This window comes from Sphingobium sp. AP50 (assembly GCF_900109095.1).
Classification (GTDB): domain Bacteria; phylum Pseudomonadota; class Alphaproteobacteria; order Sphingomonadales; family Sphingomonadaceae; genus Sphingobium.
The window spans coordinates 112886-169602 of record NZ_FNYZ01000002.1 but is presented as its reverse complement, the minus strand read 5'-3'; the positions used below and the strand labels follow the sequence as shown (position 1 = coordinate 169602).

Below are 56717 nucleotides of genomic sequence, written 5' to 3'. Positions count from 1 at the left end.
CGACCGCCCGGTCGCGCCGATCGTGTCGACCCGCTGGTCGAGCGAGGAAGCGCGTGACCGCGTGAACGAGGCGGAGGATATCATGGATCGGGCGGGCATCCGCCCGGGCATGACCGTGGCGGATATCGGTGCAGGCGAGGGCTATTATACCGTCCGCCTCGCCAAACGGGTCGGCGCGAACGGTCGGGTGCTGGCGGAAGATATATTGCCCGAAGTGATCGAGGCGCTGTCACGCCGCATCACGCGGGAGAAATGGGACAATGTCAGCGTCAAGCTGGGCGCGCCCGAAGACCCGAAACTGCCCGAAAACAGCTTCGACCGGATCATCATGGTGCATATGTATCATGAGATTGCCGAACCCTATGCCTTTCTCTGGCATCTGAGCCCCGCGCTGCGCAAGGATGGCGAACTGATCGTGGTCGACGCCAACCGACCGACCGACCAGCATGGTACGCCGCCCCGGTTGCTGGCCTGCGAACTGGCGGCGATGGGCTTTCGCATGGAAGAACTGATCCCCAAGCCGACGGCCGGTGGCTATCTCGCCCGCTTCCGCCGCATCGCCGCGCGGCCCGACCCGGCCAGCATCGTCCCCTGCACGCTCAACGGCTGATTCGCGCCAGCACCGCTTTCCACCCGTCCGACCAGCCCGCCAGCCCATAGGCATCGATCCGGTTTCCCGGTCGCAGGCTGGTCGCCGGATCGATCTGAAGGTGTAGCGCCCGCGCCATCGCGTCTGCATTGGCCGGATCGACCAGCAGGCCATAGCGGCCATCATCGAGCAGTGTGGCGGCATTGCCCGCGCTGCGCGACGCGACCAGCGGCCGGTCGAGCGCCATCGCCTCCAGCAGCACATTGGCCGATCCCTCCCACCAGGATGGCAGGATGAAGGCATCGGCATGGGCGATCCACGGGAAGACATTGTCGACCGTGCCCGGCAGCAGCAGGTCGGCGCCGACACCCAGCGCCTCGGCCTGCTGGCGCAGCACCCGGCAGGCGCTATCGCGGCTTTCGCCCAAAATGATCAGCCGGGCAGGGCGCTCGCGTCGCAGGGCGGCAAAGGCCGTCAGCAGCATGCCGAAATTCTTCTGGGGCGCCAGTCGTCCGATCGCCAATATCACCGGCACGTCCTGCGCCAGCCAGTCATGGGGCGGCGGCGCCTCCGCCCGTTTTCGCGCGGCCCCGGCGTCGATCGCATTCTCGATCACGCTGGCCCGCCCGTCCGCCAGTGCGCGGGCGAAGGGCGACACGCCCTGCGCCAAGATCGGCGACACCAACACAAGATGATCGGCATCGGCCGCCAGCAGCCACGCCATCAGTGCCCGCCCGGCGGTTGAGGCCAGTCCCTTTGGCGTACCCGGCGCGTCCCGGCGCAAATCGTTGCTGATGCGATAGAGCCGCCGCAGCCCCGGCACCGCCCGGCTCCCCAGCATCGCCGTCAGATGGCCGTGATTGCCCGCCGAAATCAGCAGGTCCGGTCGGGTCGCGCGCAACCATCTCCATAGTCGCGGCATGGCCCGCCATTTCTGGAGCAGGCGCGATCCGCCTGAACCACCCAGCAAGCTGTGATGCGGTACGCCCGCTACCCCGCTGCCCCCCGGCAATGCCGTCACCAGGTCGACCGCATGACCCTGTGCGGTGAGGTCGGCGGCCAGCAGGCGGACATTGCGCACCACACCGGTCGCCGCCAGCGCATGCACATAAAGCGCGATCTTCACTTGCGATCCCGCTCCACCGCAGCCGCACCGCGCCACCGCGCCTCCGGCATCTGCGCCAGCGCATGACGATAAAGCATCCCCAGCCTTCCGTCCGCTACGCCACGCCCCTCGGCCAGTTGCAGAATGTCCGTGCCCGGGTTCCAGTTGCCCTCGATCAGCACCGGCCCCTGCGCCGTCATGCCGATATCCCATCCGATAACGGTAAAGCCCGCCCGAAACCGATCGTGCGCCCGCAAGGCCAGTGCCAATGCCTCTGCATGATCGGGCAGCATCGCCCCCTTGATCGGCGCGCCGGTCGCCGGATGCAGGCGGTGGCGGATCGGCGGGCGCTCGCCCTGCCAGGCGGCATCACAGCGCCCCTGCGCATCGACCGCCAGCACCAGATTGCCGGCGTTGAAATTGTCGACCGGCCGTGGCCCGCCGACCGACAGGCGCAGCGCCGTGGCACAGACTTCGGGCGCGCCCTTTTCATTCAGGCAGGTCACGACGCGCAAGGTCGGCAGCGCGCCCGGCGACAGGTCGGCCAGTGCGGCATGGGTCGGCATACGCTGCTGGATGACGCCGCCCTGCCGCCACAGCGCGCGCAGGGAAACCGACAATTGGGCATCCGTGACGATGCCGCTCTTGCCCTGCCAGCCATTGCCTTGGCGCACGAACCGTTCGACACCCTGACCCTTGGAGCGATAGCTGGGCTTGGCGATGATATCCGTCTGCCCCATCAGCCAGCGATCAAGGTCCATCACATCGGGATCGCAGGCATTGGGCAGCGGCAGCCCCTGCGCCATTTGCGCGAACAATTGCTTGTTCTTCAGCGGATTGGCGGTCAGCGGAAAGGCGCGCGGATTGATCAGCCGGTGCAGCCCCTTGCGATCCCGCATGCTCAGGCCCTGCGCCCGGATGTCGGCTGCCAGAAAGCGCCGCTCCGCCGCCGACCATCCGCCCCCGCCGATCGCGGAAAGGGCATGGCCTATCAGCCGCTGCACCGGCGACCAGTGGCGCGCCAGCCCGTCATGATAGGCGGCGATCAGATTATTGCCGCCGTCCCGCCGGATCGGCAGCGCGCGCAGCGTCAACAAGATCTATTCCGCCGCTACCGCCAGCGTCGTGCGACCGGCCAGCACCTGCTCCGCCACATCGCGCGTGCGCGCATTGTCGACATCGATCGCCACGGCGCCGTCGCTCAATATGACCGGGCTGATGCGCAGCCGGAACCGGCGCGAAAAGCGGCCAAAGGCCTGCTCCAGCGTGCCGATGCCATAGCGGAAGCGGATGAGGTTGATCAGGCCGAAGGCGCCGACGATGCGCAGCGGATGCTTCACGAACTGACCGCCAGACCGGAACGTCTCGGCCGCCTTCAACGCGGCCCGATCGCGCAGCCAATAGGTGTTGCAATTGGAATAGCTGTCGTCGGCAAAGCGATAGAATTTGCGCTGCCCTTCCGGATGCGCAGCCAGCACGAAGGCGCGCCGGGTGAAAGCGACAGCCGCATCGGCCTGCGCCGCGGCACAGCCGTCGATCATCTCGTCCACGGCATCGGGCGTCAGCAGCACATTGTCCGCCGTGGTGATCAGCAGGGGGAAGGCCGCCCCTTCCGCCGAAGCCAGCACGCTGTCGACCAGATTGGGCTGCGCGCCGATCCCCTTGAGCCGTCCGCTGGCGATCAGGCCGCGCAGCGGCGCCAGATCGCGGAGCAATTCGGGCTGTTCGATCACCACCCGAATTTCGCCGATCCGGCGGTTGGCGGCCAGCGCGTCGATGACATGCAGCAGCATCGGCTGACCGGCCACCGGCACCAGGCATTTATGCGTGACGCCCGCCGCCATCGCCAGCGGATCGCGTGCGCCGTCGCGCCGCCCGGCCAGAACGACCGCCGTGGTCCGCCCGGCCATCATGCCGCCACCTGCGCGGGGATGGCGGTCAACAGGCCCTGCCGCTCCAGACTATGGCCGAGGATCGTTTCGACCAGCGCGGCATGATCTACTCCGATCGACGCGGCCGATCGCGAAATGGTCTTTTTGGACCAGAGGTTGCAGGACAGATTCACTTCCATGAACAACACCGTCCCGCTCGCCGGGTCATAGCGAAACTCGAACCGGCCATAATCGAACGGCCAGAGTTCGGGCAGCAGGGCCTGCGTCATTGCCGCCAGTCGATCGCGCAGATCGGCATCCTCCACCAGCACCAGCGGATCGTCGCCCGCATCGATGAGGCCGCGCTTCTCCTCATAGCTGCGCTCGCGATGCGGATCGGCCGGCACATACATCATCGGCGGCAATATCCAGGGCTGGCCGCCACTGCCGCCGACCACCGGCACCGCGACGTCCAGCAACGGCGCCCATTGTTCGACCAGCACATCATGGCCCAGCGCGAACAGGCTGTCGGCATGGTCGCGTGCCTCACTCCAGCTATCGACCATCTTCACGCCCCAGGAGGCGGAGGAAGCGTTGGGCTTCACCACCAGCCGGTCGGCGGCGAAGGACGGCGCTTCGAACAGGCCGCCACGCCGGAAAAGCTGTGCCTTCATGGTCGGCACGCCACGCGCGCGCGCCACCATCTTGCTGAGATATTTATCGTCAGACAGGCCCCGCACGATCGGCGAAGCACCCAGATAGGGCAGGTCACACCGGGTCAGCAGCAGCGGCGCCAGCATCTCGCTGTTCAAAAAGCCGCCGCGATTGAGGAGGGTAACGACAAAGTCCGTGTCGGGCCGGTCGAACAGCGCATCATAGCGATCGGCAACGTCGACATGCAGGCCGATCGCCTCCAGCGTGCTGCGCATCTCATGATGATAGATGGCATGATTGCCATCCTGCGGGTCCGGCCGGCCATCGGCGCAGGCGTGCTTGGCGAGGAAAAGGATGCGCAGGCGCGCCTTGTCGGCAGCGGATATGCGAATCTGGCGGGGATGTGTCGCTGTCATTGCTGCAAATTACAGGCGCTGCGTGACGCGGCGCTTACGATGATGTTGCATCCCCATGATCGCCATCGGTCATGGGGATGACGGTTTCGGGTCGATCCCGTTACTTCAGGTCGACCGGCGCGGCCTGCGCATCGGGGAGCGTTGCGCCCATCGCCTTCGCCAGCGTCGGCGCGATCGCCCGCATGTCGATACGACCCAGATCCTTGCCCTTGGCGATGTTGGGGCCTGTAATCAGGAAGGTCGCCTCCAGATGGGCGGGGCCGGGAAGATAGCCATGCATGCCCATGACCGGCGTAGGCGCGACCAGCGGTGCGGCGGGACCACGATAGATATCGGTGACGAAGCCGGGCTGAAGATTGATCAGGAAGGTCGCCTGCGGATTCGCCCCGGCCTTGGCGATCGCCGCCTTGTCCAGCACGGCCGCGATGCCGTTGGCTGGATTGGCCGCCAATCGGTCGAGTAGCGCCTTCGTCTTTGTCGCGATGGCGGCATCGTCCGGGCGGGACAGCATGATCGCAGCCGAACCACCGGCAATCCAGGGCATGGCCTGCCAGGATGCGACCTTGCCATCCTTGTCCAGCGTGATCAGCCCATCATCGATGAAGGCGCGGAACAGGTTGAGGCCAGTGTGCGTCGCCTCGAACCCATGATCGCTGACCAGCGCGATCACCGCGTCGGGATGCGCCTTGCGCTCGGCTGCCACCAGATCGCCGACGATCGCGTCGATCTTTTCCAGCACGGCCTTCGCCTGCGGGGTGTCCGGGCCGATGCCATGCTGCTCATGGTCCAGCGCGGTCAGATAGACGGTCAGGAAATCGGGCTTGTGCGCGGCGATCAGCGCGGTGGCGAACCGCCCACGGTTCTGGTCGCCGCTCAGGCTCTCGTCGATCCCCATGGCATAGGGCTGGCCGACCTTGCTCTCCAGTTCCGCCTTCAGGCCCGGCGTCGCCAGCGCGTCGAGCAATTTGGCGTCGTCGGGATGGCCGGTATGCCAGATTTGCGGCAGGTTCCAGCTGACGCCTTTCGCCGCGACGCTGACCGGCCAGTGGATATTGCCGGTGGACAGTCCCGCCTTGGTTGCCGCTTCCCACAAGGTCGGCACCTTGATGTCCTGCGCATACCAGTACCAGCCGCCCTGATTGATGCCGGTCGGGTCGAAACTGTTGTTGGCGACGATGCCATGGGTGGCCGGGGACACGCCCGTCATCAGCGTCGTGTGGCTGGGATAGGTCAGCGTCGGCGCGACGCCGGTCACGCCCGAGGCATGGGCGCCGTCCGTCAACAGGCGGCGCAGATTAGGCAGGGAAAGGCCGCGCTTGTCCGCCTCCAGCACGTCGCCGGGCCGCAGCCCGTCGATCGATATCAGCAGAAGCGGTTCCGCCAGCGCCGCCGTGGGCATGCAGGTGGCGAGGAGGAGCGAAACAAGCGCGGCCTTCTTCATGGCTTTAGAACCCCGCCTTCAACGTGGCGAAGAATTGCTGCGGCGCACCGACCAGCAGGGTCTGCGCGTCGCCGCTATTGCCGAAGCCGCCCGACCCGATGGTGCCGACATATTTCTTGTCGAACAGGTTGGTGGCGTTCAGCTGCACCTCGATCTTGTCGGTCAGGCGATAGCCGATCGATGCGTCCACGATCAGGCGACCGGGGACCGATGCGTCGTTGGTATAGCTATAGTAGCGGCGCGACATATAGTTGAGGCCGACACGGCCGAAGATCGGGCCATTGTCATAGTTGAACTCACCGCGCGCCATATGCTTCGGGCTGTCGACCACGGTCTTGCCCTTGATTGCGGCGACCAGCGTGCCGTCCGAGCTGTTGAGCACGTCGTCGCGATAGGTCGCGTCGGTGTAGCTGTAGCTGGCATAAACGCCGAAGCCGCCGCCCAGCTTCAGGTCGCCCGCCGCCTCGACGCCGACAGCGCGCACGCCGCCGACATTCTGGAGCGCGGAGGCCAAACCCTGGATCGGGCTGCCGACCTGCACCGCCAGCAGGCGGTTGCGGAAGTTCACCAGATAGGCGCCCAGCGTACCGTTGAAGCGCGACGTATTGTAGCGCAGGCCCAGTTCGAACGTGTCCGACGTTTCGGGCTTCAGATCATCCTTGATCGCGTCGAAACCGGCCTGATTGGTCGAGAAGGGGCCGGTGGTGGTGGCGCTGGCGAAGGCGCGGGTGACTTGCGTGAAGCCGCCGAAGATTTCGGCTTCGGGCGTCAGCTCCACGGCGAAACCGGCATGGGGCTGGAACCAGTCCTGTGCCTTGATCTTGCCCTGCGGGAAGGTCGCCTGAACGATCGCTTCCGCCTTGTTCGTGACCTGGAACCCCTTCCAGCCCAGATTGATCGTCACCATGCCCAGGTCGATCTTGTCCTGCACATGATATTGGAAGGTGTTGGTGGTGAAGTCGAACGCCCACTGGGTGTAGAAGGGATCGGTCGGATAGTCGCGGAAGCTCAGGCCCGGCGAGGTGCGGCTTTCAAAAGCGTAGAAGCGGCGTGCCTGATTGAACTTGTTATTCTCATACCATGCGCCGACGCTCAGCTGCTGGATGCCCAGCGTATAGTCGACGCTGCCGAACACGCCGATCCGGTCCATGTCATATTCGGTCGTGCGGATCGACATAGGCACGCCATTGGGGCTGGGAGTATAGGGCGTGGCCCACAGGCCCATGCCGCTATTATTGTGGTAATAGCCCTTGATCTGGAAATTCGCCTTTTCGCCGATCGGCGTGGTGAAGCCGATCGCGCCCAGCCAGTCCTTGCGCAGGCCGGCCGCGTCATAATAGGCGTCGTCCGCGCTGGTGACATTGCCGGGATAGACCTGACCGCCGGCGACCGATGCGCCGCTATAGTCATAGAGGCCGTCGGGGAAGGGCGATCCGCCGCTGTTGCTGATCAGGTCGACATCGTTCAGGCGATCGGCATAGTCGATGGCGCGGGCATAGTCGGGATAGGTGTTGTCCCAGTTCCAGCCGAGGCGACGGATCATGCCCATCGACATGTCCTGATAATCCTGTTCGCGGCGGTCCGAATAGCTCAGCCAGCCGTCGATCTTCGCTTCGCCCACGGGGATCACGACCTTGGCATTGCCCATATGCTGGTCCTGCGTGCCCTGGCCCTTCCACTTGTCGGTGGCGCCATAGCCATAGGAAATATAGCCGCGAATGCCGTCTCGCGTGCCCAGCGCAAGACGGCCGAAGGCGCGCCATGTCTCGTCGCTGCCATAGGTGAGGTTGCCCTGCCCCGCGAGCGAACCGCCGCTCAGATAATCGGCCGGATCGGCGGAGAAGGTTTCCACCGTGCCGCCCAGATTGCCGGTCGCCTGCGTGCCGAGCGAGCCGGCGCCCTGCGACACGCGCACGCTGCCGATATTCTCGCTGCTGATCGCGCGGGTGATGTGCAGGCCATTATGGTTGCCATAGCTCATGTCGCCCAGCGGGATGCCGTCGAAGGTGAAGCCCAGCTGATTCTGGTTGAAGCTGCGGATGGTGACGCGCTGCGACCATTCATAATTGCCGAACGGGTCGGCCGACTGGAAATTGACGCTGGGCAGCTTCTCGATCGCCTTCAGCGCATTGGTGCCGGGCGTCAGCGTGATGATGTCGCGATTGGTGATTTCCTGCACCTGGCGGGTTTCGCCCCGGCCAAAGACGATGATTTCGGCGCCGGATGCGTCGGCGGCGGCATCGGCGGCCGGCGTGGCATCCTGGGCAAAAGCAGGCGTGGAAATGATGGCAGTTGATGCCAGCAGCAGAGCGGTGGTGATACGCATGGTCGAATAGTCCCCCTTGTTCGGACCTTGATGTTGGGGGCGCACCTATCCGGATGATGTTGCGGCGCGATGTGGATTACTTGACGAAGGCGGGTCAGTTGCATGACCGCGCTGTCACAATTGCGGTCTGATTGTTGCTGGAGCCGATTTCTGCTACGATTCTGCCCGGCTTTCTCGTGTATGGAGTCCCATATGACTGGCCGGCTTCTGACCCCTGTCATCGCTCTTGGATTCGGCTGCGGCCTGTTGGCGCAGATCGGCGCCATGGCTCAAAATCCGGCCTCTCCGCCCGCCAATATAGCGCCGCCCGGTACCGGCGGCGTGATGCCGACGCCCGGCGATGCGGAGGCTGCGATCCAGTCCCAATATGATAGTGCGGAAAAACAGGGAACGCAGGCCGGCTGGCTGCTATTCGTGCAGCGCTACCCGGATCACAGGCTGGCGCAGGAAGCGCGCCGCCGCGCTACTCTCGCACTGAAAAATCGATAAGCCTGCAAATTCAACATATTGAATTCAATTTTGGATGAAGTCGGCTCTGAAAATAATTTCTGTAATGCTGCGTTGCAAAAAGAAATTCAGTTTTACGAGTCGAAAACAGTAAGTAGATGACAAGCTGTGTCATAAATGATGTTGCTGCTATCTTGCTGATTTTACATACAATCAATTCCTTGGCACAAAGTGTGAATCCTGCCATTACTCTGCGCCAAATAAGTGGTCGCCATACTGACACAGTGAACGTGTCGTTCTCATTCTTTGGGAGGTTGTATGGTAAAGGTTGCAGGAAATAGTCCACTAAAGTCCCAGACAGCGTCGGAATCCACCAATGCAGCGTCATTCGGCGTTGTGGCGCAGGACGGCTCCAACATCTTCGACGCGACCCGCGTCGATGCACTGCGCAGCGAAGTTCTGCTGCTTTATCCACAGGATGTCATGACCCCGCCCGCCACCGCGACGGCCGGTGATCTCAACGCACCACAGGAAAATGGCAGCAGTTCGACGACGGCGGCGCAAGGTGCGACCGGCGACGCCAAGATCGACGGCATATTGAGCGGCATCAAATGGGCCGGCGGCATCACCTATAGCGATGTCGATTCCAGCGCCGATTATCAGGCGGGTTACAGCTCCGACGGCGATGGCGACGGTATCAGCGCCCAGAATGAGGGCTTTTCGCAATTCACCGGTCAGCAGACGCTGGCAATGCATACGGCGCTGAATGATGCGACCTACACGCAGCTTGCGGCTGCCTGGGGCTTCTCGGTCGAAGCTTTCACCAATCTGAGCATTACCTATTCCGGCTCCGGGGATGGCAGCGCGACTATTCGCGCCGCCAATTCGAGCGATCCGGGGACAGCCTATGCCTATTATCCCAACAGCAGCATCTATGGTGGCGATACTTTCTTCGGCAACTATTATGACTCGTCCATATACACGCTGAAGAATCCGGTTGCGGGCAACTATGCCTGGCACACCATGATTCATGAACTGGGTCATTCGTTGGGCCTGAAACATGGTCAGGAGACCGGCGGCCCCTCCAACGTCGCTCTGCCGACCGCATGGGATTCGATCGAATTTACGGTCATGACCTATCGCAGCTATGTCGGCGCGCCGCTGTCGGGCTACAGCTACGAACAATGGGGTGCCCCGCAAACCTATATGATGCTGGACATCGCGGCGTTGCAGGAAATGTATGGCGCGGACTTCACGGTGCAGTCGGGCGACACCGTCTATACCTGGAGCCCAACGACTGGCGAAACCTATATCAACGGTTCGCTGGCGATCGATCCGGGCGGCAATCGCATCTTCGCGACTATCTGGGATGGCGGCGGCGTCGATACTTACGACCTGTCCAATTACTCCACCAACCTGACGCTGGACCTCAATCCCGGCGGCTATTCGGTATTCAGCCAGGCCCAGCTTGCCTATCTCGGCAATAATGGCAGTAACGTCTACGCTCGCGGTAACATCTTCAATGCTTTGCTCTATCAGGGCAACAGCGCGTCGATGATCGAAAACGCCATTGGTGGTTCCGGTGCCGACACGATCACCGGCAACTATATCGACAATGTCCTTTCCGGCGGCGGCGGCAACGACTCCATCTATGCTGGATCAGGCAATGACACGCTCAACGGCGATGACGGAGACGACTATCTCTTCGGGGATTCCGGTACTGATACGCTGAATGGTGGCGCGGGCAACGATACGATCGACGGCTCCTATGGGTCCGACATCATCTATGCCGGTGCAGGCAACGACATCATTTACGGTGGCTGGGACGTCGACACTCTCTATGGCGAAGCTGGCAATGACGTCTTCATCAACCGTGAAGATCTTTCCATTCCCGACGTCGAATGGGGCGACAATATCGATGGTGGTTCGGGTACCGACCGGCTCGACCTGAGCAATGTGACGGTCAATTACGGCGCGATCATCGATCTGACGGCCGGCACATGGCAATATGACCCCATTTATGGCGGTTCGTGGACGATCACGTCGGTCGAGAATATCGACGGCACGCAACTGGGCGATACCCTGACCGGCAGCACGGCGGCCAACGTCTTCAACGGCAATGGCGGCGATGACAAGATTTATGCCGGGGCTGGAAACGATACCCTGAATGGCGGCGCGGGTGATGACTTGCTGGTCGGTGGTGCAGGCAATGACATCTTCAACGGCGGCAGCGGCAAGGATCTGATCTACGGCGAGGATGGTAACGACACCTTCCTGCTGGCAGACGGTTGGAACGGTGGCTATGGCGAAATTTTCGCGGGTGGCGCCGGATCGGATACGTTCGACTATTCGGCTACCAGTGTGGTCAGTTCGGTAACCAATCTGGATGATGGGACATTCACCTATCTGCCCGGTGGATCGGGGCCGATCACCCTGTCCAGCGTCGAAAATGTCGTGGGCAGCGCGGGCGCGGATACCATCATCGGTACAGGCGCGGCCAATAGCTTCACCGGCAATGACGGCGATGACATTTTGCAAAGCCATGGTGGCAACGACACCCTCAGCGGCGGCAATGGCAACGACCTGCTGAACGGCGGCGGCGACAATGACGTGATGGACGGCGGTGCTGACACTGACACTGTCACCTATGCCGGAGCGGCGGCAGCCGTTACCGTCAGCCTGGCAATCGCCGCTGCACAGGCGACCGGTGGGTCAGGGACCGACACGATCACCAATGTCGAAAATCTGACCGGCTCCAGCTATAATGACACGCTGACCGGCAATACAGGCGCCAACGTTCTCGATGGCGGCGCAGGCGCCGACATCTTGACCGGCGGTGCGGGCAACGACACCTATTATGTCGATAATGTCGGCGATAATGTGGTCGAACTCGACAATGAAGGCACTGACACGATCATCTCGTCAGTATCTTATGCGCTGACCGGACGGATTGTCGAAACATTGACGCTCGTCGGAGCGGCAGCTCTCGATGGCACCGGCAATGGTCGCTCCAATACGATCAACGGCAATGGCGGCAACAATATCCTGACCGGCCTTGATGGTAATGACACGTTAAACGGTGGCCTAGGTGCCGATATCCTTAACGGTGGTGCGGGCAATGATATCCTTAATGGTGGCGCCCATACGGATACGGCGACCTATGTCGATGCGACGGCAGCGGTGACCGTCAGTCTGGCGGTGGCCGGTGCGCAAAATACCGGCGGTGCGGGGACGGATACGCTGATCGATATCGAAAAGCTGACCGGTTCGGCCTTTAACGACACGTTGACCGGCAATACCGGCAACAATACGCTGGATGGCGGTGCAGGTGCTGACGTGCTGAGCGGCGGGGCAGGGGACGACACCTATTATGTCGACAATGTCGGCGACAATGTGGTGGAAGCCTCGGCGGATGGCACGGCCGACCGCATCTTCTCGTCGGTCAGCTACACCTTGTCCGCTCGCTATGTCGAAACGCTAAGTCTGACCGGGACGGCGAATATCAATGCGACGGGCAACAGCAAGGCCAATACGCTGAACGGCAATGACGGCAACAACATCCTGCTGGGCCTTGACGGGATTGACGTGCTGAACGGCGGCCTGGGTAACGACACGCTGAATGGCGGGTTGGGTAACGATACGCTGAATGGCGGCGCGGGCGCGGATACATATGTGTTCGATACTGCGCTGAGTGCGACCAATGTCGATACAGTCAACAGCTACGCCGTGGCTGACGATGTGATCTCGCTAGAAAATGCAGTGTTCACCGGATTAGCGGTTGGGACCCTGACTGGCGGGGCTTTCTATATCGGCGCAGCGGCCCATGATTCGACGGATCGGATTATCTACAACAGCGCTACCGGCGCGCTGCTCTTCGATGCGGATGGTAATGGTGCAGGGGCAGCCATTCAGTTCGCTACGCTATCGACGGGTCTGGCGCTGACCGCCAGCGAATTCGTCGTGACATGATCGGCTGATCCTCGTTGCCGAAAAAGAAGGGCTGTCCGGCTATCGGGTAGCCCTTCTTGCATTCTACTAAAGCTTCATTTGATTGATATTTATCGAAACTGCCTTGTCGCCCCAATGGAGGTTTCACATGATTATCCGCCTGTCTGGCGAAAGAGGCATCAATACCTCTACTCCAGCGCTGACGGCGGATATCTCAACGACATTTGTTCATGATGTCATCCGCGCTCTGGCGATCCCCGTCGATGCACAGATTGTCGGCACCGAAACCGGTGATCTCCTTTATGGCAGTAACGGCAACGATTTGATCGACGGGCGTGGTGGCAACGATAATCTGCAAGGCGGCCTGGGACAGGATGTGCTACTGGGTGGCGCAGGTGACGATTATCTGGATGGCAATGAGCATGCCGACCGGATGGAAGGTGGCGCGGGCAACGACATATATCGGGTCGACGACTATGGCGACCTGGTGGTTGAGGCGGCCGGGCAGGGTAATGATCTGGTCGTAGCCCGGATTTCCTATTCCCTCGCCAACACGCAGGTCGAAAATCTCTTCCTCATTGGCAGCGCGGTTACGGGGCAGGGCAATGGTCTGAACAACCTGCTGTTGGGGAATGATGGCGACAATCTGCTTCAGGGCATGGACGGTAATGACCGCATCGAAGGCGGCGCTGGCAATGACAGGCTGCATGGCGGGGCCGGTGACGATCATCTGATCGGTGGCGACGGCCATGACCGGTTCAATGGCCAGCAGGGTGCCGACCGGATGGAAGGCAATAATGGCAACGACATTATCTATGGTGAAGCTGGCGATGATCAACTGGACGGCCGCGATGGAAATGACATTCTATACGGAAGCGAAGGCTATGACCTGTTCTGGGGTGGACAGGGTGACGATGTCTATTATCTGACCGAAGGCGTCCCGTTCGAAAGCGAGTATGATTTGTGGGACAGGGTTTTCGAGGGTGTGGATGCCGGTATCGACACCATTTATGCCTATGCCAAGCATAGCTGGGTTGATTATTACCTGTTCGATAATGTCGAAAATCTGATCCTCTATGGTCCTGCTGAAGGGGCCGGTTGGCTTTACGGCAATGGTCTGTCCAACCTGATCGTCCATAATGATGGTGGCGGCGCCATATTTGGTGGATCGGGTGACGATCATATCGAGGCATGGGGCGGTGACGATTATGTCACCGGCGATGATGGCAATGACGTCATTCAAGGCGGATCGGGCAACGACACATTGTTGGGCTATGACGGCGATGATGTGCTGGAAGGCGGTGAGGGCGACGATATTCTCGATGGCGGTCAGGGTTTGGACTTCCTGTTCGGCGGAAACGGCAATGACCAGCTCGGCAGTCTGGATGGCGCCGTCGAAACCATGGATGGCGGGGCAGGCGACGATGTTTACGAAATCGATTCAAAGAGCGACGTGATCATCGAAAATGCGTCATCAGCATCCTTCGATACCGTTCGCGCTTATGTCAGCTACACGCTGGCCGTCGGCGTAGATGTCGAGCGAATGGAATTGCTGAGCAAGGGCAATCATAATCTGACGGGCAATGCCATTGCGCAGACCCTGATCGGTAATCATCGCAACAATAGCCTCAGCGGTATGGGCGGGAATGATATATTGATCGGCGGAGCCGGGATCGACCGGCTGACCGGCGGAGATGGCGCCGATATATTCCAGTTTGGCAGTCCGCTGACTGACAGCGGGGATATCATTACGGATTATGTCGTGGCCGACGACAGCATCATCCTTGAAAAGGCGATTTTTACCAAGATACCCTTGGGTGCTCTGCCCGTCGGGGCTTTTCGGATGGGATCGATGGCGTTGGATGCCGGCGACCGCATTCTGTACGACAGCGCGACCGGCGTGCTCTATTATGACGCCGACGGCAATGGAACTCAGAGTGCTCTGCAATTCGCCACCGTCACGCCGGGTCTATCGCTGTCTGCCGCGGAATTCGTGATAATCTGATCAGCGTCTGTGAAGCTATGGGAGCGGGGTTGCAGATTCCCGCATCCCTTTCCTTCACTCGCGGAAGGCGGTTTCCTTCAGGCGGGTCAGCGGGGTCAGCAGATAGCTCAGGATCGAGCGCTTGTCGCCCAGCAGGTTGACGTCCGCGCCCATGCCGGGGCCGATGCGCAGGCGACGGCCATTGGCGTCGGTGATGGCGTCGCTGCTGGTGCGGATGCGGACCAGATAATGGCTGTCGCCGGTGCGTTCATTGACCACCGCGTCGGGCGAGATGGCGACCACTTCGCCCTGCATCGATCCATAGACCGCGCTGTCATAGGCGCTGATATTGACCTTCGCCCTCTGTCCCAACTTTACCGACGCAATATCCTTGGCCATCACCGCCGCCTCGATCAGCAGGCTGTCACGGCCCGGCACCATTTCCAGCAACGGATCGCCCGGCCGCACGCTGCCGCCGATAGTGGTCACGAACACCCTGTTGACCCTGCCGTCCAGCGGCGCGCGGACGATGGTACGGCTGAACTTGTCCTCATAAGCGGGCAGGGCCGCCTGCCGTGTGGCAATTTCGCCCCGCGCGATCGCCAGTTCGTCGGCCGCGCGGGCGATCCAGTCGCGCTTCTGCTGCATCGCGCTCGATTGCGCTTCGGCCAGGCTGGACTGGGCTCGCGCCACGGAGGCCGCAGCCCCCGCCGCCTCGCTGGTCGATACACTGACGGCATTCTGCGCCTGCAACAGGGCGCGGCGCGGCTCGATCCCTTCCTGCACCAGCGGCCGGATGAGGTTGAGGTCGGCCTTCGCCGTCTCGCGCGAGGCGTCACGCGAATCCTGCGTCGCGCGGTTCTCGGCGATCATCCGCTGCGCCTGCGCGATGCGCGCGGAACCGATGCCGTTCAGGCTGTTCAGTTCGGCCATGCGGGCATTGTAGAGGCTCCGCTCGACCTCGATCTGGCTCGCCATCACTGGATCGCGCGCTTCGGGGAAGCGGGGCGCCTTGCCGGTAATCTCGGCCTCCAGCCGTGCGATCTTCAGCGACAGCGCGTCGCTGGTCGTCCGGCTGCTTGCCAGTTCCGCGCCGCTCTGCGTGGGGTTCAGGCGTACTAGCGGCGTGCCCTGCTTCACATCCTGCCCGGTGCGGACCAGAATGGCCTCGACCACGCCCCCTTCCAGATTGGAGATGACCTGCAATTGCGAGCTGGGAATGACCTTGCCGATCGCGCGGACGGTGCGATCGATGTTGGTAAGCGCAGCCCACAGCACGAAGATGACCATGAAGGCCAATATACCCCACAGGAAGATATTGGCCGGAACGGTCGGCTTGATATGGCCGTCTGCGGTGGTTTCGACGCCGCGGGTCATGCCGCTTTCCCTCCCGAAAGGCGCTGAAGTATCGTGTCGCGCGGTCCGTCGGCAACGATCTTGCCCTGATCCAGCACGATCACACGGTCGACCAGTCGCAACAGCGACGTGCGATGCGTGATCAACAGGACTGTGCGGCTCTCGACCTCCGGTTGCAACCGGCGGATCAGTTCCGCTTCGGTCTGCGCGTCCATCGCGCTGCTGGGTTCATCGAACAACAGGATCGGCGGATTACCCACTAGCGCGCGGGCGATGGCGATCGACTGGCGCTGCCCGCCCGACAGGCCTTCGCCCCGATCGGTCAGACGCAGGTCATAGCCGTTGACGATCTGCCCCATGAAGCGGTGCGTGCCGCTGATTTCCGAGGCGCGCAGCATCTCGTCATGATCGCCTGCTTCGCGATCGAGGCAGATATTGTCGCGCACCGATCCGGCCATCAGCACATTGTCCTGCATCGCCGCGCCGATGAAGCTGCGTACCTGCCGTGTATTATATTGCCGCACATCGGCACCGTCGATCAGGACGACGCCTTCCTGCGGTTCGTACAGGCCCAATACCAACCGGGCGATGGTGGACTTGCCCGATCCGACCCGTCCCAGAAAGCCGACCCGCTCCCCGGCAGCGATCGTCAGGTTGATGCCGTTCAGCGCATTTTCCGGCGCGCCGGGATAGCGGAACATGACATTGCGCAACTCGATCTTGCCGTCGATCTTGGTGGGCATCAGGCCTTCGCCAGTCGGCCCTTCGTTGGGCGTCTCCATCAGCGCGTTGATCTGGCGATAGGCGATGCGCGTGGCCGACAGGCGCGACAGCAAGGTTGCGATCTGCGCCAGCGGGGCGATCGCCCGGCCGCACAGGATGGAACAGGCCAGCAGCGCGCCAGTGGTGATCACATGATCACGCAGCAAGCCGACGCCCAGGATGATGATGCCGCAATAGGCTATGGTGTTGGCGCTGTTGGCGACGGTGATGGCGACCGATGCAGTCAGCCGCTGGCCCAGCGAACTGTGCGAGTGTTTGATCAGCGCCTTGCGCCAGCGTTCGCGCTGCATCGGGCCGGCGCCGATCGCCTTGACGGTCTCCAGGCTGCCGATCGTTTCGATCAGCACTGATTGCTTGACCAGACCGTCGCCCAGGCTCTTCGCCGACAGCCGGTCGAGCGCCGGATTGGTGAAGACGCCGGCCAGGATCACCACCGGGATCATCAGCAGCGGCGGCAGCACCAATATGCCGCCCAGCGCCGCGATCACCGACAGGGTGATGAGGATGAAGGGCACGTCGATGATGGCGGACAGAGTGGCGGAAGCGAAGAAGTCGCGCAGCGTCTCCAGTTCGCGCATCAGGCCGGTCAGCGTGCCGGTCGATCCCTTGCGCTTGTCCAGCCGCAGCGCCAGCAGCTTGGCAAACAGCGTATCACCCACGTCATGGTCGATATTGGCGCCCGCCACATCAACGAAATAGACGCGCAGCAGCCGCAACACGAAATCGAACAGTAGCACGATCACCAGCCCGATCGTCAGCCCCACCAGCGAGGAGGAGGCATCGTTCGGGATCACCCGGTCATAGACAGTCATGGTGAACAGGGACGAGACGAGCGCGAACAGGTTGATCATTAGCGCTGCGATGGCGACCTTCACATAGGTTGCGCGGTTGCGCAGCATCGGCTCGATCAGCCAGGGCGCAAAGCGTTCCCTGGCCGCCGCGATCAAGGGCTGGTCGTTCATGGCCGGGCGGTCCTGTCCGAAAGGTCGATGGAAAGATGGGGCAGCAACTGGCCGGTCTTGGCCAGCAGGATGAAGCGCGCTGCGTCGCTGTCCGAGAGGGACTGCACATAATTGGCGGCGCTGTAGAAATAATTATCCTCGGCGCTTTGCAGGTCCAGCAGGTCGCCCTGTGACGATGCGAAGCGGGCGGCGATCACGTCGCGCGTATCGCGGCTGGCGCGATAGGCATTTTCGGCCGCCACCAACTGGGCGTCCAGTGCCTTGAGGTCGGACAAGGCCGTCTGGGCGTCCCGCAGCGCATCCTGCCGGACGCGGGCGGCATAGGCCTCCGCCCCGTCGGCGCGCGCGGTCGCCTGATCCGCCTTGGCATTGAAACCGGCACCCAGTTGCGCGCGCACGATGATGCGGCCGCGAATGTCATAGTCGCCCGAATTTTCGAACACGCCATAGCGGCCGGCATCGATCCCGGCGGCGATGGTGGGCAGGCGCTCGGCGCGGGCAGCGCGGGAATCCTGTCGCGCGGCGCGGGCTTCCGCTTCCGCCTTGCGCACTATGGGTGATTGCAGCAGCAGCGCTTCCAGTCCCGCGGCCTCGGTCGGCAGGTCGCGGGGTAGCGGTGCGCGGGCCAGTTGTGCGGGCGCATCATGCCCGGTCAGCGCACGATATTGCGCCTCCGCCGTGTTGAGATCGCGCCGGAAGCGCGCCAGCCGCAACTGGGTGGTGGCAATCGAACTGTCCACACGGGGCAGGTCGCCACGCGCCGAATAGCCCTGCTGAATACGCCGCTGGAGTTGTGCGCGCACCTGTTCCTGCCGCTTGCCATAATCGATCGCGGCCTGTTCCATCAGCCGCTGGGCGAAAATGGCATACCAGGCGGCGATGGTGCGCAACGCCACATCCTCCCCCTGGCTACGGGTGGTCAGGCGCGCGGCTTCCACCCGCGCGTTGCTGGCGCTGATCCGGCTCGATGCCGATCCGAAATCGAGCAGACGCTGGCGCACCGAAGCGCTGGCATCGGTACGGCCTTCGGGCCGCGACCGTTCGATGATGTTGCCGATATCGTTGGAAAAATTGCGCGCCAGCGACCGATTCGCATCCACCGTCAGGTCGATCGACGGGAACAAAGCCGACTTGGCCTGCACGCGCGCCGCCTCCGCCTCGCGTTCGCCGGCCTGCGCTTCGTCGATGACGGCATTTGTCTCGACGGCGGCCTGGACTTCGCCATGGAACAGGGCCGGATCGCTGGCCGCTTCCGCGCTGCGCAGCAGGGGATCGTCGGTCGTCGGCGCGGAAAAGGGCGTCATATTGGGCGGCGCCAGCACCGAAGAGGGCTGCGCCCCTGCAGGCGCAACGACACCGGCGAGCAACGCCATCCACGCGACGCCCCGCTTCATGGCGCGCACGCGCCAGCCGGCTTCCTTGCCTCTATCCCCCAGCACAGCGTACCCCAACGCCTATATCCCCCAAGCATCATCCGCAGAGTCCTTGCAAAGGGCGGCGGAGACGATGTGCGGGCGATATGCCCGAATAACCATAAGCAGGCAACTTGGTTCGCGACGAGTTGTCACAAAGTCGCGATCATGACGGCGATGGTCATCTTCTTGCCCATTACGTGGACAGGAAAGACGTTCCGGACATGTTATATTTCAGGTCAAAGAAATGGCGTTCCGGGGCTGCGAACGCCGGAGCATACGCCCCGGCGTCTCCCGATATCTTTACCAGGCGAATCGCAGCGATCCGACCACCGTGCGCGGCGCGCCATAATAGCAGCTATTGTTGAACGGGCAGGCCGAAATATGCGTCTTGTCGAACAGGTTGCTGGCGTTGACCGCCAGGCTCCATCGATCCAGCCCGACCTTGGCCAGGTCATAGCCGATCAGTGCGTCCACCAGAATGAAGCCGTCGGTATGGAATCGCCGGAAGGTCGTCACATTATTGATGATCGCATAGGTGGTGGTGCCATCCGAGCCGCCGACATAGCGCACCCCTGCACCCAGACTGAGGCCCGCCAGCGGCCCGCTCGCCTTGGCCGCCTTGCCGAAATCATAGGACAGGAAGGTCGATGCCGCCCATTCCGGCGTGCCAAGCTGGCGTGTGCCGGTGGTCGTTGGCGTCCCGCTGTTGGTCGCGGTGGCCGCGACGGCCGGCGCGCCCTGAGTGATGATCGCGTCGGTATAGCTGGCCGCCGCAATGATATCGAAGCCCGGCAGGATCTCGCCGCGCCCTTCCAGTTCCACGCCCCGCACCCGCACTTCACCGATCTGGATCTGGGCGGTCGACGGGATCGATCCGGTGCCGGCTTCCGGATGGCTGACCAGCACATTCTGCCGCCGCAGGTCATAGGCGGACAGGGTGAAGATCGCATTGGTCCCGGCCGGCTGATATTTCAGCCCCGCCTCATATTGGCGGCCGGTCACGGGCGTCGCCGCGCGATTTTCGGTCGGCGACACGAAGACGGTGCCCGATTGCGGTTCGAAGGATTCGGCATAGCTGACATAGGGCGATAGGCCGAAGGCGGATTCATACAGAGCGCCCAGCCGCATGGTGAAGGCCGACTGGTCGAAGCGCGTGACCGGCGCGGCGCGGGCGGCGGCGGTGGTCGGGTTGAGGTTCAGCGAGCTTTGTTCATACCAGTCCTGCCGACCGCTGGCGATCAACTGGAGGCGACCGATCGACATCTGATCCTGAAAATAGACGCCGGTCTGGTCGCGCTTGCCATAGCTGTTGGTATAGGCGCGCGCCGCACTGGCGAGGCCGGACAGGTCCTTCAGGTCGAAGGTCGGCAGGCCGGTGCCATAGGTCGGCGCGAACAGGCTGAGATTGGGAATGCCCTGGGTTAGGCGGCTGTTGAACTGCTGCACATTTTCGCCGGTGATGCGCTGATAATCGACCCCGACCAGGATATTATGCTGGATCGGGCCGGTCGCGAACTTGGCATTCAGGCTGTTGTCCAGCGTCAGCGTATCGAAATCCTCGTCCGCGCCGCCACCGCCGCGGAAGATACGCGAATAGTCGCTGTTGGTGGAGGTTCCCGTGCCCGTCGTCAGGAAACCGGACACATAAAGCTGGCGGTAGGACAGCTTGTTGTTCTGGAACCGGAAATTGGACCGGACCGTCAGATGCTCGTTAAAATCATGGCGGAAGAAGGCGGCGATCGACTTCGCCTTGTGATCATAGCGCTCATAGCCCGGATCGCCGGTGTTGATGTCGCGCGGCAACGTGCCTAGCCCGCCATTGGACAGGACCGTGCCATAGGCCGGCACGCCCGAATAGCCGCCGCCGCTCGGCGCATGCTGATAGGCGGCGACCAGCGTGAAGCTGGTGTCCGGGGCCGGGGCGAAGGTCAGCATCGGGCTGACATGATAGCGCTCGGAAAAAGTGCCCTCGGTCAGGCCATCGGACTTCTGCCATCCGCCCACGACGCGGGCGAGCAGTCGGCCGTCGCTGTCCAGCGGCTGGTTGACGTCGCCGACGAAGCGCAGGCTGTCATAATTGCCGACCTGCGCTTCGAACCGGCCGAAGCCGTTTGCCTCGGGCATCTTGCTGGTCAGGTTGACGAGGCCGCCCGGCGTGGAATTGCCATAGAGGACCGATGCCGGCCCCTTCACCACGTCGATATGGTCGATGCGGTTGAAGTCGATCTGTGGCGTGGAATAGGGGCCGGCGATCAGCCGCATCCCGTCCAGAAAGACGCCGGGCGAAAAGCCGCGCAGGATGAGCTGGTCATAGCGGGTGACCATCCCGCCGCGCTGGTTGGGGGATACGCCCGCGACATAGCCCAGCGCCTGATTGATCGACAGCGCGTTGCGTCGGATCAGTTCGTCATTGTCGATGATGGTGATGCTCTGCGCCGTCGCCATCAGCGGGGTGTCGGTCTTGGTGCCCGACCCGGTCTGATTATCCTTCAGGCCAGTGACGATGATCGTGTCGCTATTGGCATCGGCGGCTTCCTCTGCATGCGCCAAGGCTGGCACAAGCGCACATAGTGCAACACCGAAGTAGACAGATGCATGCGTTGCGCGCCGACGATGCAGATGCGCGGACCTGGCCGACGAGATAATCATAAATTCCCCCTGTTGCGAATGATAATAATAACGATTCGCAATTGCTACTAGACGGCGCATCCGTTAGAGGCAAGGCAATCGCCGTGCAGAGGAGCGCATGAAGACTGAACGTTTGACACCGTCCCGGCGCGCGCCGTGGCGCGCTTTCGCCATGACCGCGCGCTGCCTGACGGCGTTGGCGGGCGGCTATGCCGCTGCATCCGGGCTGGCTTCGCTGCTGGCGCGATCGCTGCCGATCGCGCGGGTGGAGGCGACCGCCTGGGGCATGATCCTCTCCTTCCTGATCTATGCGCTGCTGGCGCTGTGGGCCTTCCATGAATCGCGACTGCTGCGTGTTGCGGCGGTCATCTGGGGCAGCGCGCTGATCTCGGTCGCGCTGCTCTGGCTGATGGGACCACGGCCATGAGCAAGGCGAAGGAGGCGGACGGCGCGCGGGGCCTGCGCCAGTCGATGGCGTGGATTCACACCTGGCTGGGGCTGCTGGCGGGCTGGATATTGTTCGCCATGTTCCTGACCGGCACGGCCAGCTATTTCCGGCCGGAAATCACCCGCTGGATGCAGCCCGAACTGCGATTGGCACCGGTGACGCCCCGGCAAGCGGCGGAAAGCGCGGTCGCGCATATGCAGGCGACATCGCCCGACGATGAACAATGGTATATCTACCTGCCCGACGATCGCACGGTGGAAACCCGCATCTTCGCGCTCGCCCGCCCCAATCCCGATCCCAAGGCACCACCAGCGCCGCGTCGCCCGGAAATCCGCCTCGACCCGACCAGCGGCGAAGCCGTGACGGCGCGGGAAACGCGCGGGGGCGAGCATTTCTATCGCTTCCATTTCCAGCTTCAATTGCCCCATCCCTGGGGACGCTGGCTGGCGGGGCTTTGCGCCATCTTCATGCTGGCGGCGATCATTTCGGGCGTGGTGACGCACAAGCGTTTCTTCGCGGACTTCTTCATGCTGCGCTGGAACAAGGGGCAGCGTAGCTGGCTCGACGCGCATAATGTCTCGGCGGTGCTGGCGCTGCCCTTCCATGCGATGATCACCTATACCGGGCTGATCACATTGGTCGTGATGTACATGCCCTGGCCCGCAGTCGCCAATTACGCCAAGCCCACCGGTTTTTTTGCCGAAGCCTATGGCCGCGATGCCGATGATCCGGCGTCGGGCCGCGCCGTACCGCTCGCACCGATCGGACCGATGGTGGACGCCGCCGCGCGCGAATGGCAGGGCGGCCGTCCCCGCACGATCGTCATCCGCAATCCCAATGATGCCGCCGCGACGGTGACGATCCTGCGCAGCAGCGCCGATCAGCTCAACGCACGCGGGGCCTCCATCACTTACTCGGGAGCGACCGGCCGGAAGTTGTCGGCCTCGCCTGCGCCGGGCGCGGCGATCGCGACGGCCGGGGTGATGCTGGGGCTTCATCTGGGCAATTTTGCCGGGCCAGTGCTGCGCTGGATCTATTTCCTGCTCGGCCTGACCGGCGCGGCGATGGTCGGCACCGGCCTGCTGCTCTGGACCGCCAAGCGGCGCAAGCCGGGAGCCAGGCCCTTCTTCGGCTTCCGTCTGGTAGAGCGGCTGAACATCAGCGCCATCGCCTGTCTCCCGGTCGGCATGGCGGCCTTCCTGCTGGCCAACCGGCTGATCCCGGCCGACCTGCCGGGGCGCGAGGTGCTGGAGGTGAAGGCGATGTACTGGACCTGGTTCGGGCTGGCGGCATTGATGCTGCTGCGCCCGGTCCGCCACGCCTGGCCGGAGGCGCTGACGCTGTCGGCCGCTGCTTTCCTGTCGCTGCCGCTGGTCAATAGCGTGACCACCGATCGCGGCCTGTTCGCCAGCCTGCGCAGCGGCGACACGCTGTTCTTGTCGTTCGATGCGGCCATGATCGCGATCGGCGCGCTGCTGGCCTTTGGTGCCTGGCGCGCCACGCGGGTCAAGGCGGCGCCGGTGCGCAAGCGGCGGGTGATGACCCCGCCGCCGACCCCCTTGGCACCCGTCGCGCGGGAGACTGTCGATGTCGCTTGAAACCGGCCTGATCGGCTATGCCGCGCTCGCCAGTCTGGCGCTGGCTGTGAAGAAGTACCGGCCGTCGCCACCTTTGCCGATGCTACCCTCGCCTTCGGTGGCACGCTGGTCCGGCTGGATGCTGCTGGGGCTGGCGGCGATCGTGGCTGTGTTGCGCTTTGGCGCGGGGCTGGGCGTGGTCGCCTGGATCGGCCAGCTATGCATCAGTGGCGCGGCGTTGGTGCTGCTGATGTCCTGGCGACCACGTCTTGCTTATGGATTGGCCGTACCGGTCGCGGCCATTGGCCTGTTGTTGACGGCGACCTGACGGGGAAGCCGCTATCAAACCCATCGACCTCAATCTGCTTGTGACGCTCAGCATCCTGCTCCAGACTCGCAGCGTCAGCCGTGCGGCGCAGCGCCTGGGCCTCAGCCAGCCGACCGTCAGCCGTGCGCTGGGCCAGTTACGCCAGTTGCTGGCCGACCCGCTGCTGGTGCGGTCCGGATCGGGTATGATGCTGACGCGGCGTGGCGTGGAACTGGCCAAGCCGCTGGAAGACTGGCTGTCGATGACCACGACGATGCTGGCGCCACCCGAATTTGCGCCGGCGATGCTGGATCGCAGTTTCCGGATCGCCGCGACCGACTATGGCGTCTTGTCGGTCCTGTCCCCGGCGTTGCCCGCGATCGGCGCGGCGGCGGCGGGGTGCCGGATCGATGTGTCGGCCTTTTCGCAGGACATGTTCCGTCGGCTCGCTTCGGGCGAGCTTGATCTCATCATCTATGGCTTCGAACCCGATCTGTCGGTCACGCACGCGCGGCATCTGTTCCACGAAACCCAGTCGCTGATCGTGCGGCCCGATCATCCATTGGCTGCGCGCAAAGCGGTCACACTGGACGACTATTTCGCCTGGCCGCATGTCGCCATCAGCGTTGGCGATCCGGACGTCGACCATGTCCAGTCCTGCCTGGGCGATCGCGCGGCGGAGCGGCGCGTGGTGGCGAAGCTGCCCTATTTCTATGCCGCGCCGGACCTGATCGGCTCCAGCGATGTCATCCTGACCATGCCCAGTCGCGCGGCGCAGCGCTTCGCCCACGCGCATGGCTTTGCCTGTCTGCCCGCCCCGGACGAAGTGGCCGGATTCGACTATTGGCTGCTTTGGCATGAACGCAGCGCGCGTGATCCAGCGACCGCCTGGCTGATTGACATACTGGCGGCGGGGAACTGATCGGGCGCACCTGCCCTTGACAGCAGGGCTTCCCACTGGAACGGAGGGTTCGTGACCGGTTCTGCCCCCTCCCTGCGCCTTACGCCGCCCCGTGCCCCGCGCCAGCAGCGTAGCCAGGCCTCGTTCGAACGGATGATCGCGGCGGCCGAGGAATTGCTGCGCGAACGCGGCAATGACGATTTCACGCTTCAGGAAGTCGGCAAGCGCGGCAAGGTGTCGATCGGCTCCATCTATTGCCGGTTCGATAGCAAGGATGATCTGATCCGCGCCGTTCAGGCGCGCGTGCTGGAGGCTGTGGAGGTCGATCAGCGCGCCGTGATCGCGCGGGCGGAAGCAGAGGCGAAAAATCTGCGCCAGTTGGTGGCTTTGCTGGTCGAAGGGATTGCCGACACGCTGCGCCATCATGCAGAACTGATGCGGCCGATGATGCTGCGCGCCACAACCGATCCCATCGTCTCGGCTGCCGGCAAGAAAAGCTATGGCGAATTGTCCGATCTGGTCCACAATGTGATGCTGGCCCATCGGGACGAAATCCTGCAGCCGGACCCGGAACGGGCGGTGCATTCGACCTTCCGTATCCTCTATGCCGCGATCGCCCGCTATCTGGGCTTCGGATCGGCGACCGGCGCCGCCTGGGAAGGCGGTTGGGACGAACTGAAGCAGGATCTGGGCAAGATGTGCGCTGCCTTCCTGCTCTCCGCCGAGTAAATTCTCCTCAATCCTCCTCGTCGATCAGGATGCGGACGGCGGCGCCATCCGCGTCCTCGAACTGGCCATTGCGCAGCGCCCAGAAAAAGGCGCCAAGCCCCAGCAGGCCAAGGCTGAGCGCAATCGGGATCAGGATAGCGACGCCGGTCATCGTGCAGCGCCCTTCAGCCGCAGCGCATTGGCGACGACGATCAGCGAACTGCTCGACATGGCGAGGGCGGCGACCAGCGGCGTGACCTGGCCGAGGATCGCCAGCGGCACGGCAAAGACATTATAGCCGATCGCCAGCGCAAAATTCTGCTTCACCACCCGCACGGTGCGTCGCGCCGCCCGCACCGCCATCGGCACCGGGGCCAGCCAGTCGCCCAGGATTACGGCGTCGGCGGCCAACTGGCTGGCGTCGCTGGCGGAGGCCGGGGCCATACTGGCATGGCCTGCCGCCAGCGCCGGTCCGTCATTCAGGCCGTCACCCACCATTAGCACGCGGTGCCCCGCTGCTTTCAGTCGGCCGATCAGCGCCAGCTTGTCCTGCGGGCGCAGATGGCCGATCGCGGTCGTGCCGGTGGCGCGGGATATCGCCTCCAGCGCTTCGGGCCGGTCGCCGCTGGCGATCAGGGTTGTCACGCCCATGGTGTTGAGGTCGGCCAGCGTCTCGACCGCATCGGGGCGCGGGGAATCTGCGAAGCGTAGCAGCGTCGCAGTCGGGCCACGCCGATATTCACTGGCCAGATCGAACAGGCTGATCAGGCTACGAGGGCGACCCAGCGAAACGGCCTCGTCGCCGAAGTGACCGCTCATGCCCTCGCCTGCCTGTTCGCGGATATCTTCCAGCGGGGCGGGCATCACACCCTCCGTCTCCAGCGCCTGCCGCAGCGCGACGCTCAGCGGATGGCGGCTTCCGCGCGCTAGCGCCAGCACTATGGCCTTGTCCTGCGGCTCCAGCCGGTCGAGGCCATGTGGGGTAGGGCGGCCCAGCGTCAGCGTGCCGGTCTTGTCGAACACGGCTTCGTCCACTTCGGCCAGCCGTTCCAGCGCCGACCCGTCCTTCACCAGCACGCCGCGCTTCATCAATGCGCCGCATGCCACGATCTGCGCCGCTGGCACCGCCAGCCCCAGCGCGCAGGGGCAGGTGATCAGCAGCACCGCGACCGCGATCAGCAGCGCCTGATGCACACCTGCGCCCGCGATCATCCACCCAGCGAAGGATAGGGCGGCCAGCAGATGGACGCAGGGCGCATAGAGCCGCGCCGCCCGGTCGGCGATCCGCACATAGCGGGACTTGCCCTGTGCCGCTTCCTCCATCAGCCGGGCGATGTCGGCGATCACCGTATCGACGCCGGCGGCTGTGACCTCCACGACGATCGGCCCGTCGACATTGAGGGCGCCGGCCTGGACATGGTCGCCAGGCCCCACACGCACCGGCGCGCTCTCCCCGGTCAGGAAGGCGATATCCAGACCGCTATTGCCATCGATTACGCGCCCGTCGGCGGCCAGTCGTTCCCCGGCGGCGGCCAGCATATGCATCCCCGGCCGCAGGGCATCGGCGCGCACCCACTGGCTAACGCCCTGCGCATCCAGCACCATGGCGCCCGGCGCAGTCTGCTTCAGCAGGGCGGCGACACCGGCTCGTGCCCGCCCGCGCATCATGCTGTCCAGGCACCGGCCCGCCAGCAGGAAGAAGAGCAGCATCACCGCCCCGTCGAACCAGGCATGATGGCCGCCGGTCAGCGTTTCATACAGGCTCATCCCCGTCGTCAGCAGCACCCCGATGCTGATCGGGACATCCATATTGGTGCGCCCCTGTCGCAGGGCGGCAAAGGCGGAGCGGAAGAAAGGCTGGCCCGCATAAGCGACCGTCGGCAGGGCAATGAGGGCGGACAGCCAGTGGAACATCTGCCGCGTGGCGCCGTCCGCGCCGGACCAGATCGACACCGACAGCAGCATGATGTTCATCGCGGCAAAGCCAGACACCGCCAACGCCCGGATGAGCGCACGATTTTCGTCGGCGGCGACATCCACGCCGGGGTCGGCCAGGGGTTCGGCATCGAAGCCGATCGCGGCGATTGCGGCTTTCAGTTCCGGCGGGCTTAGCGCGGGATCGTGGCGGATGGCGACGCGCTTTGCGGTCATGTTGACCCGCGCGCCCTCAATCCCTGCCACTTTGGCCAGGCCATTTTCGATCTTGGCGATGCAACCCGCACAGTGCAGCGTGGGCACCGCAAACAGGCTTTCGATGCTGTCCGGGGCAGGGGCCTCGGCCAAGACAGGCTGGGTCGCCATCAGAAGACCTCCCGCAACAGATGCTGCGCACCATGGTTGATATCGGCGCGCAACTGCCAGCGCCCGGCGGGCAAAGCGCGGTCGCCGACATAATGGCCGGGTGCGGTTTCGTGGAAGGTGATGGCGATGTCGAGCGCGCGGCCCAGCGGATGTTCTGCGACGGCCGTAATGCGAGCCTCGTGGATCGGTTTGCCTGCGTTGTCGGTCAGCGCCAGCGTGACATGGCGTGCGGGGTCCAGTGCCACATCATCCTTCCAGCCGAGGCGATCCTGCGCCCGTGCCTGCGCCAGATACTGGTTGAACTTCTGGCTCTCGACATAGCTGTTATCGACTACGGTGCCGCCGAAGGAGCGGATCGCGACCGTCGCCATCAGAACATTGACGGCGATCACCACGGCAAAGAAGGCGGCCAATATACCGGTCATATGCCAGCCGGTGAAGCGACGGATCGGACGGGTCTGCATGTCTTACGGCCTTTCGAAACGGGCGGGTTCGCGCTCGCCGCCGCCTTCGCGATCGGTGGCGCGGACGGTGAAGGCGAAGTCCTGCCGCTGCGGTCCGGGCGCCGGGGCGGCGATGAAGAGGCGCAGCTTGGCCACGCTGTCGGCGGGAACGGTGGCGATGACGGTCGTTGCCGCCTGTTCGCGCGGCATGGCGTCGGTCCACAGCATCGCGCCGGGCAGGCCCTCGACAGCGACCGTCACGGGGCGGGGGCGCGCCTCCATATTGCGGACCTTGACCATATAGGCGTTGCGGATCGCGCCATCGGACAGCCGAACGAAGATGGGGTTGCGATCCTGCTGCGCGGCGATGTCGATCCGGGTGCGCGCGCCCAGTGCGAACAGCATCGCCGCGCCGATCGACAGCCATACCGCCGCATAGGCCAATGTGCGGGGACGCAGCAGCGTCTTGAGGACGGGCCGGGGGGCAGCGCCTTGCTTTTCCGCCTCCGCATCCTCCTGCGTGCAATAGTCGATCAGGCCACGGGGACGCCCGACCTGCGCCATCACCTTGTCGCAAGCGTCGATACACAGCGCACAGGTGATGCAGCCGACCTGCGCCCCGTCGCGAATATCGATGCCGGTGGGGCAGACCGCGACGCACTGGTTGCAGTCGATGCAGTCGCCGAACAGGTCGGGGTTGGCCTGCGCCTTCTTGACACTGCCGCGTTGTTCGCCGCGCCAGTCCTTGTAGGTGACGACCAGTGATTTCTCGTCCAGCATGGCGGTCTGGATGCGCGGCCAGGGGCACATATAGATGCACACCTGTTCCCGCATGAAGCCGCCCAGCAGCAGGGTCGTGGCGGTCAGCACGGCCACGGTGGCATAGGCGACCGGCGCGGCGCTGCCTGCCCAGAAATCATGGCTGAGCGCGGGCGCATCGGCGAAATAGAAGATCCATGCACCGCCGGTGGCGAAGGCGATGGCTAGCCAGACGCCCCATTTGGCGAAGCGGCGTGTGATCTTGGTCGCGCTCCAAGGTGCTTTCGCCAGCCTTATCTGTGCGTTTCGATCACCATCGATGAAGCGTTCGACATGCTGGTACAGGTCGGTCCACACCGTTTGCGGGCAGGCATAGCCGCACCAGGCCCGGCCCACCGCAGACGTCACCAGAAACAGCCCGATCCCCGCCATGATGAGCAGGCCCGCGACATAATAGAATTCATGCGGCCATATCTCGATCGCGAACATGTAGAAGCGCCGGTGCGCCAGATCGACCAATACCGCCTGATCGGGTGCGTAAGGCCCGCGATCCCACCTTATCCACGGCGTGCCCCAATAGATGGCCAGCGTCACCGCCATGATCGCCCATTTCAGGCGGCGATAGAAACCATCGACCGCCTTGGGATAGACGCCCTTGCGCTTCTCATAGAGGTCGCTCGACCCGGACGGCATCAGCATCCCCTCCTCCCCGGTACGGGGAGGAGGCAGCGCGCAGCGCTGACGGAGGGAGCGGGCAAGCTGACGCATCCGTGGCGTCTGGGGGCATACCCCCTCCACCACCGCTTCGCGGCGGTCCCCCTCCCCGTGCCGGGGAGGAATGCCTCACTGCGCCGCATTGCCCGCTTCCGCTGGCGTAGCCTCACCCCCGCCCAGGCTGTGGACATAGGTCGCCAGCATGCGGATGGTCGCCTTGTCCAGCTTGTCGTCCCAGCGCGGCATCACGCCCTGACGGCTGTTCCACACCGTCTCGTGGATCGTGTCCGCGTCGCCGCCATAGAGCCAGATGCCGTCGGTCAGGTTGGGTGCGCCCAGCGCCCGCGTGCCTTTTCCATCCGGGCCATGGCAGACCGCGCAATTGTCGGCGAAGACCCGTGCCCCGCGCTGCGAGGCCGCACTGGCCTTGTCCTGTCGGCTGATGACGCGGACATGGGCGACCACATCATTGACCTGCGCGCCGGTCAGCAACTGGTCGCGGCCGAAGGCGGGCATCATCGACACACGGGTTGCATCATGGTTTGGGTTGCGCACGCCGTCGGTGATCGTCTTTTCGATCGTCGCCAGATCGCCGCCCCACAGCCAGTCATCGTCATTGAGGTTGGGATAGCCCTTCGCCCCCGCCGCGCCGGAACCATGGCACTGGACGCAATGGACCTTGAACGCGGCGCGGCCGCCCTCGACCGCCGCCTGCATCAGTTGCGGCTTGCCAGGCAGGTCGGTGATCGCCGTGTCGGCGATCACCCGGCGCAGTGGCGCGATTTCCGCCTCCCGCGCGGCCAGTTCCTTTGCCAGCGCCCCCCGGCTCGACCAGCCCATGAGCCCGCGCGTATAATCATGCAGCATCGGGATCGCCGGATAGGCAATCACATAGCCGATCGCGAAAAGGATGGTCGCGTAGAAGGTCCACAGCCACCAGCGCGGCAGCGGCGTGTCCAGTTCGGCAATGCCGTCCCACTCATGGCCCTTGAGCTGCGTGCCGGTGGCGGCGTCGATTTTCTTGTCCTGTCCGTCAGCCATGGTCGGCCTCCGTATGGTCATTCTTGAAGATCATCGTGGCGGCGTCGCGGCTGTGCCGACGGCCACGGGGCAGGAAGTGCCAGCCGACCAGGATGATGTAGCTCACCCCCATGAAGACCAGCCCCCAGCTATCGGCGAAGTGGCGCAAGGCGTCGTAGCTCATCGCGGTTCCTCCTGGGGCTTGGCCGCATCGACATCGACCAGCGTCCCGATCATCTGGAGGTAGGCGACCAGCGCATCCATCTCGGTCAGCTTGGCGGGATTGCCGTCGAAATCGCGCTGCTGCGCCTTGGGATAGCGTTTGAGCAGGTCGGCCGCGTCGGCATTGGGATCGGCCTGCGCCTTCAGGTCGTCATTGGCCTTGGCCACATCCGCCTTGCTGTACGGCACGCCCACTCGCGTCAGCGCGGTCAGGTCGCCGCGCATGTCGCCGCTGTTCAGTTCCCGTTCGGCGAGGAAGGGATAGGTCGGCATGATGGACTCCGGCACCACGGCGCGCGGGTCTTTCAAATGCTGGACATGCCATTCGTCCGAATAGCGGCCGCCGACGCGGGCGAGGTCCGGCCCGGTGCGCTTCGATCCCCATTGGAACGGATGATCGTACATGCTCTCCGCCGCCAGGCTGTAATGGCCATAGCGTTCCGTCTCGTCGCGGAAGGGGCGGATCATCTGGCTGTGGCAGTTGTAGCAGCCCTCGCGGATATAGATGTTCCGGCCCGCCAGTTCGAGCGGGGTATAGGGGCGCACCCCCTCCACCTTCTCGATCGTATTGTCGATCCAGAAGAGCGGCGCGATTTCCACGATGCCGCCGATGGCGACGACGATGAGGGAGGCGATGCCCAGCAGCGAGATATTCCGCTCCAGCTTGCCATGGTCGAAGAATTTGGAAGCCATGATGGCGTCTCCTTATGCAGGCTGGGCAGCGATGAGCGGCTTGTCGGCGGTCGGATCATAGGCCGCGTCGCGCATCGGCTTTTCATCGCGCAGCGGTTTGCCCGCGATGGTCATGCCGATGTTCCAGGCCATGATGATCGCGCCCGCCAGATACATCAGGCCGCCCGCCGCGCGGATCAGATACATGGGCAGCATCGCGCTCACGACTTCGGAGAAGCTGTAGACCAGATAGCCGTCGGCCCCATATTCGCGCCACATCAGCCCCTGCATGATGCCCGCGACCCACATGGCGGCGGCGTAGAGAACGATCCCCAGCGTCGCGAGCCAGAAGTGCCAGTTGACGAGGCGCAGCGAGTAGAGCCGTTCCCGCTTCCACAGGCGCGGCGTCAGATAATAGAGGCAGGCGAAGGTGATGAGCCCGTTCCAGCCCAGCGCGCCGCTATGCACATGGCCGATCGTCCAGTCGGTATAGTGGGACAGACTGTTGACCGCCTTCACCGACATCACCGGCCCTTCGAAGGTGCTCATGCCATAGAAGGCCAGCGCCATCACCATCATGCGGATGATCGGATCGGTGCGGATCTTGTCCCAGGCGCCGTTCAGCGTCATCAGGCCGTTGATCATCCCGCCCCAGCTCGGCATCCACAGCATGATCGAGAAGACCATGCCCAGCGTCTGCGCCCAGTCGGGCAGGGCGGTGTAATGGAGGTGATGCGGCCCTGCCCAGATATAGAGGAAGATCAGCGACCAGAAATGGATGATCGACAGGCGATAGCTGTAGACCGGCCGTTCCGCCTGTTTGGGCACGAAATAATACATCATGGCCAGGAAGCCGGCGGTCAGGAAGAAGCCCACCGCATTATGGCCGTACCACCACTGCGTCAGCGCATCCTGCACGCCGGCAAAGGCGCTGTAGCTTTTGGAACCCAGCAGGCTGACCGGCATCGACAGGTTGTTGACGATATGCAGCATCGCAATCGTCAGGATGAAGGCGAGGTAGAACCAGTTAGCCACATAGATATGCGGCTCGCTGCGCTTGATGACGGTGCCGCCAAAGACGATCAGGTAGCAGACCCAGACGATCGTCAGCCACAGATCGACATACCATTCCGGCTCGGCATATTCCTTGCCCTCGGTAATGCCCAGCAGATAGCCGGTCGCGGCCAGCACGATGAAAAGCTGGTAGCCCCAGAAGACGAAGTCGGCGAGTTTCGGGGCGAACAGCCGGGCGCGGCAGGTGCGCTGCACGACGTAGAAGCTGGTGGAGAGCAGCGCATTGCCGCCAAAGGCGAAGATCACCGCCGATGTGTGCAGCGGGCGCAGGCGGCCGAAGCTGGTATATTCCAGGCCCAGATTGAGCGCCGGGAAGGCAAGCTGCAAGGCGATATAGAGGCCTGCAAGGAACCCTGCGAGGCCCCAGAAGACGGTCGCGATCACGCCCCAGCGGATCACATCGTCATAATATCGGCCCTGATCGGCGGGCATCTTCAGAAGGCCCCGCGCAAAGCCGGCATAATCGGCGCTGCGCATGGCATAGACGGCCAGCCCCAGCGCCACCGCGCTTACGATCCCCATATGGACGGCAAAGCCGCCGTCCCGCGCCGCCAGCATCGCCGCAAAGGCGATCAGCGCCAGCGCGAACCAGCCGCCCGTCCGCAAAACCAGTCTGTCCATCGACCTGTCCCCGCAAAAGGCTTTTGCGGCGTCCTTGGCGCGGACGCCGCCCTTATGCCTCGACCTCTGTCAAAAGCGGGGCGGCGGGTCTTTACGGGATAGTGCGTAGAGGGGGGTGAGGAGGGAGCGGACGGTTCAAATCTATTACACCGTCATCCCCGCAAAGGCGGGGATTCATCTCTCGCCTTTTCGCCTTGATGAGAGGTTGGGAGATGGGTTCCCGCCTACGCGGGAATGACGATGAACCGAAAGGCAATTCCGAAGGTCACCCCGCCTCTGCCAAAGCCTCCAGCGCGCCTGTATCCACCAGTCGCACGCCGCGCCGACCGACCAGATCGATCACGCCCTCGCGCTTCATCTCGGTCATTTGCCGGGACACGGTTTCGATCGTGATGCCCAGCACATCGGCGATCTGCTGGCGCGACAGGGGCAAGTCTATCACCCCGTCCGCGTCGGCGCGGAGCCGTCGACCCATGTCGAGCAGGAAGGTCGCGACTTTCTCCCGCGCGGTCTTGCGGCCGAGCAGCAACATCCAGTCGCGCGTGCGATCCAGATCATCCAGCGTCCGCTGAAGCAGCCGATGCTGCAATTCTCCATGCCGCATCGCAAAGCCGTCAAAGGCCCCGCGTGGAAACAGGCAGAGCCGCGCGTCGGTCAACGCCGTCACGCTGTGCGGCGTGCGCGCGCCGAACGGGCGGCCGATGAAATCCGACGCATAGACCACGCCGACAATCTGTTCGCGCCCGTCGCCGGTGGAGGTGGCGAGCTTCAGCGTCCCTTCGATCACATTGGCGACGACGGTGCTGTCGTCGCCTTCCCACATCACCGTCTGTCCGGCATGCAGCGCCACCCGCCGCCCGATCCGGCTCAGCGCCTCCCGGTCGGCATCGGACAGGTCCGCGCAAATGGCATGGTCGCGCACGACGCAGTTGTCGCAGGATTGTCCGCCACAGGTGCGGGCCATCGGGGCGGCGACGCCATTTTGCGCCATGTCAAATCGCATATCCATGACCGCTGCATGGCGTTGCGGCAGGCCGCGACCTATCCGTAAATATGCGTAAGAGGCGCGCGGTCGGGGAAGGCAGAATAGGAATGCGGCCGCTTAACTTCGCACATTTCCTGCAAGTTTCGACATTTCAGAACAGATGTTGGAAATTTTGTTACCCGAGAGCCGCGGCGGAATATGGGATATTTATAGGATAGGTGGTGGCGGTAGGACAGGTGCGGAGGGGCGGCTTTGGGTGGTTTGGGGACGGTCCGGTTTAGAGGAGATAATCGACCATACCGGGCGCTGCGCGAAGACAAATCATTCGGCAATAATCACTCAATTGCGGTCACTGCGGGGCAGGCAGGCCGCGTATCTCTCGCCAGTATTCGTCACGCACATCGGCATCCACTTCGATTGGCATCGTGCTGCTCGGGTAGAGCCGATCAGCACCATCTTTTCGCGGCCCCGAAATCCAGTACTCCTCACCCGTGGCCACGTCGAAGTAGTTAGACTTCAATCCGCCACCGCCGCCAAGCCGTTGAAACGTGCGTTCTTGGTAATGAACAGACTGACCCGATTGCGAGATCGTGACGCGACCAATCCGAGCGGGACCGTTCAAACCGCCCGATTTATCCTCAATATACATGATCCGAGTTCGTCTAGCGTTCATTGCAAGGCCTCCGCAGCCAACGATAGCAAAGGCGATGGCCAACCGGAATGGCTACTTTCCACCAGATTTTGCTATTCGGCGTTCGATCTGCCATCTTAATGAGCGGCGGGTTTCGGGGATGCCGATGGCGAGGATCGAGTGACTGACTTTGGTCGCTACCCGCCTGTCGCCTCCGCGCCATCCCCGGCATGGAAGGCAATCCGCAGCGCTTCGGCCAGGCTCTTTACTTCCAGCTTCTGCATCAGGTTGGCGCGGTGGATTTCCACCGTGCGCGGGCTGATCCCCAGATCATAGGCGATGCTCTTGTTGGGCAGGCCTTCGACGAGGCCGTCCAGAACGTCGCGCTCCCTGTCGGTCAGAACATTGAGTCGCGCCTGCGCCTCCTGCGCCCGTGCGCTCGCCCCGCGCGCGGCGATCGATTGCTTGCGCGCCGCTTCGATACAGGCAAGCAGCGATTGCTTGTCGAACGGCTTTTCGATGAAGTCGCTGGCCCCGGCCTTCATCGCTGCCACCGCCATGTCCACATCGCCATGGCCGGTCATGATCACGACCGGCAGCATGACGCCGCGCGCGCGCAATTCGCGCTGCACCTCCAGCCCGTCCATGTCGGGCATGCGCACGTCCAGCAGCACGCAGCCCTGCGGCAGGTCGGCTGCCTCCTTCAGGAAGGGCAGGCCGCCGTCGAACAGGGTGACGGCAAAGCCGCTGGTCTTGAGCAGGAAGGACAGGGACCGGCGGATCGCCTCGTCATCGTCCACGACATAGATGGGATAGGTGTCGCTCATTCTTCGTCCGCGCGGTCCAGGGTGAAATGAAAGGCGGTCCCGCCCCAGGGGGAGGGGGTTGCCCAGATGCGGCCGCCATGGCCTTCGATAATCGTCTGGCTGATCGACAGGCCCACGCCCATGCCGGTCGCCTTGCTGGTGGTGAAAGGAGTGAAGAGCGTGCGCGACATGTCGGAGCTGAGGCCCGGCCCGGAATCGGCGACCACCACCTCCACTTTACCATCCTCCGTCGGCATGGCGGTCAGGCGCAATATGCGGACCGGGCGGCCCTCCATCGCTTCGACCGCATTCTTGACCAGATTGATGATCACCTGCTGCAACTGCACCCGGTTGACCAGCACCTTGTCCACGATACGGTCGACCTGCACGTCCATGTCGATGCCGCGGCTGTCGGTGCCGATGAAGGCCAGCGCGGCCCCTTCGGCCAGCAAAGCGCGCATCGGTTCGGGCTGGCGCACGGTTTCGCCGCGCTTGATGAATTCGCGCAGCGACCGGATGATTTCGCCCGCGCGCAGCGCCTGCCGCGCGCTTTCATCCATCGCCTCGTCCAGCATCTCGCGGTCCACATCCCCCGGCATGGCCAGCAGGTCGCGCCCCGCCTCCATATAATTGGCGATCGCGGTCAGCGGCTGGTTCAGCTCATGCGCCAGTGCCGACGCCAGCGTGCCCATCGCCGTCACCCGGCTGGCATGGGCGAGTTCGGATTGCAGGTCGGCGACGCGCCGTTCGGCCTGTTGCCGTTCGGTAAGGTCGCGGATGAAGCCGGTGAACAGCCGCTGACCCTGATCCTGTACTTCGCCCACCGACAATTCGATGGGGAAGGTGGAGCCGTCCCGCCGCCGGGCGCTGGTCAGGCGACCGACGCCGATGATCCGTTTTTCGCCGGTTGTGCGATAATGGTCGATATAGCCATCATGCCGTTCCCGGTCGGGGGAGGGCATCAGCATCGAGATATTCTCGCCCAGCACGTCGCTTTCGGCATATTGGAACATGCGCTGCGCCGCCGCGCTGAACGACACGATCCGGCCGCGCAGGTCGATCACGATCAGAGCATCGGGCACCGTCGCCAGGATCGATCCCAGCAGCGCCTGCTCCAGACTATGCGCATCCGTAAGTGCGTCGCTGTCATCATCCGCTACCGCCATGCGCCTTCCATGCCGTCCTTTCAGTGCGCCAGCAATAGCGGCACGGGCGCGGTGCGCAGCAGCGAACGGGTGACGCCACCGAAGATCAGTTCGCGCCAGCGGCTATGGCCGAAGGCGCCCATCACGACCCAGTCGGCGCCCAGGGTGGCGATCGCTTCGCGCAGGGCGATCTCCGTCGGCCGGTCGGCGCGGGGCCAACTGTGCAATTGCGCCTTTATGCCATGGCGGGCCAGATATTCCGGCGCATCGATAGCGGGGAAGGGCGTGTCGCGATCCTCCACGGTCACGATGTCGACCGCTTCCGCCAGTTTCAGCAGCGGCACGGCGGCGCGCAGCGCAGCCCCGGCGGGATGCGATCCGTCCCACGCCACCAGCGCGCGGCCGGTGACGGCAAAGTCCTTCGCATCGGGCGGCACGGCCAGCACCGGCGTCCGTCCGCCCAGCGCCAGATCGGCAGCGATCGGCAAGGGGGATTGCACGCTGCTCCGCCCGCCTTCGGGCAGGCTGGCAACGATCAGGTCCGCCAGCTTCGCCGCATCCAGCAGGCCGGGCAGGCTGTCCCCCTCCATCTGGCGCCAGTCCCAGGCGACGTCTTCCTGCACGAAGCGCGCCTCGATCCGGGTGCGGAAGGCCTGATCGATCGCATGGAGTTCCGCCGCGATCACCGGGGAATAGCCCATGCCATCCTGCGCCCCTGCCGCCACCAGTTCAGGCATGGGCGTCACCTGGACGCACTGGACATGGGCGCTACAGGCGCGGGCCAGATCGCAGGCGGCCTGCAACCGGCTTTCGGCGCCCAGATCGTCATGGATATGCAGCAGGATCGTCTTCATGACATGTCTCCATCCGTTCCCGACTGGATTAGGCCTGCCCCCGTAGGACCACCATCAGGGATAGTCCTTATAGCATTTTCGGGCTTGAAACGGGATTCAAACCGGCATGACGTGGACCATGATACGCCTCGAACTCGGCCGCACGCCGGCCTTTCCCAACGGGTCCGCTGCGCGCAGTTATGTCATGCGGCTGCCGCTGGGCGCGGACGGCCAGATCGATGAGCAGGAATATCGCCACCATCCCGAATATGCGACCGTGCGCCGCTTCTGGCCCAACGAGCCGGACCGGCACGGCCATCTGCTGCGCACCGCCGAAGGCTGGGCGCTGTCCTACGCGCCGGAGGAAATGCCGCTGTCGCTGGAAGCCGCGATGATCCGATCGGGCAGCCATTTGACCCTGACTGAACCGGGCGGTCTGCGGCTGCCCTTCGAAGTGAAGGCGCTGGGGAATATCTAGGCCGAGATGAATTCCCCTTGATCCGTTCGTTTCGAGCGAAGTCGAGAAACGCTAAGCACTGCACTATCCGCTTCTCGACTTCGCTCGAAGCGAACGGGAGTTCTTACTCAATCTGACGTTATCCCCGTCCCGGCACACGATTCGGTCGTCATTGTTTCGGAAAAGGAGGCGGCGGCATCCCGGCCGGAATGCCGCCGCTCTGGCCTCACAGCTTGAAGCCGACGCCCACGCCGAAGACGAACGGGTCGAGATGCACGCGGACCTTCTGCACACCGGCCGCCGTGGTCGACAGGCGCGTGGTCGTGTCCATGTCGATATATTTGACGTCGAGATTGAGGAACATCCGGTCATTGATCTGGATGTCGACACCGGCCTGTCCCGCAACGCCGAAGCTGTCGGACATATGCACCTTCGTATCGCCCACCGCGCCTTCCAGCGCACTCGACGCCTTCTCATTATAGAAGATGGTGTAGTTGACGCCCGCGCCGACATAGGGGCGGATATTGCCTTCGGGCAGGAAATGATATTGCGCCGTCAGCGTCGGCGGCAGCACCCAGGTCGATGCCAGCTTGCCCAGCGATCCGGTGGTGCCGGTGCGGCCGCTGGCCGAATGTTTGGTGGTGGCCGCGATCAGTTCGAAGCCGATATGGTCGGTCGCCATATAGGTGAAGTCGACTTCCGGCGTCACCGCATTGTCGACGCTCACCTTCTCGCCGGGAAAGCCGGGCAGGACGCTGCTGCTCTTCTCATTGGGCGCGACCATGATGCCGCGCAGGCGGATCAGCACATCGCCCTGCTTGGCCTGTGCCGGGGTGGCCAGTGCGCCCGCGATCGCGGCGGCGCCCAGCAATATGCCCTTGATATGCATGAGGGGGTCTCCCTTTCCTGTGGTTGATGACCCGCCTCTGCGCCTGACTGCGCGTATCGGCATTGATCGAGCGCAAGCCGCAATTTGACATGGCGCAATGCGTGCGATGCGGCGGCGTGCGATGCGGTCCTGCATGTGGACCTATCATCCCGACCTGCTCGCGCGGCCGGTGCCGCGCTACACCAGCTATCCCACCGCCGCGCAGTTCGGCGACGCTGTCGGCGCGGCCGATCTTGCCAGTCGCCTCGATGCGCTGGCGCAGGACACGGCGCTGTCCCTCTATGTCCACATCCCCTATTGCCATGACATATGCTGGTATTGCGGTTGCAACACCGGCGCGGCGAACAAGGCGCAGCGTCTGAGCGCCTATGTCGACGCGCTGGAGCGGGAAATTGCGATGGTTGCCGCGCGGCTGGGCGGGCGCGGACGGGTGGGGCGCATCGCCTTTGGCGGGGGCAGCCCCAATTCACTGCCGCTGGTCGATTTCATCCGGCTGCTCCAGCATATCACCTTGTGCTTCGAGGCGCATGACGCGCAGATTTCGGTCGAACTGGACCCGCGTCGGCTGGACGCCCAGTGGATCGAGGCGATGGCCGTGATGGGGGTGGATCGGGTCAATCTGGGCGTCCAGACCTTCACGCCGCATGTGCAGGCGCGCATCGGGCGGGTGCAGCCGCTCGACATGGTGGAGCGGGCGGTCGAGGGGTTCGCCCGCGCCGGGGTCGCCACCGGGTTCGACCTGATGTACGGGCTGCCCGGCCAGACGATGGACGATCTGGCGGCCACGCTGGACGCCAGCATCGCCATGGCGCCTGCGCGCATCGCCCTGTTCGGCTATGCCCATATGCCGCGATTGCTGCCGCGCCAGCGCCGGATCGATGCACAGGATCTGCCCGATGTGGCAATGCGGTTCGCGATGGCGGATGCCGGGCATCGGCAACTGCCGGGCGCAGGCTATCAGCCGGTCGGTTTCGATCATTTCGCGCGGCCGGATGACGGGCTGGCTATCGCCGTACGGCATGGACGGCTGCGGCGCAATTTTCAGGGCTTTAATGACGATCCGGCTGATGTGTTGCTGGGCTTCGGGGCGAGCGCGATCAGCCAGTTTCCCGATCTGATCGTCCAGAATGAAAAACGGGCGGGGCCATGGCGCGAACGGATCGAGGCGGGGGAACTGACCGCATCGCGCGGCACGCTTCGCAGCGCGGACGATCGTCGGCGCGGCCGGGTGATCGAGGCGCTGTTGTGCCGCGGCGAAGCACAGGTCGGGGAAGGGCTGGCCATGCCGGACCTGCGCATGTTCGAGCAACGGGGTCTGGTGCATGTCAGTGCCGGGCGGCTGGCACTGACGCCGCAGGCTCTGCCCTATGCCCGCAGCATCGCCGCCTGTTTCGACGCCTATCTCCAGCCGGTCGAGCAGCGGTTCAGCCATGCGGTGTAGCGGGCTGCTGCTGGCGGCGCTGGTCGCCACGACCATCGCGTCCCGTCCCGCTGCATCCGGGGCCATGGTGGCGGGTTTTTGCGGTCAGGCCCCGCCGGGCTGGAAACCGCCCTGGCAGCGCAAGCCTGCTACGCCCACCGCTCCCGATACTGCCTGTCACCTGATGCTGTGCGATCGGCGCAAAGCGGGGGGCAAAGCCGGAGCGGAAAGTCCGGCATAGCTTTTCTGTATTCCCCGCCAGCATTGCTTGCGCGCCGATTCTCTATAGCATCGGTAGATAAGCCGTGCGAGTCGGTCGGGAGGACATATGCAGGACGATCAGATGCAGGATCAGGACGGGCTCTTTGCCCGCTGGCGCACGCGGCTGTCGCAGGCCTTGCTGCGCGACCCCGCCGTCATCCTGCTGGAACGGGATGCGGACGCGCAGGAGCAGGAGGCGGGCCTTTCCGCCCTTTGCGAAACGGCACGCTGACCCCCTTCGCATTTGATGTGCGCGCCCCTACATGGTGGCGGACCCTCATCGCATATTTGCAGGAGATAGAATGGCTACCAATCCCCGCGCGGTAACGCGTGCTGTCGATACGCTTTTCCTTGATCGCTGGTCGCCCCGTGCGTTCGATTCCTCCGCCATTCCGCAGGATGATCTCGACACGATTTTCGATGGCGCACGCTGGGCGCCGTCGGCCTTCAACTATCAGCCCTGGCGCTTCCTCTATGCGCATCGCGACGGTGCGGACTGGCAGCGTTTCCTGAACGTCCTGCTGCCCTTCAACCAGAGCTGGGTGCAGAATGCGGGCGCCATCGTCTTCGTCCTGTCCGACACGCTGATGGCCGCGCCGGGCTCCGAAGATTATAAGCCGTCCTACAGCCACAGCTTCGACGCCGGCGCTGCCTGGGCGCTGCTGGCTTTGCAGGCGACGCGGCTGGGCTATCACACCCATGGCATGACAGGGGTGGATTTCGAAAAGGCGCGCGTCGAACTGGGCGTGCCCGATCGTTTTCGTATCGAAGCCGCCATCGCCATTGGCAAGCAGGGCGACAAGGCCGTGCTGCCCGAAGCATTGCAGGCGCGCGAACTGCCCAGCGATCGCAAGCCGATCGAGAGCTTTGCCTTCGCAGGCAATTTCCCCGCCTGATCCAGCGGCTTGCGGCTGGCGTCCAGATTGGGCAACATGGCAGAAGGGCGTCGTATCGACGGCGCCCTTTTTGCTATCTGGTGCCCTGTCCATGTCTCTGCCCGAAATGATCGCCCAAAGTGCCGTGGCAGCGGTCATCACCAATCCGCGCCTGCCCGACAATCCGATCGTCGAATGCAATGATGCCTTCACCGCGCTGACCGGATTTGAACGGGACGAGATTGTCGGACGCAATTGTCGCTTTCTGGCTGGGGGCGATCCGCCGGGGCCGCAGGCGGACATGATCCGCGCGGCGCTGCGCGAACGCAGGCCGGTGCTGGTCGAACTGCGCAACTATCGCAAGGATGGCACCGCCTTTCGCAACGCTGTGATGATCGCGCCGATCTTTGGCGCGGACGGGTCGCTGGATTATTTCCTGGGATCGCAGATGGCGGTCGAAGGCGACCGGGGAGATGATGCGCGGGCCCGGATCGCGACCCTGACCGATCGACAACGCACCGTGCTGGTCGCCATGACCGCCGGCCGGCTGAACAAGCAGATCGCCTTTGACCTTGGCCTGACGGAACGCACGGTGAAGATGCACCGCGCCGCGATGCTGCGCGCGCTGGATGTGCGCACCGCAGCGGAAGCGATCCGGCTGGCGATCGAGGCGGGGCTGTAGCGGCATGGTGCTGCTGGGCATCGCGATCATCGTGGCGGGTTTTCTGCTGCGCTTTCATCCGCTGCTGGTCATCCTCGCCTCGGCGATCGTCACCGGCCTTGCCGCCGGGCTGGACCCGCTGGCGATCATCGCCGCGCTGGGCAAGGCCTTTAACGAGGCGCGCTATGTCAGCATCATCTGGATCGTGCTGCCGGTCGTGGGCCTGCTGGAGGCGAACGGCCTTCAGGAGCGGGCAAGAGGCCTGATCGGTCGTATGCATGGCGCGACCGTCGGCCGGTTCCTGACCGGCTATCTGTTGCTGCGACAGGCGCTGGCGGCGGTGGGGCTGACATCGGTGGCGGGCCATCCGCAGACGGTGCGGCCGCTGGTCGCGCCGATCGCCGAAGCAGCGGCAGAGGCGCAGGCCGGGGAACTGACCGGCGACGAGCGCGAGGAAATAAAGGCCTGGGCGGCGGCGACCGACAATATCGGGCTTTTCTTTGGCGAGGATATTTTTCTGGCGATCGGATCGATCCTGCTGATCAAGGGGCTGCTGGAACAATATGATATCGTGTTGGAGCCGCTCCAGCTGTCGGTCTGGGCCATCCCGACCGCGATCGCGGCCTTCCTGATCCATGGCTTCCGGCTCTGGCGGCTTGACCGGCGGTTGAAGCGGGGCCGGGGAGCAAAGGTGGCATGATCACGCTCCACTGGGTCTATGCGATCGCCGGGGCCATCTTTGCCACCTATGGGCTGCTCGGCGTGCGGGATCGGCCGGTCAACGCCGCCTTCTGGGCGCTGCTGGCGCTCAGCATGTGGGCGGGCGACCGGCTCGGCGATCTGGGCAACGGTATTCTCGTGCTGGGACTGGTGGGGCTGGGCGTGCTGGGGCGGCTGGGGCGCAGCGATGGCGCGGTGCCGCTGGCGGTGCGGCAGGCACGGGCCGTGAAGTTCGGCAACCGGCTGTTCGTCATCGCGCTGATCATCCCCGTCACGGCGCTGCTTGGCACGATCCTGTTCAAGCAGGCGCCAGACTGGTTCGACGGGAAGCAGGCGACGCTGATCGCGCTGGCGCTGGGCGTGCTGATCGCCATGGTCACGGGCTGCCTGTGGTTGCGCGCCGGGCCGATGGTGCCGCTGGAGCAGGGACGGCGCCTGATGGACAGCGTCGGCTGGGCAGCGATCCTGCCGCAGATGCTGGCCAGTCTGGGCGCGGTGTTCGCGCTGGCCGGTGTCGGTGATGTCGTGGGCGGCATCGTGCAGCAGGCGATCCCGCTGGGCAGCCTGCTGGGCGCGGTGATCGCCTATGGGCTTGGCATGGCGCTCTTCACCATGATCATGGGCAATGCCTTTGCCGCCTTCCCGGTGATGACGGCGGCGATCGGCATTCCGCTGCTGATCCGCACCTATCATGGCGATCCCGCCGTGGTCTGTGCGATCGGCATGCTGGCAGGCTTTTGCGGCACGTTGCTGACGCCCATGGCCGCCAATTTCAATCTCGTCCCCGCCGCCCTGCTGGAACTGAAAGACAAGCATGGCGTGATCAAACGGCAGGTCGGCACCGCCGTTCCGCTGCTGATCGTCAACATCCTCCTGATCTACTGGCTGGCTTTCCCATGACCCTGTTGACCCAAGATATCGCCAGCCGTTTTGCGGCGCTGACCCTGTCGCATCTGGGGCGGCGCTATCCCTATAAGATGGATCTGGTCTGGGCCGGGCCGCAGGATGCGCGCGAACCGGCCGAGCATCACCCCATCTTCCATGGCAGTTTCGACTGGCATAGCTGCGTCCATGGCTGGTGGCAGGTGATGCGCCTGATGCGGCTCTATCCCGACATGGCGGCCGCTGCCGACATTCGCGCGCGGGCGGACGCGATGCTGACGCCCGACAAGGTGGCGGGCGAACTCGCCTATCTCAACCGACCGCTCAGCGCGGGGTTCGAACGGCCCTATGGCTGGGGCTGGCTGCTGGCGCTGCATCAGGAACTGGCATTGCATGACGCCCCCTGGGCGCAGGCGATCGCGCCGCTGGCCGATGCCTTTGCCGTGCGCTTCCATGCCTTCCTGCCCAAGCTGACCTATCCGCTGCGCGTCGGCACCCATTTCAACATCGCCTTCGCGCTGACGCTGGCGCTGGGCTGGGCGCAGACGCACGATCCGGCGCTGGTGACGCTGATTCGCGATCGGGCGACCGGCTGGTTCGGGCAGGACAAGGGCTGTCAGGCGTGGGAGCCGGGCGGGGACGAATTCCTGTCCTCCGCGCTCACCGAAGCGCTGCTGATGAGCCGTTTGCTGCCCGGCGCGGACTTCGCCATCTGGTTTCATGATTTCCTGCCGTATCTGGCGGAGGGGACACCGGCGACCCTGTTCACTCCGGCCATCGTGTCCGACCGCAGCGACGGCAAGATCGCGCATCTCGACGGGCTGAACCTCAGCCGCGCCTGGTGCTGGCGCGGGATCGCGGCGGCGCTGGGGCCGGGCGACCCGGTCAACGGCCTGGCGCAGGACGCGGCGCGCGTGCATATCGACGCCAGCCTGCCCCATGTCGCGGGCGACTATATGGGCGAACATTGGCTCGCGACCTTCGCACTGCTGGCGCTGGAATAGGGACGCGCAGATTTGCGTGCGCATCTGGGATAATTGGGGGGGTCTATCGGTGGAGCCAATGCTCTGCTTCACCAAAACCCTGCAATATCAAGGTGATGGTGACCCCTACGGGCACCCGGCAGTCATGGCAAGGTATTGACTTAACGTCGGTTCTTGCTTCCGACCGGTGTTCAATACCATCATAAGTGCCAACAGTCTATTGGGATCGCGTGGAATCGAATGGCATTGCTGGAGATGGCGCTTCATCAGCGGATGTGTCGGATAAACCTGATGTCGGTCATTGCATCAGCAAATGGCTTGTAGGGGTGGATTGGGAACGGCTGGCGCAACAGGGGCTTCGATTATCGCCCTGACAAGCTCTCTGCCGCTCAATGCATGTGTGGAGGGGATCGCGCTAATATGGCACTGAGATGGGCGATTTCGGCCTATTTCGTAGGGCGCGGCGCTCAATTGCGCGGGGATCGTCTTGGTGTGTAATCCCGTATTTAGTAGGAAGTTAAATGATGACGGGCATAGCTCGGTTGATCTGCATCAACAGGATTGGCTATGACGGACGAAAGGAGCGAGGCGATTGAACAGGCAATTCAGTTCGCGGGCAAACTCATCTTGGGCGGCAGAATGGAGCCGCAAGCAATCCATGTAGCAATCATGCGGCGGGGCTTTGAGTCTCATGAAGTCAGCCCTATCATCGCAGCAGCTATCCAACGCATCGAAACTTATCAAAAGCACGTCAATAAGGAATCTGACGCCCATTTTTTGAAGATCGGTGGCGTCATGATTTTCTTCTGGATCGCCATAGTCTCATTGGCTGGCTATCCTGACTATGGGCGCGGCAGAGGGATGCTCACCATGCTTTTACTTATTGGCATTGGCACCTTGGGATATGGCATTTACGGACGTCTGACAGCGAAGAAATGATGCAAATCGACACCCAAATTCTGACCGCTCTGATCGGCACCTTGAGCGGCTTAGGGGGCACGTGGCTAGGCGCTTACCTCAATCGAAAAAGCGCCTACCAAACTGCTATACAACTGGCAGACGTAGAACGGCACAAATACGCCCAAGGACGTCTGTGGGATGCAAAAAAGGAAGCATATACCCTTATCATTGGTGAGCTGAATGTCATGCGAAAGCTGACTCAGCGTATCAATGACGGCTTTACTGACGGCGAAATGCACGAAGAGGAGTATTTCCAAAGCGCGTCGTTCCACAAGGATAACAACGAATTGTGGAACCGCTATCGCCAGCTTCAAACGACATTCGATAACAACTCCTTGATCCTCTCAGATCGTTTCAAGGAGCAGTTTTCAGAATGGATGAAAGACCTCTTTTACTGCGATGAAGATGACATTCCGCCAATTCTGGCTGATGTTCACTGGAATGCGATGCGAAAGCATGTTCCACTTTTTGTAGAGGTTGCAAAAGATGAAATCGCTCCCAAGCTGCCAGTGCTGACCGAATGAGCGAGGCTATCTACAACCTCTTCCTTATGTGGGAGAACTTCGTTTGCCGCTCGGTGCGATACGTCGTGCATGAGGTGGATATGGATGATGCGTCTGCGCTGAAATTCCTCCAACAGCGCGTTCCTATCGACCTAAATTCATCAAAGGCAATCCAGCTAACCAAACCCTTCACAAAGGAGGAGTTCGACGCTCGCACTCGCTTGCGGCAAGGCGAACGCCTGTTCGATGAGGTCTTCATATTGCTAGGTGCAGGGCAGCAACCGCTATTCGTGCTGACGCCTGTGGTGGACGGTGTGCCACAGGTCAAGTTTCAATCGGAAATGGGCGACCCTGATATATACCTCCGCGAAGATATGACCGGCGATCATAAGATGGATGACTGGCTCATAAAATATACTACCGGAAATACCATTGACCTGCCATCGCTCATAAACGATGATTATTTTCTCGCTATCAAACAGACATTCAATGCGAAGCACTACGTATCATCAATGAAGCTATTACTCAGTGCGATAGATTCCATTGCCTATATTGAATATGGCGACGCGAATGGAAAGCAGACTATTTTTGAAAAATGGCTTGTAACCTATGCTGATTTGACAGCGCTTTCCATCACACCGCAAGAACTATGGGAATTGCGGAACGGGCTGCTGCACATGAGCAACCTGCATTCTCGACAGGTCAACAAAAATGCTGTCAGGCAAATCTCGTTCCATGTAGGGGCAAAGCCTTTTTATGAGCGCGAGGGCATCCACTTTTTCAGCTTTTATGGCCTCATACAGGCTGTGACAAAGGGACTTGGAAAATGGCTGCAAAGCTACAACGACGACCGCGAAAAAATGGTATCGTTCGTTTCACGGTATGACAAAACAATCTCGGATAGCCGTCTTGCCGTTTACACTGGTATCGCTTCACAAAGTTAGCCGCCAACGAGGGGAACGCGGCCATTGGAGAATGACGCTACAATCAGCACGATAGCCCAAGGCAACAAAGACCCCATTGCCCACTGCGTCGCCACCTTGAGGTATTTGAATTTGCAAGAAACGATCTCAGAGTTACGCCAAATCTGCCCGCAAATATCGTTCGTCAGATCGGTCACGGACACGCTCATATACTGATGAACAAAGTCGGATTCCCGGCGCTTCGATATCTCCGCAAAATACACCAATGATGCTTGCCCTCCTTCCAAATGAGGAAATGCGCAACGATACAGGTTAAAATACGTCCAGGCGACCATAGCGAGAAAAACCGCAAGCGGCACCGTCACATACCATTTGGGTAGATCACTAGCGGTAAGATTTAGAGCCGCGACCGCCAATTGCGCTGACACGATAGCGAACAGAGCGGATACTTTACTATCGAGACGCGGCATGAAGCTCTGAACCAAAGCAAGCTGCCGTTCAGCTACTTCAAGCCTATGGCGATCATCTGCTGCTGCCAATTTAAACTTCCCACCAATATGAAGACGAATAAATGTCGATGTAGCCCATCTCTGGCCAGTTGCTCTTCATCCACATGTCAAAACCATCTGACCCAATACGCGCACTTTCGTTCAGGCTATCATAGACTGCTTTCGTAATCCAAGTTGGCCGGTTATGATCTCGCGCGGCAAGTTTAGCTGCATAGTTCGCCGCGCGCCCAACCCAAACGAGGTCGTTTGATCCACGTATCCCCGTCTTCGCAACGAAAAGATCAGACGTGTCGATCCCGCACACGTGATACAGCTTATAGGTATCAGATGTATATTTTTCGTCCTTCTTCGTCTGAACGATGTTCTTCGCTGCCCAATTTATCTTAAGAGCCGCCTTTGCTGCCGTTGTATTTTTCCCATCGCCTAGAAACACTGCCATGATGCGATCGCCGTCATAGGCAGTGATCGATCCGCCCTCAGCGATGATGATTTTCGCTGCGCAGTGGAGAAATGCCTTATATATTTCGGCGGAAAACCAGTCTTTATGGCCATCCACTAGCTGCGTAGAATCTGCCAAGTCCGCATACAGAACAGTGGCTTCGATTTTAACAGCATCATTGGTCAGCTTGATGCTTTCATCAGAGGGAACGACGGTTCCATCTCTGGTGCTCCATTGTTGGTCGAAAATCTCTTTGACGCGCTTCTCTAAATCATCCTTCAACGCCACGCTGTAATGCCCCCACTGGTCGCTTCCGTAACGATCAAGATTATGGCATCACTTCATAAATTCAAGGGGGAGACGCCGTGATTTGGTTGGTGATCCAAAGGCTGAAAGCTGACGTGTGTCAGACAGATAATGCCTTGGCGTTCAACCAAACCACAATCCTATGTCTGTGTTCGACAGCGGTAGTAAAAAGGTTTTCCGTCCCCGTTCGATTGACGCACGACGAAGCCGAATAGTCCCGCATGCCCTAACAAGTGCCAAAGCGGTCAGTCGGTTTCTCGAACGTAGCAGCAAGGCGACCGCTCAAGATTGCGACATCCTTACCATGACCGTGCAACCTACCGGCCCTTTGGTCTTAGCAGCTGCTTTCTGACATGCGGCAAAGGTGTCGCGGTTCTCGCGGGCTAGGTCGGCGGAGTCTACAATCGCCTGCCAGCCTTCCGGGTTTCCGGCGCGCATGAGGCGGATACCGGCATTCCACAGGTTCGGCTCGCCTATCGTGCGAAGGGCCACGCGTTCCGGCCAGAGCCAGCTTTGCGGGCCTATGTTGGCCGCCCAGCCCGGATAGATCAACCACAGAAGCGAGATGGCCAGTGCCACGCCACCGCCGCAATAGAGCATGTGCCAGCGCTGCTTCTGCTTGGTCCGAATGGCGCCGATTGCGCGCATCTGATCCGCATGAACTTGATGATGCAACTCCAGCGATTTCTTGATGGTCGCCCTGTCCGTCGCTCGTGCAGCATCCGCCGCCACATCAATCCGCTCCGCCATGCCCTCCGGCGTCAGCTGCATGGCGGGTGCGTCCATGATTGTCTTCGTTTGCCCTGCCAACGTCGCGAGATAGCCGTTCATCCTGGCAAGCGTCGGCCCATAGTCGGGAAATTCGAGGCTCTGTTTCTCAATGGCGATATGCTCAAGCGCGCGGGCCATCACCGCCATGCGCCCTTCAAGTCGTTCCTCCAAAGCGGCCACGCGCTCCGAGAGATGCGCGAAGGCCTCGGCGGCGGCATTGGGCCGGGGTTCCGGCTCCTGTTCGTTCAAAAGGCTTTGCTCGTCGTCCATGTCATGGTCTCCTTGGGGTTAGCGGCTCATGCCGCGACTGATGTCGCGTCCGTGATCGAAGGGAATGGAGGATGCGAGGTCATGGGAGAGGTTGCGGCCCGCCTGCTGGCCGATCTCAAGCCCTAGCTCGCGGCTGCGCAGGCCCAGCACCGGTTCAAGCTGGGCGTCGCGCTCAAGACTTTTCGCCATGCCCGCCATCTGCTGCGCGGCGCTTTTCGCACCCCGGAAATTGCCGTCGCGCACAAGCTCTGCATGATGGCGCTGCAACTGCTGCCACCCTTCCACGAACCGATCAGCGCGCTGGAACGGGTCCATGCGGATTTCGGTTTCCAACTGCATCGCGCGCACGGCGGCCTGGCCGCGCCCCTCGGCAGCCTCACGGACAAGCTCCGGGCTGCTGCGGAACGCGCTGTTCAAGTCGGACGAACCTTCGGGCCGAAGGGCGTCCAGTGCATCCCGCGCCCTGTCGAACGCCTCGCGCTGGTGAGGCATGGCGTCCAGACCCTGCGCGCGCGTCTGCTGGATTGCGTCCATCGCTTTGGCGTAGCGCTCCACGGCACCGCGCACGCCGCCTGCGCGAAGAGGCTGCGCGTCATGTTCGGGCTGGCGCTGAATGGCCCGCTCCTGCGCGGGCGGATCGGCCTTCGGCTGAAAGCCCGCAAATATGTCGCGTTCCTGCTGCGGGATATTGGGCCGGAAATTGTCGAATATCCCTCGCGCCTTTTCGACAATGGGCCTGACGATTTCCGCGACCCGCTCGCCAAAGCTAATGCCGCGCCGCTCGGCATATTCCCTTGCGGGGTCGGCTTGTCTGTAATCGGTCGCCATATCCTTGCCGCGCTCGCGTGAGAGCGTGCGGACAAGCCGGGACTGATCGCGAAAATCGTCGCGGCCATAATGGAGCGCCATGCCGTCGCGATGGCGGGACATGGCGACATAAGCCCCGTGACGATCCATGCCCGGTGTCGCCAACACATGCACCCTGTCCACGTTCATGCCCTGCGCCTTGTGGATGGTGGCGGCATAGCCGTGGTCGAGGTCGCGATAATCCTTTGTGTCGAAAGAAACGGCACGCCCGTCGTCGGTGCGGACGGACAGATGGCCCGCGCTTCTCTTTTCGATGGTGCCCAGCGTGCCGTTCTTCACCTCCAGGCTGCGCTCGTTGCGCAGGAACATGATGCGGTCACCCGATGCGAATAGCCGGTCGCCGCGCTCGGTCTTCACCTGACGCTCGTCGCCTAATTCGCCCGCATTGCGCATCGCCGCACGCGCGGCCTCATTGAGATCGCGCACCTCCGCATTGGTGTGGGTCAGGATGATGCGGCTCGCATCCGGGTTTGCTTGCCGTTCGCGATCCCAGCGCTCGACAAGATCGCGCCGTGCATCCTCGCGCGTCTCAGCCTGATGCACCATGCCCATGTCCGCATAGGCGGCAATGGCCTCGCCAGTCCTGCCGGTCGCCAAATGCCGGGTGGCGTTCTGCTGCCATCCTTCAAGCTGACGGCGAACCTGCGTGATCTCGACGCCGCCATGGCGCTCATGGATCACGCGGAACGCCGCGCCCGCCTCGATCGACTGCAATTGCTGTGGATCGCCGACAAGAACGACCTTCGCGCCAACGTCGGCGGCATGGGATAGCACGCGCTCCATCTGGCGCGTGCCGACCATGCCCGCCTCGTCAATAACCAGCACGTCGCGCGCATTGAGCAAATCGCGGCCCTGCGCCCAGCCATGTTCCAAGCTGGCGATGGTGCGAGACGCGATGCCGGAGCCATGCTCCAGCCCCTCTGCGGCGATGCCCGCGAGCGCCGCGCCGCGTACGTTGAGGCCCGCGCCTTCCCACACGTCGCGCGCTACGCCCAACATAGCGCTTTTGCCGGTCCCGGCATAACCCAGCACAAGTGACAATCCGCGCCCGCCCGTTATATGGCGCAACGCGGCTTCCTGCTCTGCTCCCAGGGTAAGGCCCGCACTCTCGGCGGCGCGAATGGCGTAGGTCGCAGCCGCCGAGAGACCATCGCTCCGGTCCATCGCAAGCCTGTCCGCCGCACGGCTCATCCGTTGCTCAGTCTCGACCATATCGCGAGAGGTGAACCGATCGTCGCCGCGCCCGTCCTTGCCCAGGGCGATCAGGTCGGGCGATCCGCGCACCGCGCGCATGGCGGCGTTGAACTGCTCCTGCCCATCGCTGTGCCGGTGGATGAACATCGCCATATCGCGGTTGGTGAATGTCGCCTGTTGGTGGGTGATGGCGTTAAGGGCGATGCCGGGATCGGCGATGATGCGTTCGCCATTCTCCCGCGCGATCTCGCGGTGCATCTCGGCGCGGTCGGCTTCCAGCCCTTGGCGCTCCATGCGGTGAGCGGGGCCGCCGATCTTGCTCTGCGGTTCGAGATCGATGCCCTGATCGGCAAGGCTGCGGCGATCAATCCGCGCGTCAATGTCGAGTTCGGCCAGCCGCGTGTTGACGTGGCTCTCCCAGCGTTCGCGCCAGCGCTCGACATTTTCATGATCGTTCCACTCGCGCACCTTCGCCCCGAAGCCAACGGTGCTATCGTCGCGCTCGGCAATTTCCCTCATCGTGAGCATGACATGGGCGTGCGGCTTGGGCCGGCCATCCGCGCCAATATCCCAATGCACATTGAGGTCGGCGATCTTGCCGCGATCGACAAACTCGGCGGATACGAAATCCCGCGCCAGTTCGATGCCTTGCGCCTTGGTCATTTCACGCGGAATGGCGAACTCGACCTCGCGGGCAAGCTGGGCGTCCTTGCGCTTCTCGAATGCCTCGACATCGTTCCAGAGGCGTTCGCGGTCGCCCCATTGTTCCGGTGCGCCATCGGGCAGCATGATTTCGCTATGCTCGACGCCGGAGCGGGCGCGGAAATCTTGGGGCCGGTCAAGGCGCTCGTCGTGCAGGCGTTCGCCCGCACGATAGGCAGCAGCGGAGACGGCACTACGCCCCGCCGCGCGACTGATGACCTGAACGGAGAAATGGAAGATCGCCATGACGATCGTCCATCTACTACGCTCAAGCGCACGTCGGAACGACGTATAAGCGCGCCCTTCTCGAAAATTTCTCGGACGGGACTAGGCAGTGTCAGGCTGTCCCGGCGACTCTACTGCGCGGCGGGAGAGATCATCTTATCATAGCGTCATCGTCACCTAATGGAGACTTTGCGATGCGTAAACCCCGCGATTTTGATTCGGAACTCAAAGCCCTGGCCGATAAGGCCAAGGCGCTCAAGGAGCGGCGCGTGCGCCAGCTTGGCGAACTGGTCACGGCAACAGGGGCCGATACACTCGACGCCGATATACTGGCCGGGGCGCTGCTCCATGCCGTCACGGTGAAAGACGCCGCGACAAAGGAGGGATGGCGCAAGGCGGGCGCGGCGTTCTTTCTTGGCAAAGGCGGTAAGCCTGCGGGCGGACCTGCTGGCCAGCAAAGCGGCCTCCTCCCGCTCGGCGGCGGGGCGGCATCGGCTTGAGGCACGAAAGGCACGAACCGACATGCGGGATTGGCAGGTCAAGCGGCGGGAGAGAACGCGGCATCTGATCGAATTGGGCGGCCTAGTCATCAAGGCGGGCCTTGTCGATCTGACCGACGATGACCGCGCTACGCTCTACGGCGCATTCCTCACGGTTGCCGACCGGTTGCGCGGCGAGGAACGCGCCAACGCGCTTGCCCTCTGGAAGCGCAAGGGCAAGCGGGCCTTCGAGGCGGAACAGGGCGACGGTTAGCGCGAAACCGACAAGCGCACATTGCCGCCCGGTTCTTCCTGATACTCGATCATCGCCGCCATTGGTGGGCTGCTCTTGTCGCAATAGCGCACGGTGATGAAGTCTTCTCGGATCGCAGGGCACAGACCGGAGCCATAGAGAATGTCCGCCAGCGCGTCGAAGGTCGTCGCCTTGGCGCGATAGGCTCCCGTCCACCGCACCGTCCAAATGTCATCGTTCGCCTTGACCCGGTAGCCCGCCTTCTGCGCAACGTCCATGACCGCGCCTAACACCGTGTCCGCGCGCACATCGAAGTCCAGCACGGCGGACAGGTCGGCGGGTTTGGAACGGACGGCCTGTGCGGACGTTACCCGCCATAGCGTTGCCTCGGCACCCGCCATGAAGAAGCACAGGCAGACAATCGCCAAGGGCAGATGGTCAAGCCAGTCCATGAACCTGTCGGAGTGCCAGAATCGGCGAATGGGAATGAGCGGATTCCATCGGCCCTGTTGCGGGGCAACTCGTCGCACGATCCGCCATGTCCGTTGCAGCATGTTTGCGCGACCAGCAGGCCTGGAAAGGGCTATCGCTGTCGTCGGCACTTCGGGCGGTGGAAGCACCGGCGCTGGCAGGATTTCGGCGAGCGAAGCCTGATGATCCGCGACCGCGCACGCCGCACGTTCCGCCAGTATCTCCACCCGGTCGAACGCCCATGCCAGTTCCTCACCCGAAATACGGTAGGATCGCCCGTAGCGCGCTTCGACATAGGCGCGGCGAATACACCCGAACGCGCGACGCTCGAACCGGCTGTCTCTTGGCCATGCCGAACACAGGCGTGGGTCCAGCGCTTCCGCCGCCTCGCGCTGTTCATCCAGCGCATGGGTGCGCGGGGCGTGAAGGCTGATCGACCAGAGGACGGCCAGATAGAAATGCTCGCACGCCTGATGCAGCATCATCGCCGCCATCGGCATGTCGCCCCGGTTCCGGTAGAACGCTGCGCCTGCTAGAAATCCGGTGCCGCGCTCATGCCACCGGATGAACTCCGCCGCACCCCGAATAGCCCGTTCCCGCACCGGAAGTCGGCGCGGCTCTTTCAGCCGCAAGCCTTCCATCTGGTATAGCGCGATACCCTGCTCGGCAGTCGTAACGAAATGCGGGACGCCTTCGACAAGAGCGCCGTTGATCCGCTCAAGGCTTTCCACGCTCAGCCGCACCGGGCGGGTAATTTCGCCATTCTCCCATGCGCGACGCAGGCGGTCACGCACCAGCCGCCAGTCGCGTTCGCTGCGGGCAAGGCGCGGATAGTTGACGATCGCCAGCAGGCGGAACGCTTCCCCCGGCGCAACATCTTCCCAATCCTTTTCGGCATGGGGACCATGCAGGATCAGGGTAAGGATGCGGCCCGCCCGGAAATGTTCGGAACATCGGCCCTTGGTCGTCTCCTCGAAGGCCTCGAACAGGATCATGGTGACGTGGAGAAGTTCCTCGCGGATCGGCGCGGGCAAATGATCGGCGTCAGTGCGCAGCATCATGACCGCGCTCCCTGTGGGCGGCGCTGGCAACCTTTTGGGCGCGGGTGGCCGGTCACGTCATGCACGCGATCTACCAACGCACGGACAAGGGGGGTGATCGTGGCAGGGATGAAGTCGCCTGTGCGAGGCCGGTCTTCCTCCCAATCAGCATAGTGATAGCCCCATTTCCAGTAGGGCGAGAGAACCCCAGCCAGCCGCGCCGTGTCTGAGCAATCATGACCAAACCCACAGGCATTAGCGTAGGCAAGTGCCTTGGCGATGTCCTGTTTAATATGGCTGGCGTTCCACGCATCGGCAAAGCCCACGTCCAGCAAATAGGCGCACAGGGCCTGCTGGGTCACGAAACCGGCCTGATGCAGCGCTTCCTTTGCATGTCGCGGCTCGGCAAGGAAATCTGCTTCGAGCGTCGTCATCCAGCGTTCGGCATTGTGATAGCGGAAGCGGCTTATGCTTCGCCCCTCTTTCGTCCGCACAAGTGTCGCGGGTTCGTCTTCGTAGCGTTGGTGAAGCGCCGCCAGTGCGCCACCCCAGGGCAAGACGATTGCCGACGCGGCAACTGGCACGATAGCCAATCCGCGCAGCAGGCTGCGGCGGGATTTGGAGACAGGCATAGGCACCTCCATTCCGCATCCATCGCAAGGAAGTGAGATATGACGGGCGGATACGGAAACGGTCCCGACACTCCCACATGATTCGCGATGCCGGTCGCGCACCAGCTCTTCGAGAGAGGCCGTTGCATCATATACGCCATCGTTTAATCAGTAAACGATGGCGTATATTTAAATAAACGGTGGCGTCAATAGGTTTGATTTGGAAATTGAGATTCCACCCGATAGCGACAAGTCGATGGGACGCCCGCCACTTGGAATGAAGCCGACGACGATCAGGCTAACTACCGACACGATCCGTCGTATCGAGGCGCTTGTTGGCAACCGCAGGCTCGCCTTGTTCATCCGCGAGGCGGTGGAGAACGAATTGCAGCGCCGCGAGAATCCAGAAGCGCCCACGGGTCAGGGCACCCCCTGACGGAAAGCAATTTTGCGGCGGTTGTCGAATGCCTGACCGATCCGGCAGTGATTGACTGTTGAGCGCGGCTTGCGGTGGCGTATCCACTCGGTGCCGATTTTCACAGCATCAGCGCCAAGGGGCGCGGCTAGCGATCGAAATTGATGTTGTCCGACCGGCACATGTGCGCCATTAGTCGCCGTTCAACGGGTCATCTCTGTTTCCCGGAAGCGGTCATTCGTTCAGATTGGCACCGCCCATCTCGTGACAAGAAGCTGCCGGTCAGCCTTCGACCAAATATGGCCGCTCGATCTCCATTGAGCATTGCTTGATAGCCGCCATCGCGCAGTTGTCTTACGATCCGGTGGCGACCGGGATTGTTAGGCGATGATAGATGGATGATGAGCAGACACTGTGTTTCTACGCCAATGAAGCACAAGCATATGCTGCGCGATATGCTGAGGCGCACAGTAGGAGCCTTGATCGCTTCCTCGCGACCTTGTCCGCTTCCGCACGCATATTGGAATTGGGTTGCGGCG

55 protein-coding genes (2 of these 55 running past the window's edge) are annotated in these 56717 nt (G+C 62.9%); 25 read left to right on the top strand and 30 right to left on the bottom strand.

Features of this window, described 5'->3' with window-relative positions:
• Positions 1–610: the 3' portion of a class I SAM-dependent methyltransferase gene (locus tag BMY84_RS06745; protein WP_177203929.1), read on the top strand. Its footprint begins 113 nt before the window's first position; only the last 610 of its 723 coding nucleotides appear in the window; its start codon lies off the left edge, out of view; its stop codon occupies positions 608–610.
• Here BMY84_RS06745 and BMY84_RS06740 read toward each other — a convergent pair.
• From BMY84_RS06740 to BMY84_RS06715, 6 genes are all read right to left on the bottom strand, one after another.
• The gene (locus tag BMY84_RS06740) at positions 600–1715 is read right to left on the bottom strand and encodes a glycosyltransferase (protein ID WP_256215115.1); all 1116 of its coding nucleotides are present in this window, start codon (positions 1713–1715) and stop codon (positions 600–602) included. The two genes, BMY84_RS06745 and BMY84_RS06740, sit on opposite strands and share 11 nt — an antisense overlap.
• Positions 1712–2791 (bottom strand): sugar-transfer associated ATP-grasp domain-containing protein, encoded by a 1080-nt coding sequence (locus BMY84_RS30385; protein WP_143074999.1) that lies wholly within the window; start codon positions 2789–2791, stop codon positions 1712–1714. Before BMY84_RS30385 ends, BMY84_RS06740 begins: the two co-directional genes overlap by 4 nt.
• 3 nt (positions 2792–2794) lie before the next feature.
• The gene (locus BMY84_RS06730) at positions 2795–3604 is read right to left on the bottom strand and encodes an NTP transferase domain-containing protein (RefSeq protein WP_093082726.1); all 810 of its coding nucleotides are present in this window, start codon (positions 3602–3604) and stop codon (positions 2795–2797) included.
• Positions 3604–4635: a phosphoribosylglycinamide synthetase gene (locus BMY84_RS06725; RefSeq protein WP_093082203.1), complete on the bottom strand. Its 1032-nt coding sequence runs from the start codon at positions 4633–4635 to the stop codon at positions 3604–3606. Before BMY84_RS06725 ends, BMY84_RS06730 begins: the two co-directional genes overlap by 1 nt.
• Positions 4636–4735: 100 nt before the next feature.
• A complete protein-coding gene (locus BMY84_RS06720; protein ID WP_093082200.1) occupies positions 4736–6076 on the bottom strand; it encodes an alkaline phosphatase family protein in 1341 nt (446 codons plus the stop codon).
• Positions 6077–6080: 4 nt separating this feature from the next.
• Complete coding sequence (locus tag BMY84_RS06715; protein WP_093082198.1) at positions 6081–8402, bottom strand: TonB-dependent receptor; 2322 nt, start codon at positions 8400–8402, stop codon at positions 6081–6083.
• Positions 8403–8594: 192 nt separating this feature from the next.
• On the opposite strand from BMY84_RS06715, the gene BMY84_RS06710 reads away from it, so the two are divergent.
• The 3 genes from BMY84_RS06710 (at position 8595) to BMY84_RS06700 (ending at position 14802) form a co-directional block, all read left to right on the top strand.
• Positions 8595–8891 carry a hypothetical protein gene (locus tag BMY84_RS06710; protein ID WP_093082195.1) on the top strand — a complete coding sequence of 99 codons (297 nt, stop codon included), beginning with the start codon at positions 8595–8597 and terminating at the stop codon, positions 8889–8891.
• Positions 8892–9167: 276 nt separating this feature from the next.
• Complete coding sequence (locus BMY84_RS06705) at positions 9168–12818, top strand: M10 family metallopeptidase (protein WP_093082193.1); 3651 nt, start codon at positions 9168–9170, stop codon at positions 12816–12818.
• 127 nt (positions 12819–12945) lie between these two features.
• Complete coding sequence (locus BMY84_RS06700; RefSeq protein ID WP_093082190.1) at positions 12946–14802, top strand: calcium-binding protein; 1857 nt, start codon at positions 12946–12948, stop codon at positions 14800–14802.
• A 54-nt stretch (positions 14803–14856) separates the two neighbouring features.
• On the opposite strand, the gene BMY84_RS06695 is transcribed toward BMY84_RS06700, so the two are convergent.
• The 4 genes from BMY84_RS06695 to BMY84_RS06680 all read right to left on the bottom strand — a co-directional run bounded on the left by BMY84_RS06695 (position 14857) and on the right by BMY84_RS06680 (position 21847).
• Positions 14857–16158, bottom strand: coding sequence for an HlyD family type I secretion periplasmic adaptor subunit (locus tag BMY84_RS06695; RefSeq protein WP_093082188.1), 1302 nt, complete (start codon positions 16156–16158; stop codon positions 14857–14859).
• Positions 16155–17882 carry an ATP-binding cassette domain-containing protein gene (locus BMY84_RS06690; protein WP_093082185.1) on the bottom strand — a complete coding sequence of 576 codons (1728 nt, stop codon included), beginning with the start codon at positions 17880–17882 and terminating at the stop codon, positions 16155–16157. The genes BMY84_RS06695 and BMY84_RS06690 overlap by 4 nt, the downstream gene beginning before the upstream one ends.
• A complete protein-coding gene (locus tag BMY84_RS06685; RefSeq protein ID WP_256215113.1) occupies positions 17879–19321 on the bottom strand; it encodes a TolC family protein in 1443 nt (480 codons plus the stop codon). The genes BMY84_RS06690 and BMY84_RS06685 overlap by 4 nt, the downstream gene beginning before the upstream one ends.
• 276 nt (positions 19322–19597) lie before the next feature.
• Positions 19598–21847, bottom strand: coding sequence for a TonB-dependent siderophore receptor (locus BMY84_RS06680; protein ID WP_177203928.1), 2250 nt, complete (start codon positions 21845–21847; stop codon positions 19598–19600).
• A gap of 196 nt (positions 21848–22043) precedes the next feature.
• On the opposite strand from BMY84_RS06680, the gene BMY84_RS06675 reads away from it, so the two are divergent.
• The 5 genes from BMY84_RS06675 to BMY84_RS06655 are packed head-to-tail and all read left to right on the top strand — an operon-like array spanning position 22044 to position 25887.
• On the top strand, positions 22044–22352 hold the full coding sequence (locus BMY84_RS06675) for a hypothetical protein (RefSeq protein ID WP_093082180.1): 309 nt from the start codon (positions 22044–22046) through the stop codon (positions 22350–22352).
• Positions 22349–23971, top strand: a complete 1623-nt coding sequence (locus tag BMY84_RS06670; RefSeq protein ID WP_093082178.1) for a PepSY-associated TM helix domain-containing protein — start codon at positions 22349–22351, stop codon at positions 23969–23971. Before BMY84_RS06675 ends, BMY84_RS06670 begins: the two co-directional genes overlap by 4 nt.
• Complete coding sequence (locus BMY84_RS06665) at positions 23961–24278, top strand: DUF3325 domain-containing protein (protein ID WP_093082175.1); 318 nt, start codon at positions 23961–23963, stop codon at positions 24276–24278. Before BMY84_RS06670 ends, BMY84_RS06665 begins: the two co-directional genes overlap by 11 nt.
• A 40-nt stretch (positions 24279–24318) precedes the next feature.
• Complete coding sequence (locus tag BMY84_RS06660) at positions 24319–25179, top strand: LysR family transcriptional regulator (RefSeq protein ID WP_256215112.1); 861 nt, start codon at positions 24319–24321, stop codon at positions 25177–25179.
• A 51-nt stretch (positions 25180–25230) separates the two neighbouring features.
• On the top strand, positions 25231–25887 hold the full coding sequence (locus tag BMY84_RS06655; RefSeq protein ID WP_143074998.1) for a TetR/AcrR family transcriptional regulator: 657 nt from the start codon (positions 25231–25233) through the stop codon (positions 25885–25887).
• Between the two features lie 7 nt (positions 25888–25894).
• On the opposite strand, the gene ccoS is transcribed toward BMY84_RS06655, so the two are convergent.
• The 13 genes from ccoS to BMY84_RS06590 all read right to left on the bottom strand — a co-directional run bounded on the left by ccoS (position 25895) and on the right by BMY84_RS06590 (position 38113).
• Positions 25895–26038 carry a cbb3-type cytochrome oxidase assembly protein CcoS gene (ccoS, locus tag BMY84_RS06650; protein ID WP_093082168.1) on the bottom strand — a complete coding sequence of 48 codons (144 nt, stop codon included), beginning with the start codon at positions 26036–26038 and terminating at the stop codon, positions 25895–25897.
• Positions 26035–28167: a heavy metal translocating P-type ATPase gene (locus BMY84_RS06645; RefSeq protein WP_093082165.1), complete on the bottom strand. Its 2133-nt coding sequence runs from the start codon at positions 28165–28167 to the stop codon at positions 26035–26037. Before BMY84_RS06645 ends, ccoS begins: the two co-directional genes overlap by 4 nt.
• The gene (locus BMY84_RS06640) at positions 28167–28631 is read right to left on the bottom strand and encodes a FixH family protein (protein WP_093082162.1); all 465 of its coding nucleotides are present in this window, start codon (positions 28629–28631) and stop codon (positions 28167–28169) included. Before BMY84_RS06640 ends, BMY84_RS06645 begins: the two co-directional genes overlap by 1 nt.
• 3 nt (positions 28632–28634) lie before the next feature.
• Positions 28635–30068 (bottom strand): cytochrome c oxidase accessory protein CcoG, encoded by a 1434-nt coding sequence (gene ccoG, locus BMY84_RS06635; protein ID WP_093082160.1) that lies wholly within the window; start codon positions 30066–30068, stop codon positions 28635–28637.
• 144 nt (positions 30069–30212) lie between these two features.
• Positions 30213–31124, bottom strand: a complete 912-nt coding sequence (gene ccoP / locus BMY84_RS06630) for a cytochrome-c oxidase, cbb3-type subunit III (protein WP_093082157.1) — start codon at positions 31122–31124, stop codon at positions 30213–30215.
• The gene (locus tag BMY84_RS06625; protein ID WP_093082155.1) at positions 31117–31287 is read right to left on the bottom strand and encodes a cbb3-type cytochrome c oxidase subunit 3; all 171 of its coding nucleotides are present in this window, start codon (positions 31285–31287) and stop codon (positions 31117–31119) included. Before BMY84_RS06625 ends, ccoP begins: the two co-directional genes overlap by 8 nt.
• Positions 31284–32018 carry a cytochrome-c oxidase, cbb3-type subunit II gene (ccoO, locus tag BMY84_RS06620; RefSeq protein ID WP_093082152.1) on the bottom strand — a complete coding sequence of 245 codons (735 nt, stop codon included), beginning with the start codon at positions 32016–32018 and terminating at the stop codon, positions 31284–31286. The genes BMY84_RS06625 and ccoO overlap by 4 nt, the downstream gene beginning before the upstream one ends.
• Positions 32019–32030: 12 nt before the next feature.
• The gene (ccoN, locus tag BMY84_RS06615) at positions 32031–33692 is read right to left on the bottom strand and encodes a cytochrome-c oxidase, cbb3-type subunit I (RefSeq protein ID WP_093082151.1); all 1662 of its coding nucleotides are present in this window, start codon (positions 33690–33692) and stop codon (positions 32031–32033) included.
• 265 nt (positions 33693–33957) lie between these two features.
• Entirely contained in the window at positions 33958–34701 is a 744-nt protein-coding gene (locus BMY84_RS06610) for a Crp/Fnr family transcriptional regulator (protein ID WP_093082148.1), read from the bottom strand.
• Positions 34702–35026: 325 nt separating this feature from the next.
• Positions 35027–35326 carry a 1-deoxy-D-xylulose-5-phosphate synthase gene (locus BMY84_RS06605; RefSeq protein ID WP_202907066.1) on the bottom strand — a complete coding sequence of 100 codons (300 nt, stop codon included), beginning with the start codon at positions 35324–35326 and terminating at the stop codon, positions 35027–35029.
• A gap of 179 nt (positions 35327–35505) precedes the next feature.
• Entirely contained in the window at positions 35506–36135 is a 630-nt protein-coding gene (gene fixJ, locus BMY84_RS06600; RefSeq protein ID WP_093082146.1) for a response regulator FixJ, read from the bottom strand.
• Positions 36132–37280 (bottom strand): sensor histidine kinase, encoded by a 1149-nt coding sequence (locus tag BMY84_RS06595; RefSeq protein WP_093082143.1) that lies wholly within the window; start codon positions 37278–37280, stop codon positions 36132–36134. The genes fixJ and BMY84_RS06595 overlap by 4 nt, the downstream gene beginning before the upstream one ends.
• Before the next feature lie 20 nt (positions 37281–37300).
• On the bottom strand, positions 37301–38113 hold the full coding sequence (locus BMY84_RS06590; protein WP_093082141.1) for a universal stress protein: 813 nt from the start codon (positions 38111–38113) through the stop codon (positions 37301–37303).
• A gap of 106 nt (positions 38114–38219) precedes the next feature.
• Here BMY84_RS06590 and BMY84_RS06585 point away from each other — a divergent pair, with 106 nt between their 5' ends.
• Complete coding sequence (locus tag BMY84_RS06585; RefSeq protein ID WP_093082138.1) at positions 38220–38570, top strand: hypothetical protein; 351 nt, start codon at positions 38220–38222, stop codon at positions 38568–38570.
• A 205-nt stretch (positions 38571–38775) separates the two neighbouring features.
• Here BMY84_RS06585 and BMY84_RS06580 read toward each other — a convergent pair whose 3' ends face one another.
• The gene (locus tag BMY84_RS06580; protein WP_093082135.1) at positions 38776–39438 is read right to left on the bottom strand and encodes an OmpW/AlkL family protein; all 663 of its coding nucleotides are present in this window, start codon (positions 39436–39438) and stop codon (positions 38776–38778) included.
• Positions 39439–39571: 133 nt separating this feature from the next.
• On the opposite strand from BMY84_RS06580, the gene hemN reads away from it, so the two are divergent.
• The 11 genes from hemN to BMY84_RS06530 all read left to right on the top strand — a co-directional run bounded on the left by hemN (position 39572) and on the right by BMY84_RS06530 (position 47647).
• Complete coding sequence (hemN, locus tag BMY84_RS06575) at positions 39572–40879, top strand: oxygen-independent coproporphyrinogen III oxidase (RefSeq protein ID WP_093082721.1); 1308 nt, start codon at positions 39572–39574, stop codon at positions 40877–40879.
• Complete coding sequence (locus BMY84_RS06570; RefSeq protein ID WP_093082133.1) at positions 40869–41099, top strand: hypothetical protein; 231 nt, start codon at positions 40869–40871, stop codon at positions 41097–41099. The genes hemN and BMY84_RS06570 overlap by 11 nt, the downstream gene beginning before the upstream one ends.
• A gap of 87 nt (positions 41100–41186) precedes the next feature.
• Entirely contained in the window at positions 41187–41351 is a 165-nt protein-coding gene (locus tag BMY84_RS29670; RefSeq protein WP_177203921.1) for a hypothetical protein, read from the top strand.
• Between the two features lie 70 nt (positions 41352–41421).
• Positions 41422–42015 carry a nitroreductase family protein gene (locus BMY84_RS06565; RefSeq protein WP_093082130.1) on the top strand — a complete coding sequence of 198 codons (594 nt, stop codon included), beginning with the start codon at positions 41422–41424 and terminating at the stop codon, positions 42013–42015.
• Positions 42016–42106: 91 nt separating this feature from the next.
• Entirely contained in the window at positions 42107–42676 is a 570-nt protein-coding gene (locus BMY84_RS06560) for a PAS domain-containing protein (RefSeq protein WP_177203927.1), read from the top strand.
• Positions 42677–42680: 4 nt separating this feature from the next.
• On the top strand, positions 42681–43355 hold the full coding sequence (locus BMY84_RS06555; RefSeq protein WP_093082128.1) for a DUF969 domain-containing protein: 675 nt from the start codon (positions 42681–42683) through the stop codon (positions 43353–43355).
• The gene (locus BMY84_RS06550) at positions 43352–44275 is read left to right on the top strand and encodes a DUF979 domain-containing protein (RefSeq protein ID WP_093082125.1); all 924 of its coding nucleotides are present in this window, start codon (positions 43352–43354) and stop codon (positions 44273–44275) included. Before BMY84_RS06555 ends, BMY84_RS06550 begins: the two co-directional genes overlap by 4 nt.
• Positions 44272–45261, top strand: coding sequence for a DUF2891 domain-containing protein (locus tag BMY84_RS06545; protein ID WP_093082123.1), 990 nt, complete (start codon positions 44272–44274; stop codon positions 45259–45261). The genes BMY84_RS06550 and BMY84_RS06545 overlap by 4 nt, the downstream gene beginning before the upstream one ends.
• A gap of 546 nt (positions 45262–45807) precedes the next feature.
• Complete coding sequence (locus BMY84_RS06540) at positions 45808–46179, top strand: hypothetical protein (RefSeq protein ID WP_093082120.1); 372 nt, start codon at positions 45808–45810, stop codon at positions 46177–46179.
• Positions 46176–46724: a hypothetical protein gene (locus tag BMY84_RS06535; protein WP_093082118.1), complete on the top strand. Its 549-nt coding sequence runs from the start codon at positions 46176–46178 to the stop codon at positions 46722–46724. Before BMY84_RS06540 ends, BMY84_RS06535 begins: the two co-directional genes overlap by 4 nt.
• Positions 46721–47647: a hypothetical protein gene (locus tag BMY84_RS06530; protein WP_093082115.1), complete on the top strand. Its 927-nt coding sequence runs from the start codon at positions 46721–46723 to the stop codon at positions 47645–47647. The genes BMY84_RS06535 and BMY84_RS06530 overlap by 4 nt, the downstream gene beginning before the upstream one ends.
• Here the strand turns inward: BMY84_RS06530 and BMY84_RS06525 are convergent.
• From BMY84_RS06525 to traA, 4 genes are all read right to left on the bottom strand, one after another.
• Positions 47644–48165, bottom strand: a complete 522-nt coding sequence (locus tag BMY84_RS06525; RefSeq protein ID WP_143074997.1) for a Pycsar system effector family protein — start codon at positions 48163–48165, stop codon at positions 47644–47646. The genes BMY84_RS06530 and BMY84_RS06525 overlap by 4 nt on opposite strands.
• Before the next feature lies 1 nt (position 48166).
• Positions 48167–48862: an adenylate/guanylate cyclase domain-containing protein gene (locus BMY84_RS06520; protein ID WP_093082111.1), complete on the bottom strand. Its 696-nt coding sequence runs from the start codon at positions 48860–48862 to the stop codon at positions 48167–48169.
• A 300-nt stretch (positions 48863–49162) separates the two neighbouring features.
• Positions 49163–49921 (bottom strand): DUF6118 family protein, encoded by a 759-nt coding sequence (locus BMY84_RS06515; protein ID WP_093082108.1) that lies wholly within the window; start codon positions 49919–49921, stop codon positions 49163–49165.
• An 18-nt stretch (positions 49922–49939) separates the two neighbouring features.
• Positions 49940–52930, bottom strand: coding sequence for a Ti-type conjugative transfer relaxase TraA (gene traA, locus BMY84_RS06510; RefSeq protein ID WP_093082106.1), 2991 nt, complete (start codon positions 52928–52930; stop codon positions 49940–49942).
• Between the two features lie 173 nt (positions 52931–53103).
• Here traA and BMY84_RS06505 point away from each other — a divergent pair, with 173 nt between their 5' ends.
• Both BMY84_RS06505 and BMY84_RS06500 read left to right on the top strand, forming a co-directional pair.
• Positions 53104–53409 carry a conjugal transfer protein TraD gene (locus BMY84_RS06505; RefSeq protein ID WP_093082102.1) on the top strand — a complete coding sequence of 102 codons (306 nt, stop codon included), beginning with the start codon at positions 53104–53106 and terminating at the stop codon, positions 53407–53409.
• A gap of 22 nt (positions 53410–53431) precedes the next feature.
• The gene (locus tag BMY84_RS06500; protein WP_093082099.1) at positions 53432–53662 is read left to right on the top strand and encodes a conjugal transfer protein TraD; all 231 of its coding nucleotides are present in this window, start codon (positions 53432–53434) and stop codon (positions 53660–53662) included.
• Here the strand turns inward: BMY84_RS06500 and BMY84_RS06495 are convergent.
• A complete protein-coding gene (locus BMY84_RS06495; protein WP_093082097.1) occupies positions 53659–55173 on the bottom strand; it encodes a HEPN domain-containing protein in 1515 nt (504 codons plus the stop codon). The two genes, BMY84_RS06500 and BMY84_RS06495, sit on opposite strands and share 4 nt — an antisense overlap.
• Positions 55170–55784, bottom strand: coding sequence for a hypothetical protein (locus tag BMY84_RS06490; RefSeq protein WP_093082094.1), 615 nt, complete (start codon positions 55782–55784; stop codon positions 55170–55172). Before BMY84_RS06490 ends, BMY84_RS06495 begins: the two co-directional genes overlap by 4 nt.
• 199 nt (positions 55785–55983) lie before the next feature.
• On the opposite strand from BMY84_RS06490, the gene BMY84_RS06485 reads away from it, so the two are divergent.
• Together BMY84_RS06485 and BMY84_RS06480 are read left to right on the top strand one after the other, a co-directional pair.
• A complete protein-coding gene (locus tag BMY84_RS06485) occupies positions 55984–56199 on the top strand; it encodes a hypothetical protein (protein ID WP_093082092.1) in 216 nt (71 codons plus the stop codon).
• Positions 56200–56572: 373 nt separating this feature from the next.
• On the top strand, positions 56573–56717 hold the 5' portion of the coding sequence (locus BMY84_RS06480; RefSeq protein WP_093082089.1) for a class I SAM-dependent methyltransferase. 458 nt of this gene lie beyond the right edge of the window; only the first 145 of its 603 coding nucleotides appear in the window; the start codon lies at positions 56573–56575; its stop codon lies off the right edge, out of view.

Excerpts from the sequence above, each read along its gene's own strand:
- BMY84_RS06730 (WP_093082726.1), bottom strand. The coding sequence starts at position 3,604 with ATGGCCGGGCGGACCACGGCGGTCGTTCTGGCCGGGCGGCGCGACGGC.
- BMY84_RS06725 (WP_093082203.1), bottom strand. The coding sequence starts at position 4,635 with ATGACAGCGACACATCCCCGCCAGATTCGCATATCCGCTGCCGACAAG.
- BMY84_RS06720 (WP_093082200.1), bottom strand. The coding sequence starts at position 6,076 with ATGAAGAAGGCCGCGCTTGTTTCGCTCCTCCTCGCCACCTGCATGCCC.
- BMY84_RS06715 (WP_093082198.1), bottom strand. The coding sequence starts at position 8,402 with ATGCGTATCACCACCGCTCTGCTGCTGGCATCAACTGCCATCATTTCC.
- BMY84_RS06710 (WP_093082195.1), top strand. The coding sequence starts at position 8,595 with ATGACTGGCCGGCTTCTGACCCCTGTCATCGCTCTTGGATTCGGCTGC.
- BMY84_RS06705 (WP_093082193.1), top strand. The coding sequence starts at position 9,168 with ATGGTAAAGGTTGCAGGAAATAGTCCACTAAAGTCCCAGACAGCGTCG.
- BMY84_RS06700 (WP_093082190.1), top strand. The coding sequence starts at position 12,946 with ATGATTATCCGCCTGTCTGGCGAAAGAGGCATCAATACCTCTACTCCA.
- BMY84_RS06695 (WP_093082188.1), bottom strand. The coding sequence starts at position 16,158 with ATGACCCGCGGCGTCGAAACCACCGCAGACGGCCATATCAAGCCGACC.
- BMY84_RS06690 (WP_093082185.1), bottom strand. The coding sequence starts at position 17,882 with ATGAACGACCAGCCCTTGATCGCGGCGGCCAGGGAACGCTTTGCGCCC.
- BMY84_RS06675 (WP_093082180.1), top strand. The coding sequence starts at position 22,044 with ATGAAGACTGAACGTTTGACACCGTCCCGGCGCGCGCCGTGGCGCGCT.
- BMY84_RS06670 (WP_093082178.1), top strand. The coding sequence starts at position 22,349 with ATGAGCAAGGCGAAGGAGGCGGACGGCGCGCGGGGCCTGCGCCAGTCG.
- BMY84_RS06665 (WP_093082175.1), top strand. The coding sequence starts at position 23,961 with ATGTCGCTTGAAACCGGCCTGATCGGCTATGCCGCGCTCGCCAGTCTG.
- ccoS (WP_093082168.1), bottom strand. The coding sequence starts at position 26,038 with ATGACCGGCGTCGCTATCCTGATCCCGATTGCGCTCAGCCTTGGCCTG.
- BMY84_RS06645 (WP_093082165.1), bottom strand. The coding sequence starts at position 28,167 with ATGGCGACCCAGCCTGTCTTGGCCGAGGCCCCTGCCCCGGACAGCATC.
- BMY84_RS06640 (WP_093082162.1), bottom strand. The coding sequence starts at position 28,631 with ATGCAGACCCGTCCGATCCGTCGCTTCACCGGCTGGCATATGACCGGT.
- ccoG (WP_093082160.1), bottom strand. The coding sequence starts at position 30,068 with ATGCTGATGCCGTCCGGGTCGAGCGACCTCTATGAGAAGCGCAAGGGC.
- ccoP (WP_093082157.1), bottom strand. The coding sequence starts at position 31,124 with ATGGCTGACGGACAGGACAAGAAAATCGACGCCGCCACCGGCACGCAG.
- BMY84_RS06625 (WP_093082155.1), bottom strand. The coding sequence starts at position 31,287 with ATGAGCTACGACGCCTTGCGCCACTTCGCCGATAGCTGGGGGCTGGTC.
- ccoO (WP_093082152.1), bottom strand. The coding sequence starts at position 32,018 with ATGGCTTCCAAATTCTTCGACCATGGCAAGCTGGAGCGGAATATCTCG.
- ccoN (WP_093082151.1), bottom strand. The coding sequence starts at position 33,692 with ATGGACAGACTGGTTTTGCGGACGGGCGGCTGGTTCGCGCTGGCGCTG.
- BMY84_RS06610 (WP_093082148.1), bottom strand. The coding sequence starts at position 34,701 with ATGGATATGCGATTTGACATGGCGCAAAATGGCGTCGCCGCCCCGATG.
- BMY84_RS06605 (WP_202907066.1), bottom strand. The coding sequence starts at position 35,326 with ATGTATATTGAGGATAAATCGGGCGGTTTGAACGGTCCCGCTCGGATT.
- fixJ (WP_093082146.1), bottom strand. The coding sequence starts at position 36,135 with ATGAGCGACACCTATCCCATCTATGTCGTGGACGATGACGAGGCGATC.
- BMY84_RS06595 (WP_093082143.1), bottom strand. The coding sequence starts at position 37,280 with ATGGCGGTAGCGGATGATGACAGCGACGCACTTACGGATGCGCATAGT.
- BMY84_RS06590 (WP_093082141.1), bottom strand. The coding sequence starts at position 38,113 with ATGAAGACGATCCTGCTGCATATCCATGACGATCTGGGCGCCGAAAGC.
- BMY84_RS06585 (WP_093082138.1), top strand. The coding sequence starts at position 38,220 with ATGACGTGGACCATGATACGCCTCGAACTCGGCCGCACGCCGGCCTTT.
- BMY84_RS06580 (WP_093082135.1), bottom strand. The coding sequence starts at position 39,438 with ATGCATATCAAGGGCATATTGCTGGGCGCCGCCGCGATCGCGGGCGCA.
- hemN (WP_093082721.1), top strand. The coding sequence starts at position 39,572 with ATGTGGACCTATCATCCCGACCTGCTCGCGCGGCCGGTGCCGCGCTAC.
- BMY84_RS06570 (WP_093082133.1), top strand. The coding sequence starts at position 40,869 with ATGCGGTGTAGCGGGCTGCTGCTGGCGGCGCTGGTCGCCACGACCATC.
- BMY84_RS29670 (WP_177203921.1), top strand. The coding sequence starts at position 41,187 with ATGCAGGACGATCAGATGCAGGATCAGGACGGGCTCTTTGCCCGCTGG.
- BMY84_RS06565 (WP_093082130.1), top strand. The coding sequence starts at position 41,422 with ATGGCTACCAATCCCCGCGCGGTAACGCGTGCTGTCGATACGCTTTTC.
- BMY84_RS06560 (WP_177203927.1), top strand. The coding sequence starts at position 42,107 with ATGTCTCTGCCCGAAATGATCGCCCAAAGTGCCGTGGCAGCGGTCATC.
- BMY84_RS06555 (WP_093082128.1), top strand. The coding sequence starts at position 42,681 with ATGGTGCTGCTGGGCATCGCGATCATCGTGGCGGGTTTTCTGCTGCGC.
- BMY84_RS06550 (WP_093082125.1), top strand. The coding sequence starts at position 43,352 with ATGATCACGCTCCACTGGGTCTATGCGATCGCCGGGGCCATCTTTGCC.
- BMY84_RS06545 (WP_093082123.1), top strand. The coding sequence starts at position 44,272 with ATGACCCTGTTGACCCAAGATATCGCCAGCCGTTTTGCGGCGCTGACC.
- BMY84_RS06540 (WP_093082120.1), top strand. The coding sequence starts at position 45,808 with ATGACGGACGAAAGGAGCGAGGCGATTGAACAGGCAATTCAGTTCGCG.
- BMY84_RS06535 (WP_093082118.1), top strand. The coding sequence starts at position 46,176 with ATGATGCAAATCGACACCCAAATTCTGACCGCTCTGATCGGCACCTTG.
- BMY84_RS06530 (WP_093082115.1), top strand. The coding sequence starts at position 46,721 with ATGAGCGAGGCTATCTACAACCTCTTCCTTATGTGGGAGAACTTCGTT.
- BMY84_RS06515 (WP_093082108.1), bottom strand. The coding sequence starts at position 49,921 with ATGGACGACGAGCAAAGCCTTTTGAACGAACAGGAGCCGGAACCCCGG.
- traA (WP_093082106.1), bottom strand. The coding sequence starts at position 52,930 with ATGGCGATCTTCCATTTCTCCGTTCAGGTCATCAGTCGCGCGGCGGGG.
- BMY84_RS06505 (WP_093082102.1), top strand. The coding sequence starts at position 53,104 with ATGCGTAAACCCCGCGATTTTGATTCGGAACTCAAAGCCCTGGCCGAT.
- BMY84_RS06500 (WP_093082099.1), top strand. The coding sequence starts at position 53,432 with ATGCGGGATTGGCAGGTCAAGCGGCGGGAGAGAACGCGGCATCTGATC.
- BMY84_RS06495 (WP_093082097.1), bottom strand. The coding sequence starts at position 55,173 with ATGATGCTGCGCACTGACGCCGATCATTTGCCCGCGCCGATCCGCGAG.
- BMY84_RS06490 (WP_093082094.1), bottom strand. The coding sequence starts at position 55,784 with ATGCCTGTCTCCAAATCCCGCCGCAGCCTGCTGCGCGGATTGGCTATC.